This is a genomic window from Spirosoma horti (assembly GCF_054776595.1).
In genome coordinates this window covers 749,731-790,634 of sequence record NZ_BAAHBQ010000005.1, presented here as the reverse complement: position 1 = coordinate 790,634, position 40,904 = coordinate 749,731, and the positions used below count along the sequence as shown (strand labels likewise).

Annotated in this window: 38 protein-coding genes (1 of these 38 running past the window's edge); 21 read left to right on the top strand and 17 right to left on the bottom strand. The window is 50.4% G+C overall.

What is annotated here, in order from left to right:
• Positions 1–449 precede the first annotated feature (449 nt).
• Both ACYVAM_RS18405 and ACYVAM_RS18400 read right to left on the bottom strand, forming a co-directional pair.
• The gene (locus ACYVAM_RS18405; RefSeq protein ID WP_461069613.1) at positions 450–1,184 is read right to left on the bottom strand and encodes a LytR/AlgR family response regulator transcription factor; all 735 of its coding nucleotides are present in this window, start codon (positions 1,182–1,184) and stop codon (positions 450–452) included.
• Between the two features lie 5 nt (positions 1,185–1,189).
• Positions 1,190–2,320: a sensor histidine kinase gene (locus tag ACYVAM_RS18400; protein WP_461069611.1), complete on the bottom strand. Its 1,131-nt coding sequence runs from the start codon at positions 2,318–2,320 to the stop codon at positions 1,190–1,192.
• A gap of 158 nt (positions 2,321–2,478) precedes the next feature.
• Between ACYVAM_RS18400 and ACYVAM_RS18395 the strand changes: the two genes are divergently transcribed.
• Positions 2,479–3,801: an erythromycin esterase family protein gene (locus ACYVAM_RS18395; RefSeq protein WP_461069609.1), complete on the top strand. Its 1,323-nt coding sequence runs from the start codon at positions 2,479–2,481 to the stop codon at positions 3,799–3,801.
• Between the two features lie 242 nt (positions 3,802–4,043).
• Here the strand turns inward: ACYVAM_RS18395 and ACYVAM_RS18390 are convergent, their stop codons facing one another.
• Both ACYVAM_RS18390 and ACYVAM_RS18385 read right to left on the bottom strand, forming a co-directional pair.
• Positions 4,044–5,444, bottom strand: coding sequence for a sensor histidine kinase (locus ACYVAM_RS18390; protein WP_461069607.1), 1,401 nt, complete (start codon positions 5,442–5,444; stop codon positions 4,044–4,046).
• 7 nt (positions 5,445–5,451) lie between these two features.
• Positions 5,452–6,144, bottom strand: coding sequence for a response regulator transcription factor (locus tag ACYVAM_RS18385; protein WP_461069605.1), 693 nt, complete (start codon positions 6,142–6,144; stop codon positions 5,452–5,454).
• Positions 6,145–6,325: 181 nt separating this feature from the next.
• Here ACYVAM_RS18385 and nrfD point away from each other — a divergent pair, with 181 nt between their 5' ends.
• The 5 genes from nrfD (at position 6,326) to ACYVAM_RS18360 (ending at position 9,605) form a co-directional block, all read left to right on the top strand.
• Positions 6,326–7,795 (top strand): NrfD/PsrC family molybdoenzyme membrane anchor subunit, encoded by a 1,470-nt coding sequence (nrfD, locus tag ACYVAM_RS18380; protein WP_461069603.1) that lies wholly within the window; start codon positions 6,326–6,328, stop codon positions 7,793–7,795.
• A gap of 62 nt (positions 7,796–7,857) precedes the next feature.
• Positions 7,858–8,049, top strand: a complete 192-nt coding sequence (locus tag ACYVAM_RS18375) for a globin family protein (protein ID WP_461069601.1) — start codon at positions 7,858–7,860, stop codon at positions 8,047–8,049.
• A gap of 413 nt (positions 8,050–8,462) precedes the next feature.
• Positions 8,463–8,672, top strand: a complete 210-nt coding sequence (vapB, locus tag ACYVAM_RS18370) for a type II toxin-antitoxin system VapB family antitoxin (RefSeq protein ID WP_461069599.1) — start codon at positions 8,463–8,465, stop codon at positions 8,670–8,672.
• The gene (locus ACYVAM_RS18365) at positions 8,672–9,058 is read left to right on the top strand and encodes a type II toxin-antitoxin system VapC family toxin (RefSeq protein WP_461069597.1); all 387 of its coding nucleotides are present in this window, start codon (positions 8,672–8,674) and stop codon (positions 9,056–9,058) included. Before vapB ends, ACYVAM_RS18365 begins: the two co-directional genes overlap by 1 nt.
• A 241-nt stretch (positions 9,059–9,299) precedes the next feature.
• Positions 9,300–9,605, top strand: a complete 306-nt coding sequence (locus tag ACYVAM_RS18360) for a hypothetical protein (protein WP_461069595.1) — start codon at positions 9,300–9,302, stop codon at positions 9,603–9,605.
• Positions 9,606–10,322: 717 nt separating this feature from the next.
• Here the strand turns inward: ACYVAM_RS18360 and ACYVAM_RS18355 are convergent.
• The 5 genes from ACYVAM_RS18355 to ACYVAM_RS18335 form a co-directional block, all read right to left on the bottom strand.
• Positions 10,323–11,243 carry a hypothetical protein gene (locus tag ACYVAM_RS18355; protein ID WP_461069593.1) on the bottom strand — a complete coding sequence of 307 codons (921 nt, stop codon included), beginning with the start codon at positions 11,241–11,243 and terminating at the stop codon, positions 10,323–10,325.
• Positions 11,244–11,642: 399 nt separating this feature from the next.
• Entirely contained in the window at positions 11,643–11,945 is a 303-nt protein-coding gene (locus ACYVAM_RS18350; protein ID WP_461069591.1) for a hypothetical protein, read from the bottom strand.
• Between the two features lie 319 nt (positions 11,946–12,264).
• Complete coding sequence (locus ACYVAM_RS18345; RefSeq protein WP_461069589.1) at positions 12,265–12,633, bottom strand: hypothetical protein; 369 nt, start codon at positions 12,631–12,633, stop codon at positions 12,265–12,267.
• Between the two features lie 292 nt (positions 12,634–12,925).
• Positions 12,926–13,441 (bottom strand): hypothetical protein, encoded by a 516-nt coding sequence (locus tag ACYVAM_RS18340; RefSeq protein ID WP_461069587.1) that lies wholly within the window; start codon positions 13,439–13,441, stop codon positions 12,926–12,928.
• Positions 13,442–13,782: 341 nt separating this feature from the next.
• Positions 13,783–14,073 (bottom strand): hypothetical protein, encoded by a 291-nt coding sequence (locus ACYVAM_RS18335; protein ID WP_461069585.1) that lies wholly within the window; start codon positions 14,071–14,073, stop codon positions 13,783–13,785.
• 586 nt (positions 14,074–14,659) lie between these two features.
• Here ACYVAM_RS18335 and ACYVAM_RS18330 point away from each other — a divergent pair.
• The gene (locus tag ACYVAM_RS18330; protein WP_461069583.1) at positions 14,660–14,908 is read left to right on the top strand and encodes a hypothetical protein; all 249 of its coding nucleotides are present in this window, start codon (positions 14,660–14,662) and stop codon (positions 14,906–14,908) included.
• Here ACYVAM_RS18330 and ACYVAM_RS18325 read toward each other — a convergent pair.
• The 3 genes from ACYVAM_RS18325 to ACYVAM_RS18315 are packed head-to-tail and all read right to left on the bottom strand — an operon-like array spanning position 14,883 to position 16,639.
• Complete coding sequence (locus tag ACYVAM_RS18325) at positions 14,883–15,335, bottom strand: tyrosine-type recombinase/integrase (RefSeq protein ID WP_461069581.1); 453 nt, start codon at positions 15,333–15,335, stop codon at positions 14,883–14,885. The genes ACYVAM_RS18330 and ACYVAM_RS18325 overlap by 26 nt on opposite strands.
• Positions 15,335–16,054, bottom strand: coding sequence for a phage integrase N-terminal SAM-like domain-containing protein (locus tag ACYVAM_RS18320; RefSeq protein WP_461069579.1), 720 nt, complete (start codon positions 16,052–16,054; stop codon positions 15,335–15,337). The genes ACYVAM_RS18325 and ACYVAM_RS18320 overlap by 1 nt, the downstream gene beginning before the upstream one ends.
• An 18-nt stretch (positions 16,055–16,072) precedes the next feature.
• Positions 16,073–16,639, bottom strand: a complete 567-nt coding sequence (locus ACYVAM_RS18315) for a GIY-YIG nuclease family protein (protein WP_461069577.1) — start codon at positions 16,637–16,639, stop codon at positions 16,073–16,075.
• A 67-nt stretch (positions 16,640–16,706) separates the two neighbouring features.
• Between ACYVAM_RS18315 and ACYVAM_RS18310 the strand changes: the two genes are divergently transcribed.
• Positions 16,707–16,955, top strand: a complete 249-nt coding sequence (locus ACYVAM_RS18310) for a helix-turn-helix domain-containing protein (protein ID WP_461069575.1) — start codon at positions 16,707–16,709, stop codon at positions 16,953–16,955.
• 102 nt (positions 16,956–17,057) lie between these two features.
• Here the strand turns inward: ACYVAM_RS18310 and amaB are convergent, their stop codons facing one another.
• Positions 17,058–18,602: an L-piperidine-6-carboxylate dehydrogenase gene (amaB, locus tag ACYVAM_RS18305; RefSeq protein ID WP_461069573.1), complete on the bottom strand. Its 1,545-nt coding sequence runs from the start codon at positions 18,600–18,602 to the stop codon at positions 17,058–17,060.
• A gap of 139 nt (positions 18,603–18,741) precedes the next feature.
• On the opposite strand from amaB, the gene ACYVAM_RS18300 reads away from it, so the two are divergent.
• The 6 genes from ACYVAM_RS18300 to ACYVAM_RS18275 all read left to right on the top strand — a co-directional run bounded on the left by ACYVAM_RS18300 (position 18,742) and on the right by ACYVAM_RS18275 (position 26,118).
• Positions 18,742–19,746, top strand: a complete 1,005-nt coding sequence (locus tag ACYVAM_RS18300; RefSeq protein ID WP_461069571.1) for a fasciclin domain-containing protein — start codon at positions 18,742–18,744, stop codon at positions 19,744–19,746.
• 207 nt (positions 19,747–19,953) lie between these two features.
• A complete protein-coding gene (locus ACYVAM_RS18295) occupies positions 19,954–20,508 on the top strand; it encodes an RNA polymerase sigma factor (RefSeq protein WP_461069569.1) in 555 nt (184 codons plus the stop codon).
• The gene (locus ACYVAM_RS18290; protein ID WP_461069567.1) at positions 20,505–21,329 is read left to right on the top strand and encodes an anti-sigma factor; all 825 of its coding nucleotides are present in this window, start codon (positions 20,505–20,507) and stop codon (positions 21,327–21,329) included. The genes ACYVAM_RS18295 and ACYVAM_RS18290 overlap by 4 nt, the downstream gene beginning before the upstream one ends.
• Before the next feature lie 201 nt (positions 21,330–21,530).
• Positions 21,531–21,998, top strand: a complete 468-nt coding sequence (gene msrB / locus ACYVAM_RS18285) for a peptide-methionine (R)-S-oxide reductase MsrB (RefSeq protein WP_461069565.1) — start codon at positions 21,531–21,533, stop codon at positions 21,996–21,998.
• Between the two features lie 314 nt (positions 21,999–22,312).
• On the top strand, positions 22,313–24,874 hold the full coding sequence (locus tag ACYVAM_RS18280) for a penicillin-binding protein 1A (protein ID WP_461069563.1): 2,562 nt from the start codon (positions 22,313–22,315) through the stop codon (positions 24,872–24,874).
• A 275-nt stretch (positions 24,875–25,149) separates the two neighbouring features.
• The gene (locus ACYVAM_RS18275) at positions 25,150–26,118 is read left to right on the top strand and encodes an alpha/beta fold hydrolase (protein WP_461069561.1); all 969 of its coding nucleotides are present in this window, start codon (positions 25,150–25,152) and stop codon (positions 26,116–26,118) included.
• Here ACYVAM_RS18275 and ACYVAM_RS18270 read toward each other — a convergent pair.
• A complete protein-coding gene (locus tag ACYVAM_RS18270; protein ID WP_461069559.1) occupies positions 26,115–26,507 on the bottom strand; it encodes a VOC family protein in 393 nt (130 codons plus the stop codon). The genes ACYVAM_RS18275 and ACYVAM_RS18270 overlap by 4 nt on opposite strands.
• 216 nt (positions 26,508–26,723) lie before the next feature.
• On the opposite strand from ACYVAM_RS18270, the gene ACYVAM_RS18265 reads away from it, so the two are divergent.
• The 5 genes from ACYVAM_RS18265 to ACYVAM_RS18245 are packed head-to-tail and all read left to right on the top strand — an operon-like array spanning position 26,724 to position 32,485.
• Complete coding sequence (locus tag ACYVAM_RS18265) at positions 26,724–27,734, top strand: Gfo/Idh/MocA family protein (RefSeq protein WP_461069557.1); 1,011 nt, start codon at positions 26,724–26,726, stop codon at positions 27,732–27,734.
• A 42-nt stretch (positions 27,735–27,776) separates the two neighbouring features.
• Positions 27,777–29,144, top strand: a complete 1,368-nt coding sequence (locus tag ACYVAM_RS18260) for a Gfo/Idh/MocA family protein (protein WP_461069555.1) — start codon at positions 27,777–27,779, stop codon at positions 29,142–29,144.
• A 37-nt stretch (positions 29,145–29,181) separates the two neighbouring features.
• Positions 29,182–30,498: a sugar MFS transporter gene (locus ACYVAM_RS18255; RefSeq protein WP_461069553.1), complete on the top strand. Its 1,317-nt coding sequence runs from the start codon at positions 29,182–29,184 to the stop codon at positions 30,496–30,498.
• Positions 30,486–31,682: an N-acetylglucosamine-6-phosphate deacetylase gene (gene nagA / locus ACYVAM_RS18250; RefSeq protein WP_461069551.1), complete on the top strand. Its 1,197-nt coding sequence runs from the start codon at positions 30,486–30,488 to the stop codon at positions 31,680–31,682. Before ACYVAM_RS18255 ends, nagA begins: the two co-directional genes overlap by 13 nt.
• Positions 31,679–32,485 (top strand): 6-phosphogluconolactonase, encoded by an 807-nt coding sequence (locus ACYVAM_RS18245; protein ID WP_461069549.1) that lies wholly within the window; start codon positions 31,679–31,681, stop codon positions 32,483–32,485. The genes nagA and ACYVAM_RS18245 overlap by 4 nt, the downstream gene beginning before the upstream one ends.
• Before the next feature lie 25 nt (positions 32,486–32,510).
• Here the strand turns inward: ACYVAM_RS18245 and ACYVAM_RS18240 are convergent, their stop codons facing one another.
• The 3 genes from ACYVAM_RS18240 to tsaD all read right to left on the bottom strand — a co-directional run bounded on the left by ACYVAM_RS18240 (position 32,511) and on the right by tsaD (position 35,515).
• On the bottom strand, positions 32,511–33,353 hold the full coding sequence (locus tag ACYVAM_RS18240) for a hypothetical protein (protein WP_461069547.1): 843 nt from the start codon (positions 33,351–33,353) through the stop codon (positions 32,511–32,513).
• A gap of 116 nt (positions 33,354–33,469) precedes the next feature.
• Positions 33,470–34,348: an MOSC domain-containing protein gene (locus tag ACYVAM_RS18235; RefSeq protein ID WP_461069545.1), complete on the bottom strand. Its 879-nt coding sequence runs from the start codon at positions 34,346–34,348 to the stop codon at positions 33,470–33,472.
• A 168-nt stretch (positions 34,349–34,516) separates the two neighbouring features.
• Positions 34,517–35,515, bottom strand: a complete 999-nt coding sequence (tsaD, locus tag ACYVAM_RS18230) for a tRNA (adenosine(37)-N6)-threonylcarbamoyltransferase complex transferase subunit TsaD (protein WP_461069543.1) — start codon at positions 35,513–35,515, stop codon at positions 34,517–34,519.
• A gap of 132 nt (positions 35,516–35,647) precedes the next feature.
• Between tsaD and ACYVAM_RS18225 the strand changes: the two genes are divergently transcribed.
• Positions 35,648–40,348: a translocation/assembly module TamB domain-containing protein gene (locus tag ACYVAM_RS18225; protein WP_461069541.1), complete on the top strand. Its 4,701-nt coding sequence runs from the start codon at positions 35,648–35,650 to the stop codon at positions 40,346–40,348.
• A 94-nt stretch (positions 40,349–40,442) separates the two neighbouring features.
• A protein-coding gene (locus tag ACYVAM_RS18220; RefSeq protein ID WP_461069539.1) for a glycoside hydrolase family 43 protein crosses the window boundary here: on the top strand, positions 40,443–40,904 show its start. It continues 600 nt past the right edge of the window; the window shows 462 of its 1,062 coding nt (coding positions 1–462); its start codon is at positions 40,443–40,445; its stop codon lies off the right edge, out of view.

Here is a 40,904-nt window from a genome sequence, read left to right as displayed (position 1 = left end):
GCAAAAAACTAAGCAGTTATCGATGCTCAAACGACGGAAAAGTCATATTTTTCAGCGAGTACAAAGCGGTTAAAACCGTCTCATCTCTTTTCACCCGCATCTGTCCACTTTCGGTTGACGACGTACAGCATTGGTTGACAAACCATGATTTTCCGACCGGTTCTAGACTTTTGCAACAGCCACAACACTTATTCAACTACACTAAGAAAAGTGCAAAAGTATTCCTTTGTCTAATTCTCCGTGAACGCTCTTACTTGAGACGAAGGAGTGTTAGCGTGAACGCCAACGTTTTACGATCTGTCCAGTGGTCCCGCACCGCTAAGCGCGATTCCCCGCAACGGCCGGTACGCCGTCGGACTGCCGAAGCGGAGGGGGACCGCGTCGGGACAAGCAACTGAACCGGACACGGCGGCTCAATCAGTCCCATACCAGTGAGGGCAACCGGGCAGTTAGGGTCGTTTTCCCTGCACCAGGTGATGCTGTAGACGTCGGAACAAGTCGTCCTTGTACCCACCCGCTGTGGGGATACGGGGCGCGTTGGCCAGATAGATCTCATTGCCATCAATGCTCAGTACCGAGTCCAGCGCGATGATGTACGACCGGTGCACCCGAATGAAGTGGCTGACCGGTAAGCGGGTTTCCAAGTCCCCTATCCCAACGTAGGTTACGATTCGTTCACCTTGCCTAGTCACAATGGTTACATAGTTTTTTAGCCCTTCCACATAAACGATATCGCTTAGATTAACCTTTTGAAACTTGCCCTTATGCTCCGTTTTAACCACAATGAACTCATTCGTTCCAACCGGCTCAGGTTCGCTACTGACCCGTTGACTTACTAAATTGCGAACTCTCTCAATCGCTTTCAGAAAACGCTCATATGCAATCGGCTTCATTAGATAATCCACAACGCCCCGGTCATACCCTTCCAGAGCATACTGGCTGTAGGCCGTCGTGAAAATAACAGGGGTGTTCCGGGCGTACAAATCCATGAACTGCGGTCCGGTGAGTTTGGGCATCTCAATGTCCAAAAACAGCAGGTCGACGGATTGTTCACCTAGAAAGGCAGCGGAACTCAACACATCGGTTGATGAACCCGCTAACCGCAGATTGGGTGTATCGCCGATATACTTAGTCAGGATCGTGATGGCCGCTCGTTCGTCGTCCAGGATGTAACAGGTCAACATAGCTGTCAGTCAAAGGGTTGAGCAACCGACTGCACGCGACCAATTGCCAACTCAACCGTGAAGTGAGTAGCCGTATCGGTGATCGTCAGGCGGTGCGTATTGGGATAGTGGTGGTTTAATTGCTGTTGAATGTTGGCCAGCCCAATACCACTGCCTGGTACGGTTCTGCCCCTTAGATCCTTCTTACAGTTTTGGCTGCGGAAGGCAATCCGGTTTCCCTCTATGCTAAACAAGATGGAAGCACAATCGTCGGCTACGCTCAAATCGCCATATTTAAATAGGTTTTCAATCAAGGCGATAAACAGCAATGGCGGCACACTCACCGAGGAGGCCAGCGCTTCATTCTCTACGGCGTACTGTAGATGCATGCCGTCCTCAAATCGATATTGCTGAATCTTAAGATAGTGATGGATATAGGTCAGTTCCTGAGCCAGCGGAACCAACGGTTGCTGGCCCAACTCAGTGACCGAACGCATCATCTGGGTCAGGGAGAGAATTGAATCGGCCAGTTTAGGCGAGCAGGCGAGCGACTCGGCATACAAAAAATTGAAGGTATTGAAGAGAAAATGAGGATTCAATTGATTGCGTAAAAAGCTTACTTCAGCCTCAAATTTGGCCCGTTCGGCGACAAATAAGTCGGCTTGTAGCTGCCGCTTTTGCCGTTCCAGATGGATGGTGTGGGTGGCAAACCAGTAGCCGTAACTAAACAGCAGGTATTGCAGACCGATCCAGAGCGTGTCAACAAAAAAATGGTTGGTCAGAATAGCATACGGTTCATACGACTCGAAGTCATCGAAAACCCCGACGGCGGCCAGGCCGTACCGGTACAAAACAAGCCGGCAGGCGGCAAAACCAACCAGCAACGCTGTCGTTGCCAAAGCTAGCCGCCCCCAATCCCGATGGGGTTGGTAACGCGCAATAATAAAGTGGGCGTTTATATAAAACAGCGCGACAGCGAAGGGAAATGTTGTTAGCGACCGAATCAGCGATACTCGGATGGGCGTGTCTAACCCCCAGCGGGTACCCAGGTAAAACAATCCGTTTTCCAGACAAACATAGAGCAACCAGGCGAGAATATGCCAGCGCCAGTAGATCCATTCACGTACCCTATCAGAAGTAGACCGCAATATTGTCATTAGTTAAAAGTACACCCAATCGTCGTCAAATCGGCGGATTCGTATAGCGAAAAAGGGCCTTGGTACACTTTTTTTTCACCAGTCTGGTGCCTCTTACACCTTTGTTGTATCGATTCGGTACACGTCTAACGAAATAGTAAATGAACTCTTGTCTGCTTATGAAAACGACAACATGGTTGCTGGCCACGGCTCTTCTTTTTATCACCGGTTGCTGGATCGTGACCGAGTCCAAACAAATTGACCATCGCCCGCCCGCCACAATTACGGTGTTGAACGGTAAAGCCGTTGCGCTTGACTTAACCAATTTCGCCCAGTTTCGCCGACAGGTCATGCCGCTGGTGGAGAAAATGGCCCGTAAGCAAGTAGTATCCCTGGGAGAGGGTACTCATGGTACGAGTGAGTTCTATACCGTACGGTACTGGATTACCAAAATACTGGTGGAAGAAAAAGGCTTCAACATGATTGCTTTCGAAAACGATTACGCCGACTCGTATCTGCTCGATGAGGCCCTTCAGCAGGGTCGTACCGACTACGAAGCGTTCATGAAGCAACACTTACTAGCCATCTGGCGCAATCAGGAAGTAAAGGAGTTATTGATCTGGATGCAGACCTACAACAAGAACGCCCAACGGCCCGTACGCTTCAGCGGGTTAGATATGATGTTCATGAAACCCGATGCCCAGGCACTAGGCGAATTGACCCGTCCGCTCAACAGTAACCAATTAGACCAACTAGCCCATTCGCTCATGCAACTGGCTACTTTCCGGGACTCGCTCTGGTACAGTTCAAACCGAAAAGACTTTACCGTGTCGGATACGGTATCCAACGATAATCTGGTTCGGGCTTACCAGACCGTGGACCAGATGCAACAACTACTCAACCGACTTTCGCTGCCGGATGATAGGCGTCGTACGATTAATCATCTGATCGAAAATGTAAAACTGCAAAGCGAGGGGGCTTACAACTGGGTGAACTTTAAGAAAGGGAGCGGAGGCCGGGATAGTGCCATGGCCGTTATGGCGGCACGACTGACCCAGCGACCGGGTGAAAAGCTGATTATATGGGCTCATAATGGCCACGTAGCTCGTCAGGGCGTTTACGGAGGAGCGGTGGGCGGCATGGGTGGAGTGATCGAACGTATGCGTCGAGGGAACTACTTTGTGTTGGGCACGGGTACCGCCAGGGGTACGTTTGCGGCTACCGATGATTCGTTCATTACCCACGCCAGCCCTATGAAATCGGTTGCCTTAGAAACGCCCGCCGACAGTTTATGGGAAGGCCACTTGCTCAAAGCCAAGGCCCCCGCGTTTTACTTTGATTCAGACGAATGGAGCCAGGTTAACACCACCCTGACGAACCGGGTCATTGGTTACTTTCCAGACAGCGGCAAGAATACGCATGATAAAAGCGTCCCACTCAATAAGCTCTACGATGCCTATTTATTTATTCAAGATACGAAGGCTGCTCAGTTCATTAAGTAACTAACTCGGCAGCGATGTGATGCCGGTTTTCACAAACTTCATCACATCGCTGCCGAGCTCTGTTCATCGGGTATAAATCGTCTACCAGAGCGCCCCCGTTTGCATCCGTGTAGGAAAGGGTAACTGTTCGGTAGATAACCTGATTCCGCAAACTGACAAAGGCCTGACCATCCTGGACGAAGTAACATTAACCGCCCTGACCCATGTCAATCACTAATCAGCGAAGTCGCCCCAATCATGGCTTAGTGGCGGGGTAGCGACACCGTAATCGTTGTTCCGATTCCCAGCTGCGAGTTAACCATGAGGGTTCCTCTATGAAGTTGGATGATCCGACTGGTCAACGACAGACCGATACCGCTGCCCTTAATGGCTCGGGCATTGGTGGCTCGGTAAAAAGGCTGAAAAATTTGATTCAGCTCATCAGCGGCAATCCCTATCCCCTGGTCAGAAACGACTACCTCAACCGATGTATCAAATACGATCACGCTAAGCTGAACATGATGACTAGCCGAAAACTTACAGCCATTATCGATCAGATTGATAAAGGCTGTTTTCAATAACGACAATTCGCCATACACCATCACGTCGGGTAAACCCTCATCAGCCCAGTCCGCCGGTGCGGTGGATTCGCCCAAGGTGATGCGGTACGTGGGTTGTTTACGGAGTACCAGCCCCACCGCTTCGTACAGGACCTCATCGAGGGCTATTTCGTCTCTGCTCGTGTCGGCCTGTCGATTTTCCAGTTGTGCGAGTTCAAGCAACCCGTTTGAGAGCGCATTGAGCCGACCGATATCCTCTTGCAATGAACTCAATAGCTGTTCGTATTCAGATGCCGAGCGGGGCTTCATCAGGGCTACATCGATTTGGTTAGTCAGCACAGACAACGGAGTCCGTAATTCATGCGACGCATTGGCAATAAAACTACGCTGCAATTCGAAGGCAGAGATTCGGTCGAGCATTTGATTGAAGGTGCGTGTCAATTGTGCCAGTTCGTCGGTATGGCTCGGCGTGGTTAGCCGGGCGTCCAGGTTGGAAGGCGTAATCTGGTTGATCTGCCGGATGATATCGACCAGGGGACGGACCGATCGGCTGGCAAATAGTCGGCTCAACCCAATCACAAGCAGCCCTGTTATGCCAAACATGAAGCCCATCACAACAACGGCCTCCTTCATGGTGCGGAAACCGTAGTCATCAATGGCGTAACTGATCACTTTGAGCCGCTGCCCCGGTTGCCCCACCAGCAGGCCCAGGCCAACTCGTCGGCCGTTGACCAGACGTACCTCCCTGCCCGGGCCAATCTGGTTCAGTAAACGATCGTCAATGGGAATGGGCGAGTTCGTTCCGGTACGGTTGTCCAGCTCGCCACTATCGTACAGCAACCGGTTCTGCATGTCGAATATGGCGACCCGACGATCCGAGTAAGCGGTATGCGTTTTTTTGTCGATTTGCCGAAGCAGCGGTTCCCGAATGGCCCGTTTCTCCACCAGAAGCTGCACCATCGTGATACCCCTGTGGCGGAGTTTGATCAGAAAGTCGTCACGTTTCGACCGGTCGACATAAAAATAAAAAGTACCCAATAGCAGCAACAGCACTGGCAGCACCACAGCAATAAACGTGAGCGAAAGTCGAGTCCGAATTTCCATCGACGCATCAAGCCTTCTGGCTTACATGGAGCATGTACCCGATACCTTTTCGGGTATGGATTAACTTGACCGGAAAATCCCGGTCAATTTTTTTACGCAGCGAGTTTATGTAAACGTCAATTAAGTTAGTACCGGAGTCAACGGGTATATCCCAAACGTGTTCGGCGATTTGCTGGCGGCTGATAATGACACCCGGATGGCGTAAAAAATAGAACAGCAGGGCCAGTTCACGCGGGGCCAGGTTAATGGGCTGACCGGCCCGGCTTACCCGCCTTTCGTCGACATTCACAACCAGATCGGCGATAGTAAGCAGATTGGCGGCCCCTACTCCACCTACTGGCGCAGCCCGCTTTTGCCACACACGAATACGGGCCAGCAACTCACCAAACGCAAACGGTTTGACGACATAGTCACTGGCACCGACGTCGAATCCCGCCAGCTTATCGTCTAACGACCCCAGAGCCGTCAGCATAATGACAGGAATTTGGGCGTAATGGCTGCGCATTTCCCGGCACAGGGTAAGTCCGTCGACATCCGGCAGGCCAATGTCGAGCAGCATCAATGTTACATCGCCCAATGCCAGTATCCGTCGGGCAGCGGCTCCGTCCAGTGCCACCGTTGTCTCGAAGCCACATTCTTCCAGACCCCGCTTGAGTGAAAGAGCCAGCTTAATCTCATCCTCAACAATTAAAATACGCATATTTTTCTATGCCCTCTCTAGGCGGGTAGCCATCATCTACCCGCCATCTAAACGGCTTTAGGATTATTTAATCCATCCTAGCAGATGCCTTCATCTACCAAATAAGCCCGACACGTATCATTGCGGTGGTGCTTACCAAAGCGGGATTTACCCTGATTTTACCGTTTACTCAACCTCCATTATGAGACCAGATTCACCCAGCTCGCATGGTCCTGTTACCGCATCTGTCAGACCCCCGTTGGTAACGGGTGGTAAAACCTATACGGATGTCACGGAAGATATTTGCCGTCAGGTTGAGGCCTGGCCAACCCGGGAATGGAAGATTGGATTTGGCATCTCCCTCACAGTACTCCTTTATGGCACAGCTTGTGTATTCTGGACCTGGTGGCAGGGACTGGGAGTCTGGGGACTGAACAAAACCATTGGCTGGGCGTGGGACATCACCAACTTTGTCTGGTGGGTGGGTATCGGTCATGCTGGTACATTGATTTCAGCCGTTTTGCTGCTGTTTCGTCAAAAATGGCGGACATCCGTAAACCGGGCTGCCGAAGCGATGACCATCTTCGCCGTTATCTGTGCCGCCATGTTTATCATGCTGCACATGGGGCGTCCCTGGCTGGCCTACTGGGCATTGCCTCTTCCCAATACGTTTGGGTCACTCTGGGTCAATTTTAAATCGCCATTGGTCTGGGATGTATTCGCTATCAGTACCTACTTCACGGTTTCGCTGGTATTCTGGTACATGGGGCTGGTGCCCGATCTGGCTACCATCCGCGACCGGGCTTCCAACCGTATTTCCCGTTACATCTACGGTACGCTGGCGCTGGGCTGGAATGGCTCGGCCAAAACCTGGGCCCGGTACGAATATGTGAGCCTGATTCTGGCCGGGGTTGCTACGCCCCTGGTACTGTCGGTGCACTCCATTGTCAGCATGGACTTTGCCACTTCGCTTATCCCCGGCTGGCACACCACGATCTTTCCACCCTATTTCGTGGCCGGGGCCATTTTTTCGGGTTTCGCGATGGTGCAGAACCTGATGCTGGTTACGCGGGTGGTCTTCCGGCTCGAAGATTACATTACCGTAGAGCACATTGATTCGATGAACCAGGTCATCGTACTCACCGGCTCTATCGTGGGGGTGGCTTATATCACGGAGTTGTTTATCGCCTGGTATTCGGTCAATGAATTTGAACGGTTCGCTTTTCTCAATCGAGCCACGGGCCCCTACTGGTGGGCTTATGCCACCATGATGACCTGCAATGTCATAACGCCCCAGTTGTTCTGGTCCCGTACTATCCGGCGGAGTGTCGTCTGGTCGTTTGTGTTGGCCGTGGTGGTCAATATTGGTATGTGGTTCGAGCGGTTCGTTATCATTGTCACCTCACTCCATCGCGACTACCTGCCTTCCAGTTGGGCCATGTTTCACCCTACCCTGTTCGACATTAGCGACTTCCTGTTTACAATGGGGTTATTTTTTACCTTGTTTCTGCTGTTCGCCAAATTGCTGCCCGTCGTCAACATGGCCGAAGTAAAAGCGATTTTAAAATCTTCCTCGGGGAAAGTACCCCAACTTGCGCACGAGCGTTCGCCACAGGAGAAGGCATCTGGCATGCCGACTACGGCGAAGGCCACACCGCCAGAAAACGCCTGAAGGAACGATGCTGGGTGAGTTGACGATCCGATCGGGTTATTACACATGTAAACTTCATTTTTATGGCTGATATCACTAACCGAGCCGACCTTGAACGGCTGATCAGCACCTTTTACAGCCGGGTGTACTTCGACGAAGAAATCGGGCTTATCGTTACGCTGGTGGCACGCGTGCCACCAGCCACCCATTTTCAACAAATTGTCGACGTATGGACGCGGCTGCTTCTGAGTAAAGCTCATTCTGAAACCATCTAACTAAAGTGAACCACAGCTTCCTATTGGGGCGTTTCTTGTGTCAGCCGAAACCCGGAACTGGAAGCACAAAGCTGCCTTGTCGGCACGTGCGACCTGTCGACCGAGGATCACAAACGAGCTACACAGCTTGGTCAGCGAGCCGTGCCCCCTGTCGCCCACGAGCCCACCACTACGTTGTTTCGACTGTTTGCTGTTCACCCAACGACCATGAGTGTTGATGGTGAGCAAACAACTCCACTGCATATACGCACTTGCACCTTTACACCCTCGTTTGGTTGGGCTGCCAATCTCACCTCGGGACGTGCTTTCTGTCACACGAAACCCAACCAATAAGCCTAAGCCCACTGGTGTAGTTGATTGCCACATCGAACGGGTAAACTCACTATCTTTGTTACGGACCAAACTGTACACTTATGACTTACCTCCAACTATATCAGAAATATCAGACTTTACCGCCTGTCTATCAAGCGGAAGTAGCAGATTTTGTTGATTTTCTGGCTACTAGGAAAGCAACTTATAAACCTCTTGAACGAAAAACACCCGTGTTTGGTAGCGCCAAAGGTCAGTTTCAAATGAGTTCTGATTTTGATGCGCCACTGGACGATTTTGCTGACTACCAATAATGAATTTACTACTCGACACCCACACGCTTATTTGGTTTCTCAACGGCAATGAAACAGACATTTCAGCAAAGGCCAAACGACTCATCGTCGATTCGGCTAACATATCCTATGTAAGCATCGCTTCGCTCTGGGAGATGGCCATTAAAATCCGGCTAGGTAGCCTGTCCTTCGAGCCTGGCTATAATAACTTACTGACTTTGCTTGACCAAAATGGTTTCGAGTTGTTACCCGTTACGTTTCAACACACGCGCCAATTGCTCACATTACCCATGCATCATCGTGACCCATTCGACCGGCTTTTAATTGCCCAAAGTATGACAGAAAACCTGTTATTCATTACGGCTGATGCTCATATTCATCAGTATGACGTTGATTGGGTTTGGTAATTAGGCCCCTTTGCCCAGCTAACTAATTACCAAGTTTCTCGTGTCAACTGGAACCCGGCACAAGAGCCAAAGTCTACTTGCCGAGACGTGTGCCCTGTCGCAGGTAACCTGCCTTTGACGCCCAGCATGGACCCGCACCCAACACCCACAGGTGTTGATGGTGAGGGCATAACTTGACTCAATATACGTACTACCGACCTTTACACACCTGTTATGTTGGGCTGCCACTTTCCCACGGGACGTGCGTCTTGTCAGCGGTAGCCTGCCTGCGCGGAGCGGATCACAACGCACGGAACCGATTTCTATGCCAACGGGCAAAGCTGATCAACGCACTTTAACCGCTTTGTCCAACGACCCTTGCGGGGCGGTTGGCTTGTCCACCCCAACCCGACCCACGAGCCAAGACTGGCCTGTCGGGGCGGCTCCACTGTCGCCGGTGACCCGGCCAACGAGCCAAACAGCCAGCCTGTCGGTGTGTTCAACCTGTCGGACGGTACCCGCCCATGACTCCCATCATGCACCCGCACCCAACGCCAACGGGTGTTGATGGTTGACACGAAACTTGACTGAACATACGTACCTGAACCTTTACACACCCTTTTGGTTGGGCTGAAAACTTACCTCCGGGACGTGCTCCCTGTCACAGGAAAGCGGCCCTATACCTCAATAATTCGCTTTATACATTGCTCGTTTTACTTTCTCTGACCGCTATTAAAGCAGCACCTCCACTCAAGAATCGTTGCTCGGCTAAAACAAGAGTGCCGGGTGGAAATTCCCATATTTCATCTTTTGGGTCATATAGCTCATGCCCTCTCAACTCGTACAGACCATCCTCAATTAACAAGGCAGGAACGGGTCGAAACACCCTAGTTCCTTCGCCTAGAAGTTGAATGTAAATAATACGTTCCATTTACCAGTTAACTAAGCTTGATATACAACCAATTGTGTTTGTCGCACGCTAAGTTGCCAACACGCTTTTGTTAGCCTACCAACTCTGGCGACTCTTGTGTCGACCAAAACCGGACTATTGACCCAACCAGCCTGTCTATCGAGCCGTGACCCATGTCACACGAAAGACCGCAAACACGCTTTTCTGCTTTTAGCTCCGCACCCAACACCCACAGGTGTTGATGGTGAGTAAGTTACTCAAAAAAACGCACGTACTTTCAACCTTTACACACCTGTTTTAGTTGGGCTGAGAGCTATCCTTCGGGACGTGCTTCCTGTCGCCAAGAACTACCCATATATTTCAAATAAAATAATTCTACAGTTGAGAATTACCAGTTTCTGTACTACTTGGACTTAAATCATAAAAATCACTTGAAACAGTAGAAACAAAATCAGGATAACATGACTTGCAATTTCGGAAACCTAATTGTTCTAATATTTTACCTTCAAACCGAAGCTCTTTGTTCATCTTAGCCTGTAACCAAGTACGTAACATTTGTAATGCATCCCTAATATATTTCACATACCAACCATTTAAGACAGCCTTTATCTCATGTCTTTCATAAAGACTGTTATTATATTTAATATCATCAACTGTGTATTTATCAGAACCCAAGAATAATCTATTTTTAAATTTTTCGTATATATCTTTTTTCATTTTTGAGGAGTTAATATCTGCCCAAAAATCAGTATTAATCTTACTTATTTCTTCATTTAGTTCATCTAAATCGATGTTGTCATACTTTTTACTGTCTTCTTTTTTGTTTCTTCTTTCTACACCAAGAAAATCTGACTCTGTAAGTTCATATTTGGAAAAAGCTAGGCAACATTGCGCTATAAAAGCTAACCGGTTGTTGTGAAAGAGTTGTTGATGTTGAAGACACCATTTTCTAAAAGCTTTTAGAAGATTGTCGCTTTTTACACTCTTTATTTTTTCTGGAATAAAAATATTTTCAAAATCTGACTGCAAAAAAGGGCAAGTAGATGATTTATGAAATGAAGGTGGTCTTTCGTAAACAAATGAAAATGTATCTTTTAGTTTAACAAAGTATTTGTCAACAAATAATTGTGGGTCTTTCAAGAAGATACCGTAAGCTGCTAAAGAATTTTTTTCTCTTTCTGTCAGGAAAAATAGTTCTACTGGGCTGTAAGGATTTTCTCGGAAATCAATTTCAACATCTTTAATTTCTTGAACAAATCGATGAGAATTGAATTTAGATATAAAAACATGCCCCATAGTTTTATGTAATTTAAAATGCTAATCCGATTTTCAGGCCCAAGCGCGAAGCCCAACCACGTATTAAATCCACTTTTGTCAGGCCGCCACAACTAGAGCGTTTCTCGTGTTGAACGCGACCCGGCGAACTTGTCCAAGCCCGAATTGCGGGGCGGTGGTTGGCCTGTCAACGGGAGCCGCCTAATGAGCCTAAACTTGCCTGTCGGGGCGGCTCCACTGTCACAGGTAACCCGCCTTGCACTCCCATTTTTGCTGTTCACCCAACACCTACGGGTGTTGATGGTGAGCAAGGTAGTAACCTAAATACAAAGAAGCAACACCTTTACACACCCGTCATGTTGGGCTGCCCGCTTGCCTTTGAGACGTGCTCCCTGTCGCCGGTGAGTTACCCAAATTTGACTAGACAAACTCACCATCAAATAAAGCCTTGAGCAAATACCCTAGCCACAAAAAGCCAACCAACAACGAAATGATGGCAATGGCCTTTTTACCTTTTATAGAATAGTCAAGAAAGTAAGTGAAGACACTATAAACTAACAACAGCGGGCCAGAGCATAAAAGTGAAAAAAGACCCATATCCTTATCAATGTCAGTATTAAAGCCAATAATGTCTTTGCCAATTCCCCAGAAGATAGGGAACGAGATTGCGAACAGCACAACTATTAAACTGTAAGATATACGAGTTATTTTCTGCTCAATCATCGACATTATTTTATTATGTTAGAGTGTTTCCGGTGTCGCAAGAGACCTGGAAATGGAAGCATTGGATTCCTTACTAAGGTATTTGCCCTATCAACCGGAACCTGACTAACGAGCCAAAAGCCTGACCGCTGCGGCCTACAACCTGTCGCAGTTAACCCGCCTTGAACTCCCATTTTGGACCCGCACCCAACGACCATGAGTGTTGATGGTGGGCGAGTCACTTGGCTGAACAAACGTACCTGCACCTTTACACACTCATTTGGTTGGGATGCAAACTCGCCTGCGGGACGTGCTCCCTGTCGCCAGACAAACTAAAAATTTACCTCTTCCATATTTCAAAAATCTGATTTTCGGTGCAGGTTGCTGATTTAATTACATTCTCAAAATTAAACCCCTGATATTTTGAAACTATGTCATAAACAGCATCCCATCCTTTTGAACCTTGAGGTACGGAACAACCTTTACCATTCCCAGAAAGGATCATCCAAACATCAGGACGGAATGGCCCCTCATCTGTGTTGACAAACCTAATTTCTTCAATTTCCTCCCATTTTATTTCCTCGTCAGCTCGTTTAGGGTGTATTACCTTTATCACAGTGTCTGTAAGCTCAACCTTATACAGATCTTCTGGCTGTCGCGGTATGTCAACAGTAACTTTCTTGTTAAATAGATGCTTAAAGAATTCCATTACCTAGAAATGATTTTAAATCAAGCTGACTAATCCAAGCGTTCACCTTATCAGCCAAAACCGGCCAATGAGCCAAACCGCTTGCCTGTCGAGCCGTGAACCCTGTCGCCGGTAATCCGCCTTTGAACTCCCATCCTGGCCGGGTCACCCAACGCCCATGAGTGTTGATGGTGAGTGAGTTACATACCTGAATGCGAGCCACTTGAACCTTTACACACTCATCATGTTGGGCTGAAGACTTTCCTTCGAGACGTGCTGCCTGTCACCGGTAACCTGACCACGCGGAGCGTTTTTATTTTCTTAGTCTATTATACCATCTGTACTCGTCCCACAGTTTGAGTTTTCTCCACCTCTTTTGCCAGTAATCTAAGTCGTCTGCACTTTCAAACGAGCCGCCAAGATCAGTTAAAACTTTGACCAACGATTCAATTGCGTAAACCTGCCCTGTCTCCGACTCAATTACAATGTACCTATCGTCAACCTTGAAATTAATCTCGTAGAACCAAGTGTCAAATCTCAAAAATTTGATGTGGTTCAGTGAGCCGAGTCTATCGCGAATTTGCGCTTGTTTCTCGTAGTTTTTAGGTTCGTTTTGCTTTAGCACATCTTGCTCTTTATGAAGGTCGATAACTTTCGCAAAGTCTCTTTGTAACGCTTGGCTAACATCTAAAAGACTACCAATCTGAGCTAGATTAAGACTGGCGTTCACCCAAAGACCATATCCTGTCTGTTTGTGAAACTGTTCACTAATTTTAGCTACGGGCGGTATCCCTTCTTGAAAATGAATTTTGGTGAGACAAAGCCCCATAGCAAACAATAAAATGGTCTAATCAATGAAAGCATTCCCCTGTCGCTCATACGCTGCCCCACGAACCTAAACTTGCCAAATTGGAACCTTCAACTTGTCGGCCGAAAGCTGGAATTTGAAGCCCAAACCTGACCAACCGAGACGTGCGGCTTGTCGCCCGGAACCCAGAATTTGAAGCACTTGATGAGCGAACACCCAACGACCATGAGGGTTGATGGATGAGGGCGAAACTACACTGAACACGAGCAACTTTCAACCTTTACACCCTCATTTGGTTGGGCTGACCCGCTTGCCCTCGGGACGTGCCTCCTGTCACCGGAGACTCATACTATTGACCCTATTTATTTTTTCTGTCCCTTCTTTTTTATTTGGCTGCCAAACCAAATCCCAACCAATAATGCTGGAATTAGCCCAAACATAGTTACCCAATACATTGGTTTAAATATGTAATCAAAGAACGGGTTGTCATTTGTTCCAATATTGTCTATTCCCTCTTGAATAAAGCCTGTCCAGCTAGCAAAAAACGTTGTTGTTATTATGACAGCTAATCCCGTTAGGAATCCTGTCAGTACATAATTCCATTTTTTACGAGTATGAGATTTCCAGCAAGTTGACCATAAAAATATCCACATGCGAATATTATAATTACCCCGATTAGTATATTTAGCCAATAATCAATTCTTGTAAACCACAAGAATGCCCTGATAAAGCCTTCATCGGCAGCAATCATCAAGGTCATAATTAACTGGGTAATTAAAACTCCGAGTCCGACTGAAATCAGTCCTTGTCGACTTCCAATTCTTTTGGCTTCAGTTAGAGTCATTTGTCATCAATATGATTCGGCTAATGTTTTTTACATGTCAGCCAGGGAGCCTGAGAGTTTAGGGGGTGTTTGCGCTGTCACAAGGAAGCTTCCTAACGAGCCGAACTCTGCCTGTTCGGGACGTTTCTTGTGTCAACCGAAACCCCGAACTGTAAACTTCAAAGTATCCTGTCGAGCCGTGCTACCTGTCGCTCGGAACTCGCCTTGAACTCTCATTTTTGAGCCGCACCCAACATAGTATTGTACGCAAAACCGCAGAACTAAAACGACCTGGTAATCAATGAGTAATAGTTCCGCGCCCTGAGAAATTCTCTGAATAAACGACCGTGCCATTAAGCAATGCAAACAAGTAAATAGCTTACTTATTTCCAAACTATTTACCGTATTATTGTTCCATGAAGGCGATTCCTGTTAACCCTGCTCAGATAATTCGCAAATGGGATATCGATGGCTATGCCACTTATTTTTTCGGCGCCGATAAACAACTATATCGGATCGATTCACGAGGACGGTATACCATCAATCCCCGTCAAATGAAACGATATACGCCTGGCTATTATCTTAAAAGCCGATTTTACAGTCTCTCCCAACTCCGCTCACTGCTTCGGCAACATAGTCCTACAGATCATCCAGCGGACTTTTGAGAGCACTGATCTTGTCGGAAGATACGTGCGTGTAGCGCATGGTGGTCAGGATGCTGGAATGGCCCAGTAACTCCTGAATGTATCGAATGTCGGTGCCCGCTTCGAGCAGGTGCGTGGCGAAACTGTGCCGGAGGGTGTGAATGCCGCCACGCTTGCGGATGCCCGCAGACCGGACAGTTTCACTGTAGACCAGTTGAATAGTCCGATTTATAAGCGGCTCCCTGGTCTCGGCATTTTCAAACAAATACGTTTTAGGTTGGTACACCTGCAAATAATCGTAGATGTACTGCCAAAGCTTCTCCGACAACATCACCACGCGATCTTTCCCACCTTTCCCGGCTTTGACGGTAATCAGGCTACGATTTCGGTCAAGGTCGCCAAGCCGCAATCGGGCTACTTCGCTGAGCCGAAGCCCCGTGGCATACACTACCTGAAACAGGGTCGATATTTTAAGCTGGTCGTTGCGCTGAAGATGGCTTTTACTTCCGGTAAGCTATATACGGATAGTAGGGTATCGGGGGTTCGAGGCAGATCAATGGTATAGAATGCCTTATCGTGATGCAAAACCTTTTCCTGATAGAACTTGAACGCGTTAATGTGAACGTTGAGCGTAGCGCTACTGAGTCTTTTCCGCTCGACCAGAAAAAGCAGGTATTTTTGATAATCAGCCCTGGTGAGCTCGTCGAGCAATCGGGGATGACTATAACGAAGGAGAGCAATGAGAGCCTGTTTGTAATTTTTGAACGTTTTCTGACTGTAGTTCTGCGTCCGGATCACCGCGTACACAGCGAGTATGACCGGGTGTTGGTCATACTCGCTGGCGGGCGGATTATAGCGAAATACTTTCTTTATCAGACCCTTACCAGCAGGCGGCCAGGCAGGGTTGGTGGCCTGCTCGGCCTCAGTAGCCGTAATCGAGGGTTTATAGAGCCGCACCACGGCTTCGTCGAACCGGCAGTAGGCTTTCTCAAACAGCTGGCCGAGTTGTACCACAGCCTGGCGGGTATTGGGCACCAGCCAGCAACGACGGGAATAACTCCAGCGCCTGCCCGGAACCTGTCGAACAAGATCGTTACCGACGGGATCTCCGGCAAAGGAAACGGTCAACAGACTGGGGTCTTTCTCATCGATGCGAATGGTGATCATCAGGACTTTATTTATTATTTACTGCTTCGTATAAAGCTGAATTTGCTTGGTTCGGCTACTGATTCCCACAGCCAGATAAGTAGGCTTAGCCTGTAGCACATGCCGACCCGATAAGACTAGCCCTTTGAACCGCCGAACCCAGGCTTCCACGTCTTCAGGCTTGTAATATTTTACATTCCCAAACGAACTGGTCGCTTTTAACCCAAACGATTCACGGAGCCGCTCGAAGGCAATGGGGGTAATATTATACTTCAGGCAAATCAACTGCTTGCTTAGACTCCCCGATGTCGATTTGGTTTTCTGTGGTTTGTTCAACGTAGGGTTGAGCCGGGCAATAGCGCCCTGCTGCAGTCGATCCAGATCACATTCTTCACATTGAAAGAACCGGAATCGGACAAAGTTTAGCCCCGCCACCTTGTGTTCCCGTAGCCGGGCCTGCAGGTTTAGCGTCTGCCCTATGTAGACAACTTCATTCCTGGCATTAATCAAATAATAGATGCACGGCTGGGGCAGCAACAGCGTTGAGCTATCCACAACTGACCCTGAATCGAGGTGATTTTCTAGTGTTTTTTCGGCGTTTTTCATGTATTAAATATACTACAAACAATACTTATATACAACAAAAAATACATATATTTTTTACCTTTGTTTTATGGCTGGAAGACGAGAAAAAAAGACCAATATTCAGGGAAAATGGCTCAAGGAAGCGTTGGCCGCCCAGGACATGTCGGTCTATCGACTGGCAAAAGAAATGGGGTATAGCCGGGAAAAATTCTACCGGCACATCGGCAATAAAACCTATCTCAGCAGCGAGTCGCTTGCCGAAATAGCCACTAAATTTCCGACCATGAACATACGCTATGTGCTCACCGGCGAAGGCACACCGATAATGCCTGCGTAACGGTACCCAAGTAAAGGTAGGTAGCTCTTTTTAAGTGTTGTGGCTGCTGTGCTGTCGGTTATAAGTAACTGACAGCACAGCAGCCACGTAGAAGTTTCCGACTTACAGTTCAAACGTTATCCCCTGGGCAAGCGGCATCGTGGTTCCGTAATTAATCGTGTTGGTTTGTCGGCGCATGTAGGCTTTCCAGGCGTCGGAACCCGATTCGCGACCGCCACCCGTTTCTTTTTCGCCCCCGAAAGCCCCGCCAATTTCGGCACCCGATGTACCGATGTTCACATTGGCGATTCCACAATCCGATCCGGTCACGGCCAGAAAACGCTCAGCTTCGCGCATGTTCAGGGTAAAAATGGCGGAGGATAACCCTTGTGGCACACTGTTTTGCTGACTGATGGCGTCCTCAAGCGTTGTGTATTTCAGCATATACAGAATTGGAGCGAAGGTTTCGCGCTGCACGACCGGCCACTGGTTCTCAGCCTCGGCAACACATGGACGCACGTAACAGCCTGATTCAAAACCCAACCCTTCGATCAGACCCGGCTCAACGACAAACTTCCCGTCCGATTCCAGAATTTCTTTGACCGCCACCTGATACATATGTACGGCAGCCTGGTCGATGACCGGACCCACATGAAACGACTCATCTAACGGGCTACCTATACGCAACTGAGCATACGCATTTTTCAGTCGGCTTTTTACGTCGTCGTAGATACGCTCCTGAACAATGATCCGGCGGGTGCTGGTACATCGTTGTCCGGCCGTGCCAACGGCACCGAACACAATGGCCGGAATGGCCAGATCAAGATCGGCATGCTCCGACACGATGATGGCGTTGTTGCCGCCCAGCTCAAGCAAGCTTTTGCCCAACCGCCCGGCAACGGCTTCGGCAACGGCCTTCCCCATGCGGGTGCTGCCCGTTGCCGACACCAACGCGATCCGAGGATCACGGGCCAGCCACTCGCCAGCGTCGCGTCCGCCGGTGATCAGACAGGATACGCCTTCGGGAACATCATTGTTTCGAAGAACATCGCCAATAATCTGCTGGCAGGCCAGGGCGGTGAGTGGCGTTTTTTCCGATGGCTTCCAGATGCAGACGTCGCCACAAATCCAGGCCAGCATGGCATTCCAGGACCAGACGGCCACGGGGAAATTAAACGCGGAGATAATGCCGACAACGCCCAATGGATGCCACTGTTCGAGCATCCGGTGCGCCGGGCGTTCAGAATGCATTGATAGGCCATACAACTGGCGCGACTGTCCAACGGCAAAATCGCAAATGTCAATGATTTCCTGTACCTCGCCCAGTCCCTCCTGCAGAGACTTACCCATTTCATAGCTTACTAGGGTGCCGAGTTCCCGTTTATACCGTCGAAACTGCTCCCCCATTTGCCGGACAATCTCCCCCCGCCGGGGTGCCGGAACCAGTCGCCATTGGGCAAAGGCGGCCTGGGCGGTTTCAACCACCTGGTCATAATCAGCCCGGGTCGATGTTGTCACGCGGGCGATTAGCTGGCCATCAGCCGGCGAATAGGAGTCAATTGTTTTTCGGGGTTGATCCGTTGCGGCATCAGTCGTGTGCCAGAAGTTTTGTCCGGTACTGGTACCGGGCTTAATGGGTTGAGTGGGTGCTGGGAGAATGGACTGCATAGATCAGGCTTGTGGTTTGTTGAGACGATGGCAAATCTACCCGCCTTTACGCAAACAATAGACACAAGTCTACAAACTTTTTGCCTGTAACTCGGTTGAATCAAGACGAATCCCGTATTCATTTTGACCAGACAACGTTATGAAAATCAATCACCCTTTAAGCTTATTAGCGGTAGGAACAGCGCTACTGGCAACGCCCAGCTGGGGCCAGACAACACCCACCGGAGCGGCCACGTCAACTACATATCCGCAGGGAGCCATCACAACCGATTCGCTATCGGCAAAACCGTCCCGTGAACAGAAGCGATCCATGAAACGCAACCGGAAGATGACCAATCAGGCGTCCAACAATGCGGGTACCACCACAAATACATCGTCACAAGACGCCAATTATCGGAAAAGTTCAGCCAGCGTAGGCACCGCCGTAAACAGCAGTAACACGACAAACTACAACAGCAACAACGTTACAAACGCCCCAACCGGCGCCGGGAGCAACCCAAACACCATGACGGCACCGACTCCTGCAGATCAGATGAGCAATGGGCAAACGAACAGTGCGGCCCGAGGCTCCTCGACTAGTGCAAGCAGTGCCGATTCGAACGCTGGCACTGCGGAAGCCGTATCGGGTATGAAGAACAGTAAGGAGCCAGCCGTAAAATCGGGTAGCACCGTCCGCAATACGAGCATCGGCGATTTTGTTTCCTCGTCACCAAACTATGTAACCCTGCAAAACGCGTTGCAATCGGCCGATATGTGGGAAACGCTGAAAGGCAGTGGCCCTTACACACTTTTTGCCCCAACGAATGCAGCGTTCAAGAAACTTTCGTCAACGGCACAGGGTGCCTTGTTAGAAGGCAGCAATCGGGCGGCTTTGAAACAGTTATTAGCCTATCACGTAGTGAGCGGCACCTTGAGCACCGATGAGCTCAGCAAGCAGATTAAAGCGGGCAACGGCAAGGCCCAGTTAAAAACACTGGCGGGTGCCTCATTAACGGTTCAGGAATCGAATGGCCACATGACCCTTACCGACGAGCAAGGCCATACCGCTACCATCGACGGTATGGACAATCGTCAGTCGAATGGCGTCGTTTATGGCATTACAAATGTGCTGATGCCCAAATCGGGCGTAGATGCTTTTCGTTAAGCCATACACGAGACGTGCCGGGCGATAAAGTAAATTCGAGGGCGTAATGCATTTTATTGATGCATTACGCCCTACCGTTTTCTATATTGAATGCGAGTAGCCACCAGCGAAGCCATCGTTCACATTTGTACGCATTTTACTTTATGAGGCTTGAAACAGTTCATTTTTTGAAATTCTCTATATATTTGGCTCTTTAACACCCACCTCGTGAAACGCCAGTCTTCTTTAGTTTCAGAAAGTGTCCTGATTGACAAGCTTACCCAGCGCGATCAGCAGGCATTTCAATGGCTCTACGATCAATATTCGCCTGCTCTGTATGGTGTTGTGCTACGCATTGTGCGCGATGACGATCAGGCAGCCGATCTCCTACAGGACATCTTCGTTAAAATCTGGAAAAATCTGGATGCGTACGACGCCAGCAAGGGCCGTTTGTTTACCTGGATGCTAAATGTTGCCAGGAATACGGCTATTGATTCGCTGCGCTCCCGCAAAACACAGCCGTTTGCCGCAATCCGAACCGACGAAGAGAACGTACATATTGTTGACCGGCAACACAATACGGAGCAGCCCAATCCTGATCACATTGGTATTAAGGAAGTTGTAAACCAGTTAAGGCCCGATCGGAAACAGTTGATCGATCTGGTTTATTTTGGGGGATATACCCACGAAGAGGCTGCCGAAGAACTGAATCTGCCCCTGGGAACAGTAAAAACCCGGGTCAGGGCTGCGTTGCAGGAACTAAAGCAATTATTTAAATCATGAACGTCACGGAATACATAGCATCTGGTATCTTAGAGTCTTACGTCATGGGTGCGGTGAGCGACCAGGAGCGACGCGAGGTCGAGTGCCTATCGTCTATTTATCCTGACATACGCCACGAACTTGATCAGCTCTCGGAAGTTCTCGAGAGTTATGCCCTTACGCACAGTGTCGAACCACCCGAATCGGTTAAGGCGAAACTGCTGGCTCAACTCGATTTCGAGAAGCCTGTGCGCGAGACAATTGTTCGGCCGATGCCGATAGATACGACGACGACTAACTCATCGCCCACGTTCCGGGTTACCTGGATCGTTGCCGCATCGATGGGTTTATTACTACTCCTGTTCTCCTTCTTTCTCCTGTCGCAGCTACGGACAAACCAGAAAACACTCGCCGAAGTCCGGTCTGACAATAGCAAAATGCAAGCCGAAGTTCGCCAGTTACGCGATCAGAAAATACAGACAGACCAGACACTGGCCGTCCTGCGCCAGCCCGGCACCCGAACGCTGGAACTGAAAGGGAATGATAAAGCTCCGCAAGGATCCATGCTCGTCTTCTGGAACAACCAGACCCACCAGGTAGCCGTGCAGGTTCAGTCGTTACCGCCATTGCCCGCTGACAAACAGTACCAGCTATGGTATATGGTAGGCGGTAAACCTGTTGATGCCGGTGTGTTCGATGTGCTCCCCTCTGCCGACTTGATTCAGCGTTTGAATCGCTCTGTCGACCGGGCCGAAGCCTTTGCCGTAACGGTTGAAAAACGCGGAGGTAGTCCAACACCTACCCTCTCGACGCTTCTTGCCCTCGCCCCGGTGAAGGCCTGAACGGAATACCTATCTTTCCTGTTTTACCCACGCAGGGCAGTGTATCGGTCATAACGGCTGCGTACCTATCTTTTTTAGAACAGGATCATGATCCCTGAACCGGTGATGCATCGTGGAAAAGGAAATCGGATTAGTTCAATTTAACAGAAGGGTTCCGCACAGCAAGTCCTGCTCAATAACTACCAAAACAACAAAAACAACATGAAGCTTCTCTTGTCACTCGTTCTGTCGGCCTGCCTGTTCTCGGCACTGGCGTTTACAACAGATGATACCCCACCCCGCCGTGTCGTGAAAACGGAAGCCGAGTGGAAGAAACTACTGACACCGAATCAATTTTCGGTGTTGCGTGAGCATGGCACCGAACGGGCCTTTACCAGTCCGCTCAACGACATTCACGACCATGGCACATTCTACTGTGCCGGTTGTCACAACCCGCTGTTTTCATCAGACACCAAGTTTGACTCCGGAACGGGCTGGCCAAGCTTTTACATGCCAATAAACAAAACGGCGGTTAAAGAAACGACCGACAAAACGTACGGCATGGTACGAACAGAAGTTATGTGTTCGGTATGTGGAGGGCATTTAGGTCATGTGTTTAACGATGGTCCGAAACCTACGGGTCTGCGTTATTGCATGAATGGTGTTGCCATGACTTTCGAAAAGAAATAACTCTGCTGGTCCAGGAAACGGGTCGATCTTTCTTTTTCCATTATTATTTTTCTGGTTTCTCCTAAAAATAACCGGGTCAAAATCAGCCGGGTCGTATAAGCGGCCCGGCTTTCATATATCACATCGGTCGAAAATACGTTATATTTGAAGCCCGGCCTGGATGGACACTTCCCGTCAAGACAGTGTAAAATAGCACGGTCTGAATAGACCCGAACCATTTTTTCGTGGGTCAAACATTTAGTAAAACCGGGGCATGGGTATCTTAACACCAAGCCAACATTGAATTAATTAGGTTATTCTTCGACTATTAACGCATGAGTCAATACAGGGAGCGATTCCGCGCTGTTCGGCACGCTTTTGGCGAATTTAGACGACGTCAAAAATTAGCAGGCAATGTCAGGCGTAGAGTTGGCCATCACCTAGTGCGCGTCGCGGGTGAAGAGCGCGTCAATGCATGGGTCAGTACCTACCGTGGCTACCACAATCAGTTTCGTTCGTTTGTTCACCGGTACATCGATCCCGATTCCTGGTATTACCCTGTTCTCAAAAACGGCACGAAAGGCATTCTCTGGGCTTCGCTGGCCCTGGGTATTTATGTGTTCGTCCTCAATTATAACTTCCTGTATTTAACGGGAGCGATGCCGAGCGTTGAAGAGCTGAAGAACCCAAAGCTCAATCAATCCTCCGAAATTTATTCGCAGGATGGGGTGATGATCGGGAAATTCTATGCCGAAAACCGAACGCCCATCAAGTACGAGAACATTCCAAAGCAACTGATCAACGCCTTGATTGCCACCGAAGATGTTCGGTTTTACGACCATAGTGGCGTCGATCCCCGTGCCATTGGCCGGGCGGTAGTTAGCTTTGGTCGCGATGGCGGTGGCTCGACCATCACCCAGCAGCTGGCGAAGAACCTTTTCAAGACCCGCCGGAAAACCAGTACGGGCTTGTTGACGCGCATTCCGTTTATCCGAAAAGTTATCTACAAATCGAAAGAGTGGCTGATGGCCCTCAAGCTGGAACGGAACTTTTCGAAAGACGAGATTATCACCTATTATTTCAATACGGTCGATTTTGGCAGCAACGCCTTCGGCCTGAAAACAGCAGCCCGTACCTTTTTCAACAAAGCACCCGATAGCCTGAACGTACAGGAAGGGGCGGTGTTGGTGGGTCTGCAAAAAGCCACCACAAATTACAATCCCCTTAAAAACCCACAACGTTCCCGCGAACGTCGGAATATCGTGTTGGGCCAAATGGCAAAATATAAATTCCTGACCAAAGCCCAGGCCGACTCCATCAGTGCTTTACCACTTGTCACCGAATTTACGCCGGAAAATCCATACTCTGGCCCCGCCAGTTACCTGAAAAATGTGGTTCAGGATTACGTAAAAAAGTGGGGCGAAGAAAATGGCTATGATCTCTACACCGACGGACTACGCATCATAACCACCATCGACTCGCGGATGCAGACCTATGCCGAAGTAGCGACCAGCGAAAAAATGAAGCAACTTCAACGTTCGTTCGATAACCACTGGCGGGACCGAAAACCCTGGACGAACGAAGATGGGGATGAAATTCCGGGCTTTATCGATTCCGTTGCCCGTCGGACCGAGCGGTATAAATCCCTCAGCCGACGGTTCATGCCCTTGTATCCGGATTCGATCATGTACTACATGAAGAATGTGAAGTACAAGATGCGGGTATTCAGCTGGAACAATAAACGGGGATACGACTCAGTTGAAATGACCCCATATGATTCTATTGCTTACTACAAACGGTTTCTACAATCGGGTATGGTGGCGATGGACCCCCGCACGGGCTACATCCGGGCCTGGGTTGGTGGTTTGGATTACGATTATTTCAAGTACGACCACGTCAAGCAGGGTAAACGACAACCCGGCTCCACCTTTAAGCCATTCGTTTATACCACCGCCATTGATGACACGCTCATTAACTTAAGCCCCTGCGACCGGATTCAGGACAAACCATTTCGAAAAGAATACCGCGAAAATGGCGAGGATAAAGTATGGGAGCCAAAAAATTCGACCGGCTATTACTCCTACTCGAATATGACCCTGCGCCGGGCCATGGCACGCTCTGTCAATTCCATTACGGCCCAGTTGACCGACCGGGTCACCCCCGAACGCGTCGCCCAGTATGCACACCGCATGGGAATCAAAAGTCGACTGGAAGCCGTGCCCTCTATCGGCCTTGGCTCGTCCGATGTATCTCTGTATGAACTGGTTGCCGCCTACTGCACCTTCGTCAACGATGGCGAATCGACAGAACCGATCATCGTTCAGCGAATCGAAGACCGGGATGGTAATGTCATTGAGACCTTTACCAGCCAGCACAAGCGGGCCATCAGTTCCGAAACGGCTTTTCTCATGCGCTACATGCTCCAGGGAGGCTTGCAGGAGTCGGGGGGCACATCGCAGAATCTGTGGTCGTTCGACCTGTTCAAAAACCACAATGAAATGGGCGGCAAAACCGGAACGACCTCCAACAACTCCGACGGCTGGTTTGTCGGTGTATCCAATAACCTGATCGTTGGGGCGTGGGTCGGTGGTGATGACCGAAGCATTCACTTTCGCTCCACGGATTTGGGCGAAGGAGCTAAAACAGCCCTGCCGCTCGTTGGCAGTTTTCTGGAAAAGGTCTATCATGATCCTAAGTTCAAAAGCCTGCAGGGCCCCTTCCCAAAAGCCGAGGGTATTACGAAAGAATACCTGAATTGTGGTTACTCCGACGACGAAGAGACAACCACAGAGTCTGACTCCACTGATACATCCGGGGAAGTGGGTGACTCAACGTTTGTACCCGTTGCACCGGCGCCAGACCCCACTACCCCACCCGATACGACACGGAACCAGTAGGAAACTCATTAATAATCGGATTTGAAAGTCAACAGGTCTAAATGAGGTCAAGGATATTCCTGACCTCATTTAGACCTGTTGACTTTCAGGCTATTCTATCGTCTTACGACAACAAAGCTGCCCTTTTAGAGGGACCTGTTAAAAACGTTAATTAATACAACCTTCGCCTTTTCGGTAAAAATGTATGTACCAGTAAATAATCTCAAACGAGATGGACTGCAATTCTCTAAACTTTTAGCCGGGTATTGAGAGTTATTATCGTACACAATGAAGTTATGAAGCTATTCACACGGATTTTTCGCTGGGCTATACTCACAGTACTCGTTCTGGCGGCTGGTATAGTCGTTGTCGCCTGGTTCATCGACTCCCGGCAGACAGATCAGGAGTTGGCGGAGGAATTTAAAGGACAAGCGATTCGTCCTGTTGTCCATTACTATCAGGTTACCGAGCGCGGTTCGCAAACTCCCCGCACCATTCGGTTTATGGAAACGCCAGCTTCGGCTGCCGATTCTACCCGGCCCGTTGTGCTGTTTGTGCACGGAGCCCCTAGTTCCTTGTCTTTTTTCAACGCGTTTTTTAAAGATACAACCTTGTTGAGCCGTGCCCGACTGGTGGCCGTTGACCGGCCTGGGTATGGCTTTTCTGATTTCGGACGGGTCGAAACCTCGATTATCCGTCAGGCAGAATTGCTGCAACCACTCATCGATCGATATAAGAATGCGCCTTATTTAATGATCGTTGGCTCATCGTACGGCGGTTCTGTAACGGCCCGGCTGGCCATGAACAATCCGGATCGGGTCGATCACGTGGTATTCGTTTCATCGGCGCTGGGACCTGGCCTGGAGCGCACGTATCCAATCAGCTATTTTGCCGACAGTCCGTTGATTCATTGGGGAGTTCCGCCCCTGCTTCGTCTGGCCAACGATGAGAAATTGGCCCACCGGCATGCGCTGGAAGCCATTTTACCGGATTGGCCAAAAATTCGGGCGAGAATCACGATGCTGCACGGCCAGCGCGACGAGCTAGTTTACCCGACTAATGTTTCGTTTGCCCAGAACCATCTGGTCAATGCCGAAGTGAAGCAGTTTATCCTTCCCGAAAACCGCCACGACATTGTGTTCAACAAACGCGAATACATGACCGGCATCATTCTTGACATCCTGACGCAACGCGAGGTGAAAGAAACGGTGAAGGCCAAGCCAATAGCTGCAAAAGCCAGAGTAGAGGAAACGACCAGCCTCTAAGCAGTAATTTCGATTCTATTTTCTTCCGGGTCAAGAACAACACTTTCGTAATAGCCATCGCCCGTATGGCGGGGATCTCCTACAACGGTGTATCCATCCACCCGGAGCCGTTGGGTCAGCGCATCGACGGCATCTTTACTTCCTACTGAAATGGCAAAATGAATGAGGCCCATAAATTGCAGGAGGGCCTCATTTTTTGTATCCGGTATACCCGGCATCTGCATGATTTCCAGCCGGGAACCGCCATCCGGGAAGGTCAGAAAATACGACGAAAAGTCTTTTTTGACATTTGTATATTTCTCATTGGCAGTAGCCCCAAAATACGTTTCGTAGAAGGTTCGTATCCGCTCAAGGTCGCGGACCCATAGGGCAATATGGTCGATGTGCATCCGGCTAGGGGTAGTTTGATTCGGTAGCAAAAATAGCCACGACAGTTCCTGTATTAAGAAGACTCTGTTAACCAAAGTCGGCTGTCTATTACCCGATTCCGGTCAACAGTCCTCGGGTTTCTGATCTGACAAGCTAATTGTTTCGGTAGATTTAGGGATGCGTACCGTAAATCTTTAGCGGTTATGTCTTTTCATTGGGACTTAACAGCTGCCCCCATGGAAATCCTGCCGTATGATCGTAGAACATTTTTGAAAAATATAGCGCTGGGAAGCGTAACGATCACTATGCCCACGTCGATCTGGACGAGCAGCCAGGTGGTTGAGAAAGGAAAACGGGTTGGTATCATTGGCCTGGATACGTCTCACAGTACCGCGTTTACAAAAGCGCTGAATGCCCCGGAAGCAAATCCAGCCTATGCCGGGTATAAGGTTGTGGCGGCTTACCCCTACGGCAGTAAAGACATAGAAAGCAGCACATCGCGCATTCCGGCTTATACGGACGAGGTAAAAAAACTAAACGTAGAGATTGTCGATTCAGTCGATGCGCTCTTGCGAAAAGTTGATGTCGTTCTGCTGGAAACAAACGACGGACGGTTGCACCGTGAACAGGCCATTCAAGTGCTCAAAGCCGGTAAACGTATGTTTATCGATAAGCCCATTGCGGCCTCGCTCTCCGATGTAGTGGCTATTTTCGCGGCCTCTCAGACCTACAAGATCCCCATCTTCTCGGCCTCTTCCCTCCGCTACATTACAGGTATCGAAGGCCTTACCAAAAGTCAGGTATTGGGAGCCGATACCTTTAGCCCGGCTGTGCTGGAGAAAACACATCCCGATTTTTTTTGGTACGGCGTTCATGGTGTCGAAACACTGTATACGGCGATGGGCACCGGGTGCCGGGAGGTGATTCGGGTGCATACCAACGATACCGACATTGTTGTGGGTACCTGGGCCGATGGACGCATTGGCACGTTTCGGGGTACGCGAACAGGGAAACATGACTACGGCGGCACGGTTTATACACAAACCGGAAACGTCCGGCTTGGCCCCTACGCAGGCTACGAACCGTTGCTCAAGGCCATTATTGCCTATTTTGAAACGGGTACGGTTCCGGTTTCGCCCGAGGAAACCACCGAAATTTTTGCCTTTATGGAGGCCGCTGATGAAAGCAAACGCCGGGGCGGAGCGCCCGTGACGCTGGCCAGTGTGATAGCTAACCTGAAACCATAAGCCTTTTTGACGATACCTGACACGTTCTTTTCTAATACCCGTATGAATACGACCGAACCCATTATGCTTACTGATTCGCGCAGAGACTTTATCCGAAAAAGCCTGATCACGACCGCAGCCTTGTCGGTAGGCGGTGTTTTACCCGGTTTCAGCCCCAAAAGCTACGCCCGGATTCTGGGAGCTAATGAGAAAGTGCGGATAGGCATGATGGGCGTGAATAGCCGGGGCCTGGCGCTGGCAGAAAATTTTGCGCTTCAACCGAATTGCGAGGTCATCTCCATATCGGATGTCGACACGCGAGCCGCTGACAAATGCATTACGGTTGTTGAAGGAGCACAAAAATCGACTCCCAAAAACCAGCCCGACTTTCGAAAGGCGCTGGAAAACAAAGACCTGGATGCCCTGGCCATAGCCGCGCCCGACCACTGGCACGCGCCCGCAGCAATTCTGGCCTCCAAAGCCGGAAAACACGTTTACCTGGAAAAGCCATGCAGCCATAATCCGCATGAAGGCGAACTGCTGCTGGCGGCTGCGAAGAAATACAAGAATGTCATTCAAATGGGCAACCAGCGTCGGTCATGGCCCAATGTGGCCCAGGCCATCCAGGCCGTGCAGACTGGTGTCATCGGGCGCCCTTATTTTGCCAAAGGTTGGTATACCAACAACCGGGCGTCGATTGGCATAGGCAAAACCGTGGCCGTGCCAACCTGGCTGGATTATGATCTGTGGCAGGGGCCTGCCCCCCGGCGTGCCTTCAAAGACAACCTCATTCACTATAATTGGCACTGGCTGTGGCACTGGGGAACGGGCGAAGCATTGAATAATGGTACGCACATGGTCGACCTGATGCGCTGGGGTATGGGCGTAACCTTTCCGACAAAAGTGACCTCTTCCGGTGGCCGCTACCGCTACAAAGACGACTGGGAAGCGCCCGATACACAGGTCATTACGCTGGAATTCCCTAACAATACCGCTATCACCTGGGAAGGACGAAGCTGCAACGGGCGAACCGTCGAAGGCAATAGCGTAGGGGTTATGTTTTACGGCGATACCGGTTCACTGCTGATCGAATCGGGTAATTCCTACAAGATTTATGACTTGGAGAACAAGCTGGTAAAAGAGGTGAAAAACGACCTCCCCATTGATCCCCGCAATAAGATGAATCCATCCCAAACACTGGATGCCATTCATCTCCAGAACTTCTTCGACAGCATCAAAAAAGGAACGGCGCTGGCTTCGGATATTGTCGGCGGTCATCAGAGTACGTTGCTTTGTCAATTGGGCAATATTGCCTTACGGTCGGGTGGAATGCTCACCACCGACCCCGCCAACGGGCATATTGTCAATAATAAAGAAGCCGAAAAACTGTGGAAGCGAGATTACCAGAAAGGTTGGGAGCCGACCGTCTGATGGGTGTTAATCAATTACTCGTTAATCCATAGCCAATATGAACTCTCTGGCCATTGACGACCGTAGTCTCGACAAACGCGGAACGACGATTTCGATCCTGCTGATCGGGCTGATGTTTTTTATCTTCGGATTTGTTTCCTGGGTCAATTCCATCCTGATTCCTTATTTCAAAATTGCGTGTGAGCTAACGAGCTTCCAGGCCTATCTGGTGGCGTTTGCGTTCTACATTGCCTACTTTATTATGTCGATTCCGGCGTCTTACCTGCTCAAAGCGGTTGGCTTCAAAAAAGGCATGATGATCGGATTTTGGGCCATGGCATTGGGGGCGTTTATTTTCATCCCCGCTGCCCAGACCCGCACCTACGGGATTTTTCTGATGGGTCTGTTTACCATCGGTATCGGCCTGGCCATTCTGCAAACGGCGGCCAATCCTTATGTAACGATGCTCGGCCCAAAGGAGCGGGCGGCTCAGCGCATCAGTATAATGGGCATTTGCAACAAGGCTGCCGGAATCCTGTCGCCCCTCGTTTTTGCTGCGGTCATTCTGCGTCCTACCGACACAGACCTCTTCGCTCAGTTGAGCACGATGGGTGTAGCCGAACGGGGAGCGGCTCTGGACGAGCTTGTCCGGCGGGTTATTCCGCCCTACACGGTTTTGGGTATCTTCCTGTTTGTGCTGGGCTATCTGGTGTACCGATCTCCCCTCCCCGAACTGAACACCGAGCAGGAAAGCTCGGAAGTAGCGACTGCCAACGCGGGGAAAACCAGTATTTTGCAGTTCCCTCACCTGATTCTGGGCGCATTGGCTATTTTTCTGCACGTAGGCACCCAGGTTATCGCCATCGACACGATCATTGGCTACGCCGGTTCCATGGGCATCAGCCTGCTGGAAGCCAAAGTGTTTCCCTCATACACCCTTTTCTGCACCATCTGCGGGTATATAATTGGGATCATTACCATTCCCCGGTTTATCAGTCAGGTAAACGCGCTGCGGATATGCACCTTGCTGGGCACCGGCTTTACGTTGCTCATCATTTTTACCCGTGGCGCCTTCACCTTTTTGGGGCATGAGACGGATGTATCGATCTGGTTTGTAGTGCTGCTGGGTCTGTCGAATTCGCTGATCTGGGCGGGCATCTGGCCACTGGCGCTGGATGGACTGGGGCGGTTCACGAAACTGGGCGCGTCCATCCTGATTATGGGGTTATGCGGCAATGCCATCATGCCCCTCTTCTACGGCTATTTTGCCGATCGATTCGACCTGCGTACTGCCTATTGGGTACTGTTTCCCTGTTACCTTTACCTGGTTTTTTACGCTCAGAAAGGGCATCAGCTACGCAAATGGGGTTTTTGAAGATTAGCAACGGAACATTGATCACACCCCATCGGTATATCCGGGGAGGTACCATCGTCATTGAAAATGGCCTGATTTGGGGCGTTCATGAGCGCGATGTGGATGTGCCCGAAGCAACCGAACTGGATGCGGGCGGGCGTTACGTTGCACCCGGCTTTATCGACATTCATGTGCATGGCGGGGGCGGCTATGACTTCATGGACGGCACGGAAGAAGCGTTTCTCAACATTGCGAAACTCCACGCCCGGTATGGTACCACATCATTGGTACCAACGACGCTGACGGCCGAAAAAGACGATCTTCTGCAAACGCTGGATGTGTATGAGCGTGCCCATCGGGCCAACTACCAGGGAGCAGCTTTCCTGGGTATTCATCTGGAAGGCCCTTACTTCGCGTTGAGTCAGCGGGGGGCGCAGGACCCACGCTACATCCGTAACCCCGACCCACGGGAATACGAAGAAATTCTGGCGTATTCCTCCTCCATTGTTCGTTGGAGTGCTGCCCCGGAGCTACAGGGTGCCATTCCATTTGGCCGTCGACTGTGTGAAAAAGGCATTATAGCCGCCGTGGCGCATACCGACGCGATTTATGAAGAGGTGCTGGAAGCCTACGAGAATGGCTATACGCTGGCTACCCATTTGTACTCGGCGATGTCGGGCGTAACGCGCCGGAATGCCTTTCGGTATGCCGGGGTTATCGAAAGCGCTTATCTGCTGGATATGGACGTCGAAATTATTGCCGATGGCGTTCATTTACCCCCGCCGTTACTCAAACTAGTCTATAAAATCAAAGGCGCAGACCGAACGGCGCTTATTACCGATGCGATGCGGGCTGCCGGTATGCCCGAAGGCAAAAGTGTGCTGGGTTCACTAAAAAATGGCCTGGACGTCATTGTCGAAGATGGCGTGGCCAAACTGCCCGACCGCAGTTCGTTTGCGGGGAGCGTTGCCACGACCAATCAACTCGTTCGCCAGATGGTCCAGCTAGCCGACGTGCCCCTGCTGGAAGCCGTTCGGATGGCCAGCACCACGCCCGCGCGTATTATGGGCGTCGACGCGCGAAAAGGATCGCTGGCGGTTGGTAAAGACGCCGATCTGGTCATTTTTGACGATAATCTGGTTGTTGAAGCGACGCTTGTCAATGGAAAACTCATCTATTCAACTAACTCGATATCAATCGAATGACACCTTTACCTAACCAAGCCAGCCGCACGTTCACCGTTGATCAGCTTCAGGTCAAGTTATTCATGAATCGGCAGCAACTTGGCCAGCAGGCAGCCCAGGCCGTTGCCAGCCAAATTAGATCCTTACACCAATCTCAGGATTTCGTTAACATCGTTTTTGCATCCGCCCCTTCACAAAATGAATTTTTGACCGCATTGACGCAGGAGTCCAATCTGGACTGGAACCGGGTCCGGGCGTTTCATATGGATGAATACATCGGGTTGCCCACCGATGCTCCCCAGCGCTTTGGCCAATATCTGAAAGAGCAACTGTTTGATAAAGTCGGAATACAGGACGTATTCTATCTGGATGGTAACGCTGCGGATTCGCAGCAGGAGTGTCTCCGCTACGGCGCGCTACTCGACCACTACCCAACAGATATCGTCTGCATGGGCATTGGCGAGAACTGCCATATTGCCTTCAACGACCCGCACGTAGCTAACTTTAATGACCCGGACCTGGTCAAAAAAGTCCAGCTCGATCTGACGAGTCGGCAGCAACAGGTACATGATGCCTGTTTTGCTACGCTGGAGCAGGTCCCTGAATACGCCCTTACGTTAACAATTCCGGCATTGGTTCGTGCCCGCTATTTGTTTTGTATGGTACCGGCCAGCCACAAAGCCGAAGCCATCAACCATACGCTGACCGATACGATTTCGGAAAAATACCCGGCTACCATTTTACGGCTTCACGACAACGCCACCCTGTTTATTGATCAGGATAGCGGAGCGAAATATTTGAAAGAAACAGCATTCGTTGACTAAAAAATGCTCTTTCCGATTTGACTCGCTATAGCACCAGCATGGGCATCCAGAATACGCCATCACCCAGCCAGCGATAGCGCTCATTTTTGAGAAAATAGCCGGGATACCGCTGAATGCCATATAACGTTACGCTCATCAGCGAAAGCATCAGCCCGGACCGCTGGGCGAACCGGTCGGCCGTCAGGAAACAGAGGGCAAAACCCGCCAGCACAATGACAAATGCCAGCCAGCGCAGGATCAAATCGCAGCGTTCCAGCCCCCAGGCCGTGGCCAGCGAAAATGTTGGCTGACCCGGCATTTCGAGTTGTTCCATAACGGCAAACAACAGCAGATTCTGAAACGCGATTCCGGCAAACATGACTCCCTGCACGATCTCGATGGTGCTCACCGAAGGCCGTTGCACCCATACACTTCCCCAAACGCCTGCGGCATACAACAGGGCGACCAGAGGCTCTTTCAGTAAAAGAGCCGGGTGGCGGGCCGGAAGCCGAAACACCAAAGCCACATAAGCCGCACAAATGCCACCCAGCACAAGGCCGAATTTGATGACACTGATGGGCAGGAAAAACAGCAGGACAAAGGCGACGATAGCCGCGCCAATGACAGCGCGCCAAAGCAGAGCAGCGTGCGTACGGTGAAACCGATGGCGGGCGGTGAGTGGCTGGCTGGCCGGATTAACACTGTGTTTTCGAACGTCGAGCAGCCGATCGACGGTGTAGATCATGAACACCACCAGGGCCAATACGATGGGCGTAGCCCAATGCACCGGATCCACGTCTGATAGACGGGCAGCCATGCGATTGGACAAGACGGCTCCCATAACGACGGGAAAACTCAGGTAGTAAACGGTACGTAAATAGTTGAGCAAAGGATGTAAGTCGTCATAAAGCGGTGCCGATAGGAATGGCGACGCTACGTTTTTGTAAATTCCACAGACAGGATGATAAACGTTATCGCGGTCTGTGAGTAAGTAACCCGGCCAAATCAAAACGGTTCAGGCGGACTTAGCCAGGGCTCCTGCCGGTTGATCACCTCGATGGGCTGCCCCACCCGCAAAGTCCCTAAAGTAAGCGCGCCGGTTGGCTTGGCCAGCACGTTTTGCCCAAACAAAATTTTGTGCTTCCATTGCCGGTACGTTGCCAGTGTCCGCAATGGTTCTCTGCCCTTCTGAGCTGTTTCCGGATCGATGGTCGTCAGCACACAGCGGGCGCAGGGTTTGACACCAAAAAAATCCACGTCTCCAATTCGGAACTGTTGCCAGGCATCTTCTTCGTTCGGCAAGCTCCCGGCAACCACAATATTCGGGCGGAAACGAACCATCGTGATTGGTTCATCCAGTTGCTGGTTCAGGTGGTCGAGGGATGCTTGACCAATGAGCAAATAAGGATACCCGTCGGCAAAACTCACCGCATCGTTCTCGCGGGCGTAGGCCGGGTCAACATCGCGGTGGGTCGTTTCGGGCATGTAAACCAGTCGGCAGGGCTTTTCCAGAACGCGGCTAAACCACTGATCGGCCTCCGCGCTGACCACCAGAGCAGGCACGTTATTACTGTCCCAGATAGTAACCGCAACGGTTTCTCGGGGCGTTGTTTCGCCTTCGGTTTGTGTCGGTATGGCTAACGGAAGCGTCAGCACATCGTCTGGCCGATGGCGGTGCCAGACACGCAACCCGGTATCCCCATCAATGGCCACATCCAGCAGAGCCATTTGGTGATTAGTGCGCTGGGTCATAAAGTCACCATTGGGGTCGACCAGCATAAACCGCCGGTCGTAGCGCAGTCCTTTTCCCTCAACGACCGTCTCGGTTACCGAAATAGCACCCAGCGACTTGATCGGATAAATTAGTAGTTCAGAGATGGTCATTGTGGTTAGGTGGTTTACGGTATTCGGTTAACGGTTTGTGGTTTTACAGTTTGTAGTTTGTAGTATTCGGTTTGTGGTTTATTGACGCGCCAGGGGACCGGCGAAAGCAACTGGTGCGTCAGCCAACCACAAACCTCAAATTATAAACCGTTAACTTCAAACCAAATCCTAAAAACTCATTCGTGGCATCGGGCTAACGGTTTGTGGGGTGAATTCACCCTGTTCATATTTAAACTGAGCGGCCATGGCAATCATAGCGGCATTGTCCGTACAGTATTCAAAACGGGGAATATACACGTTCCAACCCTGCTCCTGACCAAGTTGCGTAAGGGCCGTTCGCAGCCCACTATTGGCCGATACGCCCCCGGCAATGGCGATTTCCCGAATGCCCGTTTCCCGGGCGGCCCGCTTCAACTTTGTGAGTAACATCTGCACCAGCGTATGCTGGATACTGGCGCAAATATCCGCCAGATTTCCAGCGATAAACTCAGGGTTGGTTTTTACATTATCCCGCAAAAAATACATGATCGCGGTTTTAATACCGCTGAATGAAAAGTCAAGATTAGCCATTTCGCTCATGGGAAATTTGAAGGCAAGCGGGTTACCGGCTTTTGCGTATTTGTCAATCAACGGCCCACCGGGATAAGGCAGGCCCAGCAACTTGGCCGATTTATCGAAGGCTTCGCCCACAGCATCATCCAGGGTTTGTCCCAGAACGGTCATGTCCAGCGGACTATCGACGCGAACGATCTGGGTATGCCCACCGCTAACGGTCAGGCATAGAAACGGGAAGGCCGGCCGGGGGGCTTCGATGAAGTGCGCCAGAACATGCGCCTGCATGTGGTTGACTTCAATAAGCGGGATATTCAGGCCCAGCGCCATGGCTTTAGCAAAGGACGTTCCGACCAGCAACGACCCTAACAAACCGGGTCCCCGCGTAAAAGCAATGGCCGATAGCTCATTTTTAGGTAACTTTGCCTCGGCTAAGGAGCGCTCAACCACGGGCAGAATATGCTGTTGATGGGCTCTTGAAGCCAGCTCAGGCACAACACCACCGTATTGTTCATGAATTAACTGAGTGGCAATTACGTTCGATAAAAGATGCCCGTTGGCTAATACTGCTGCCGACGTTTCGTCGCAGGAAGACTCAATGGCTAAAATGTTCACCGTACAAAACTAATGGATAATGATTTCTATTCTACAACAATGGAAGTTGTGATTAAACCGTTCACTCGTTTATACAGTCAAAGGTGTACTCATTTGCCGTTATTTGTTGTAGCTTAGGCATTTCCACCCCGGATGCGTCAGTTTTTCGCCATATTTCTTAAAACACTGCTTTACCTGGTCCTCACGGTAATCGGTTTGGCATTGGGCATTCTACTGAGTCTACAGCTTCCGGCCGTACAGACGCGCCTTGCTCAGGAAGGTGCCAAGTGGCTGTCCGCAAAACTCCTCTTCCCGGTTGATATTGAGGGGGTTTCCATTAAGTGGTTCGATTCATTAACCCTTGAGGGCGTTCGAATCAAAGACCGCCAGGGACGACCCATGATTACGGTGAAACGGCTCGACGCTGATTATAACCTTAAAAATTTACTGGATTCGTCGGCTCACAACATTCACCTGGATGAAGTGGTGTTGTACAAGCCCGATGTCAGGATGATCAAAAATCCTAAAAACGGCGACACCAATCTCGATGATTTCGTTGCCCGAATTGAAGAGCTGACGTCCGACCCAACCAAACCCAGCATTCCCAACCAGAACGTTCCCTTCACCATTGGCCACATTCACCTGGTTGAAGGTGCCTATACCCTCGAAGACCCGCGCGAACCATTCCTGCATAACCGGGCCAGCTTCGACTACAACCATTTTACCCTTAAGCACCTCACCGCCGAGGTGAGCGATTTTTTAGTACTGGGCGATACCATTGCGTTCGACGCCAAGGGGTTATCCGGCATTGACCGCGACTCCCGCATAAAAATACGGCAGTTGGATACGCGCTTCCTGTACTGCAATACCAAAATGGAACTGGGCCGGTTGTATGCCCATATCGGCAACTCGATCATTCGAAACGAACTGACGTTTTTTTACGACAAGCCTTCCGCCTTCAGTGATTTCAACAGCCGGGTGACGCTGAAAGCGAACTTTCGCAACAGCAAAGTGGAGTCGAAAGATTTGGGATTCTTTTCGGATTACCTGCGTGGACTGAACGAGACCTGGCTGCTCAGCGGCATCTTTATCGGCACCGTCAATGATTTTCAGCTTCGACGTACCGATCTCCGGTTCGGCCCCAATGGCCGCAGCCAGCTGACAGGCGATCTGGCCTGGAAAGGCTTACCCGACATGGACAAGACGACGGTTGATTTTGCCTTTACGCCATCCACCGTCAACATGACCGATATCCGGCAATATTACCCCGACTCGTCCTTCAACCGGACCATTCAGAAGTTAGGCGTAGTTACGTTCAATGCCACGTTTGCGGGTGCTTTCGATGATTTCAAGACCAAAGGAACCGTCAAAACGAGTATTGGTACTGTAACGGGTGATCTTGCTCTGAAACTCGCAGACAAGCCCGATCTGACGACTTATACGGCCAACCTGAAAGGCGAACATGTAGACCTTGGCCAGTTGTTGAGCCAGCCCGACGAATTTGGCAAACTTGACGGCGAAGGCCGCATTACCGGCCATGGGACAGATTTAAAACGGGCCCGTATTGATTTCGATGGGCAGCTTGGTCAGTTCGGCTGGCAGGGCTATGGCTATCGAAATGTCGTGACGCATGGCAATTTACAGAACGGCCTTTTCCAGGGAAACCTTCGAATTAACGACCCCAATCTGGCCGTCAATCTGGATGGCGAGTTCAACCTGAGTGGGGCCAAAAACCATTACGACCTGCGGGGAATGATTGACCATGCCGACCTGCGCGAACTAGGCTATTTGCGCGATTCGCTGGTGGTAAAAACAAAGCTGGATGTTCAGTTGGAAGGTAGCAAGCTGGATGATATTGTGGGCAGCGCGGTATTCACCAACGCCACCCTGACGCTGAACCGGCCCGAACGAAATTTGGCCGTTGACAAACTTACCCTGGCCTCCACTATCGAGCGTCAGGGCGGCACGACCCCCGATTCCAGTGGTACCCAACGCTATTTTAACCTTGATTCTGACTTCCTGACCACGCGCCTGCAAGGTACCTTCCAGCCCCAGCGGACAATCGACGATTTGACCAAACTGGCGAAAGAGTACCAGCTTTATTTTGCCGGTGATGCCGCTGGCATGAAGGCGTATTATGAACAGAAACAACGCCTGGCCGCCCGTGCCGTCAGCCGGAAATCAGCCAGCGCCCCCCAGCGCTACGGCGTCGATTATCAGCTGATTACCAAGAATAGTACGCCTTTGCTCGACTTTTTAAAGTCGGCGGTTTACATAGCACCGGCCACCCGGCTCGAAGGTCGCTTCACCGTTGATAATACGTCGTTTCTAACGGCAACGGTGAAAACGGATTCGGTACGTTTCGGCAAAATCGGCTTTGGCCCAAGTGATCTCGACCTGACAACCTCTAAGTTCACGTATGGACAGGAAGTACTGGCTTCGGCCATTATTTCCTCAAAACGGCAGATGTTCAGTTCGCTCCTCCCAACGCGTAACCTTCAGGCAGAAGCCTCGTGGGCCGTCGACCATATTGACTTCACGAGTCGCATTGAGCAGGCAGACAGTGTAGGCCGGTACGTTAACCGGGCCGATCTCAACGGCGAATTAAGTTTCAAAGGCGACGCTATTGACCTGACTTTTCGACAGTCGAAACTACGCGTGCTGGATGGCGACTGGACCTTGAACCCACAAAGTCTGATCCGGAAAGTTGGCAACGAATACACGATTCGGGATCTCTCGCTGCTGAACGAAAATCAATTGATTCAGGCATCGGGAAAAATCTCGGCCGACACAGCCGAACACTTGGCCGTAGAGGCTCAGAACTTCCTGCTGGCTTCGCTTAACTCCGTTCTGAACACAACGCTCGGCGGTACGTTAAACGGTTCCATGGCCGTTCGAAACGTCTATGAAACACCCATCCTGGAAAGCGCCTTATCCGTCAGGGAGCTCTCGTACGAAAATGCGCTCATTGGCGATATACGGGCCCAGGGCGAGTGGGACCAGCAGGCACAACGCCTGAATGTAGACGCCCGCGTTAACCGCAACGGGGTCGATGTGGTCACGTTAACCGGAAATTACACACCCCAGCAAAAAACGAATCCTCTGGCCTTAAATGCGCAGGTTAACAATGCCAATTTATCCCTTTTAGAACCGTTTACGAAAGGGTTATTTTCCAATCTGGGAGGCATCGCCAGTGGGGTTGTGGCCGTTAGTGGTAAGCCAGCCGCACCGATACTGAAAGGTGACGTGACGATACAGGGCGGCCGAGGCCGATTCGACTACCTCAAAGCCGACTTCACCTTTGACGATAAGATTTATTTTGGTGAGAGTGAGATCATCACCCGCCAGCTCACCCTGCGCGATCCCCAGGGCAACACAGCCCTGCTCAGAGGTGGAGTTTACCACGATGGCTTCCGCTATTTCACCCTTGGCTTCGATGCAGATTTCAAGAATTTCAAGATCATGAATACGCTGGCCGCCGACAATGATGCCTTCTACGGACAGGCCGTTGTGACGGGACGGGCCGAACTGTTTGGCCCCACGAACAACCTGACCATCCGGGCCAACGTGGCCAGTAATAAAGGCACCCGAATCTATATTCCGCTCGATGGGGCCACATCCGTAGCGGCCGATGACCAGATCCGGTTTGTGAGCCGTATACCCAGCGGAACCCCTGGAAAGCCCGGCAGTCAAACCGCAACGAAGACGGAGGGCGAAATCGACCTGTCCAGGATTCAAATGGATTTTAATTTCGACATCACCCCCGATGCCTATTGCGAGATTCAGCTGGATCGGCAAACGGGTGATATCATTAGTGCCTATGGACAAGGCCGTGTAGCGATGAAGGTCGATACGAAAGGCGACTTTACAATGACGGGTAATTATGAGATCCAGAAGGGCGATTACACCTTCACCTTCCAGAACATCATCAACAAACGGTTTCAGATTCGCCCGAATAGCCGCATTACCTGGACTGGCGACCCGTATGGGGCTTTGCTGGATGTAACGGCGGCTTATACGCAGTATACGTCTCTGGCCCCCCTGCTAGCCACAAACGGCTCGACAACGAACACCAGAGCTGATCAAACCCGACGGTATCCGGTCGATCTGGTCATTAAATTAAATGGCGAGCTGGGGGCTCCTGCCATCAGCTACGATCTGGACATTAAAGAGTACCCATCGTCGTCCGATTTCCGGCAGGCGGTCACTGCGTTTGAGTCGCGGCTACAGAGCAACGATCAGGAACTGACGCGCCAGGTAAGCAGCGTTCTCCTGTTCAATCAGCTCCTTTCCGAAGGCACCAACCTGTTTGATCAGGGCCAGGTGAACTCCGGTGTGGCCAACAGTGTCAGTGAATTGCTGTCAAACCAGATTAGTCGGCTGGCCTCGAATCTGAATGAGAAACTGGATGTGGGCGTTTCCTTCGGTGGGTTTACGGGGGGTACACAGACGGACAACCTGCTCAATAATCTGCAACTCCGTTTCTCCTACCGGCTACTCAATGACCGGTTGCGCATCAGCCGCGATGGCGGGTTTACTTACGGGCAGAGCCAATACAATGCAGCCAGCTTACTCGGCGAATGGACACTCGAATATTTTGTAACGCCCGATGGTCATTTACGCGCAAAAGTGTACAACCGAAACCAGCAAAGTATTCTTAGCCAGACCAGTTTTAACAGTACCATTACCACCGGTGGCGGTATCAGTTTGCTCTACACCCGCTCCTTCAACCGGCTTTTTGGCAGCAAGCGCCCTACGCCCGGACTGAACCCAGCCAAGCCAGCGGATGAGCCTGCATCTACCCCCAGTCCTGCAACTACGCTCTCTGTAACGGGCCGGGAAATCTTCCGCTAGAGGGTCTTGGTAGCTTCGCAAGAAATATCTCGGGGCTTAAAGGGTTAAAAAATTTACTTTTTCCCTTTATCTTTTTGTACCATTCCCCCACCCTATGAAGTTCTATCAACGGTTATTACTCGTTGTTTCTCTCATTATAATGGGTCAAACGCTCCTGGCTCAGCGCACTTTTACAAATCCCATTAAGAATTCCGGACCCGACCCCTGGGTACTGCAGAAAGATGGCTGGTACTATTACATGAATACCACGGGCAGTAACTTAACCCTCTGGAAAACCAGAAATGTGGCGGATCTGGCTTCGTCCGAAAGTAAGGTCATCTATACTCCACCTAAAGGGCAACCCTATTCACGGGATTTATGGGCACCTGAAATTCATTCCTTTCGGGACGAACAGGGCAAAGACCGCTGGTACATTTATGTCTCGGCCGATTCAATCAATAACCTCTCGCACCGGGTTTGGGTATTGGAAAACCCATCGTCTGACCCCATGCAGGGCGAATGGACAATGAAGGGCAAACTGGGCGACGAAGACAACCACTGGGAAATCGACATGTCT

Bases quoted from the DNA above. Each gene is read 5' to 3' on its own strand.
- ACYVAM_RS18245 (WP_461069549.1), top strand. From the start codon at position 31,679: ATGACACCTTTACCTAACCAAGCCAGCCGCACGTTCACCGTTGATCAG.
- ACYVAM_RS18290 (WP_461069567.1), top strand. From the start codon at position 20,505: ATGAACGTCACGGAATACATAGCATCTGGTATCTTAGAGTCTTACGTC.
- amaB (WP_461069573.1), bottom strand. From the start codon at position 18,602: ATGCAGTCCATTCTCCCAGCACCCACTCAACCCATTAAGCCCGGTACC.
- ACYVAM_RS18310 (WP_461069575.1), top strand. From the start codon at position 16,707: ATGGCTGGAAGACGAGAAAAAAAGACCAATATTCAGGGAAAATGGCTC.
- ACYVAM_RS18385 (WP_461069605.1), bottom strand. From the start codon at position 6,144: ATGCGTATTTTAATTGTTGAGGATGAGATTAAGCTGGCTCTTTCACTC.
- ACYVAM_RS18300 (WP_461069571.1), top strand. From the start codon at position 18,742: ATGAAAATCAATCACCCTTTAAGCTTATTAGCGGTAGGAACAGCGCTA.
- ACYVAM_RS18280 (WP_461069563.1), top strand. From the start codon at position 22,313: ATGAGTCAATACAGGGAGCGATTCCGCGCTGTTCGGCACGCTTTTGGC.
- ACYVAM_RS18400 (WP_461069611.1), bottom strand. From the start codon at position 2,320: ATGACAATATTGCGGTCTACTTCTGATAGGGTACGTGAATGGATCTAC.
- msrB (WP_461069565.1), top strand. From the start codon at position 21,531: ATGAAGCTTCTCTTGTCACTCGTTCTGTCGGCCTGCCTGTTCTCGGCA.
- vapB (WP_461069599.1), top strand. From the start codon at position 8,463: ATGACTTACCTCCAACTATATCAGAAATATCAGACTTTACCGCCTGTC.
- ACYVAM_RS18395 (WP_461069609.1), top strand. From the start codon at position 2,479: ATGAAAACGACAACATGGTTGCTGGCCACGGCTCTTCTTTTTATCACC.
- ACYVAM_RS18255 (WP_461069553.1), top strand. From the start codon at position 29,182: ATGAACTCTCTGGCCATTGACGACCGTAGTCTCGACAAACGCGGAACG.
- ACYVAM_RS18355 (WP_461069593.1), bottom strand. From the start codon at position 11,243: ATGGGGCATGTTTTTATATCTAAATTCAATTCTCATCGATTTGTTCAA.
- ACYVAM_RS18340 (WP_461069587.1), bottom strand. From the start codon at position 13,441: ATGGGGCTTTGTCTCACCAAAATTCATTTTCAAGAAGGGATACCGCCC.
- ACYVAM_RS18275 (WP_461069561.1), top strand. From the start codon at position 25,150: ATGAAGCTATTCACACGGATTTTTCGCTGGGCTATACTCACAGTACTC.
- ACYVAM_RS18350 (WP_461069591.1), bottom strand. From the start codon at position 11,945: ATGATTGAGCAGAAAATAACTCGTATATCTTACAGTTTAATAGTTGTG.
- ACYVAM_RS18235 (WP_461069545.1), bottom strand. From the start codon at position 34,348: ATGACCATCTCTGAACTACTAATTTATCCGATCAAGTCGCTGGGTGCT.
- ACYVAM_RS18260 (WP_461069555.1), top strand. From the start codon at position 27,777: ATGAATACGACCGAACCCATTATGCTTACTGATTCGCGCAGAGACTTT.
- ACYVAM_RS18330 (WP_461069583.1), top strand. From the start codon at position 14,660: ATGAAGGCGATTCCTGTTAACCCTGCTCAGATAATTCGCAAATGGGAT.
- nrfD (WP_461069603.1), top strand. From the start codon at position 6,326: ATGAGACCAGATTCACCCAGCTCGCATGGTCCTGTTACCGCATCTGTC.
- ACYVAM_RS18225 (WP_461069541.1), top strand. From the start codon at position 35,648: ATGCGTCAGTTTTTCGCCATATTTCTTAAAACACTGCTTTACCTGGTC.
- ACYVAM_RS18270 (WP_461069559.1), bottom strand. From the start codon at position 26,507: ATGCACATCGACCATATTGCCCTATGGGTCCGCGACCTTGAGCGGATA.
- ACYVAM_RS18335 (WP_461069585.1), bottom strand. From the start codon at position 14,073: ATGTGGATATTTTTATGGTCAACTTGCTGGAAATCTCATACTCGTAAA.
- ACYVAM_RS18375 (WP_461069601.1), top strand. From the start codon at position 7,858: ATGGCTGATATCACTAACCGAGCCGACCTTGAACGGCTGATCAGCACC.
- ACYVAM_RS18315 (WP_461069577.1), bottom strand. From the start codon at position 16,639: ATGAAAAACGCCGAAAAAACACTAGAAAATCACCTCGATTCAGGGTCA.
- ACYVAM_RS18390 (WP_461069607.1), bottom strand. From the start codon at position 5,444: ATGGAAATTCGGACTCGACTTTCGCTCACGTTTATTGCTGTGGTGCTG.
- ACYVAM_RS18365 (WP_461069597.1), top strand. From the start codon at position 8,672: ATGAATTTACTACTCGACACCCACACGCTTATTTGGTTTCTCAACGGC.
- nagA (WP_461069551.1), top strand. From the start codon at position 30,486: ATGGGGTTTTTGAAGATTAGCAACGGAACATTGATCACACCCCATCGG.
- ACYVAM_RS18405 (WP_461069613.1), bottom strand. From the start codon at position 1,184: ATGTTGACCTGTTACATCCTGGACGACGAACGAGCGGCCATCACGATC.
- ACYVAM_RS18265 (WP_461069557.1), top strand. From the start codon at position 26,724: ATGGAAATCCTGCCGTATGATCGTAGAACATTTTTGAAAAATATAGCG.
- ACYVAM_RS18345 (WP_461069589.1), bottom strand. From the start codon at position 12,633: ATGGAATTCTTTAAGCATCTATTTAACAAGAAAGTTACTGTTGACATA.
- ACYVAM_RS18320 (WP_461069579.1), bottom strand. From the start codon at position 16,054: ATGATCACCATTCGCATCGATGAGAAAGACCCCAGTCTGTTGACCGTT.